This window comes from Streptomyces sp. NBC_01803, from assembly GCF_035917415.1.
Taxonomy (GTDB): Bacteria; Actinomycetota; Actinomycetes; order Streptomycetales; family Streptomycetaceae; genus Streptomyces.
This window is the reverse complement of sequence record NZ_CP109073.1, coordinates 5,759,020-5,815,464: the sequence shown is the minus strand read 5'-3', so window position 1 is coordinate 5,815,464 and position 56,445 is coordinate 5,759,020. Positions and strand designations below refer to the sequence as shown.

The following is a 56,445-nucleotide window of genomic DNA, read 5'->3' as shown; positions in this document are numbered from 1 at the left end:
CGTCGGCGCCGCGCGGCACCAGCTCGTGCAGGCGCCGGGTCAGCGCGCCGGTGGTCTCCCAGTCCTCGCCCAGTTCGCTCAGCGCGACCGTGTCGGCGGGCAGCGAGCCGGCCAGCGCCCGCACGTCGGCCAGCCGGTCGGCCGAGCGGCCGACCAGCACCAGCCGCGCGGCGCCGAAGAACCGGGCCAGCTTGACGGTGGACACGCCCATGGTGCCGGTGGCGGCGGTGACGACCAGGGTGCCGCCGAGCGGGAGCGCGGCGCACTTCAGGGCGCGGACCGCGTTGGCCAGGTCGTGCACCTTGGCGCCGACCTCGAAGCTCACGGTGTCGGGCAGCGGATCGACCAGCCACCGCGGCACCCGCACATAGTCGGCGAGCCCGCCGTCGTGGTACTCGGCGTACAGCCGCAGCGGCCCGGTCCCGAAGGCGGCGTGGCCGATCATCGCGGTCTCCGCGCACATCTGCTCGCGGTCGGTGCGGCAGTACACGCAGGAGCGGCACGACAGCATCGGGTGGACCCGGACCCGGCGGCCGGTCAGCGACGCGTCGTCCGCCGAGCCCACCGCCACGACGGTGCCCGCGATCTCGTGGCCGGGCGTGGTGGGCAGGTGCGTGAACGCGCCGCGGGCCAGCAGCTTCATCATGCTGGGCGCGAGCCCGGCGGCGGCGACCTTGACGAGCACGTCCCCCGGTCCCGGCTCGGGGACCGGGATCTGCTCCAGCCGCAGCTTCTCCTCGCCCCGGTGGGCGCGGACCGCAGTCATGAGGGTCATGACGCCGCCCGGAGGCGCTCGACACCTGCCGCCGTGATCGGCTCGCTCTTCTTGCTGCCGTCGGCGACCTGTGGCACGTCGCGGGCCGAGAGGAGCGCGATGTGGGCGCTCGGGCCGTGGTGGACGCTGGTGAACGCGACACCGACCGGGAGGCGGACGAAGTCGCCCGGTTCGAGGTCGAGGGCGCCGCGCTGGGTCACCAGGGTCCGCCGGCCGCTGATCTGGTACTGGATCTCGGTGGCGTTGCGGTGCCGGACGTACTCGCGGCCGTCGGAGGCGGGCGTCACCACGCGGCCGATGTGGACGTCGGCGGAGCGGTAGAGCCAGGTGGCGCCGGGCGCGTGCTCGTCCGGGCGCTGGACGCGGATGCGCTCCCGCACCGTCCGGGCGTGGCCGAGCAGCAGCCGTTCGTCGGTCGGGTACATCGCGATGTCGTGCCCGGGGCCGCCGAGGCACTCGGTGATCAGCTCGTTGACGGTGACCGGCTCCCAGCCGGGGAACGGCACGTCCAGCGCCTCGGCGGTGCGGGCGGCGGGCTGCGCCTCCTCGACCGGGGCCGGGATGTAGAAGAGCAGGTGGATGTCCTCCCGCCCGAAGTTGTCGTGGGCGACGGCGACGGGAATGCGCGAGAAGTCGCCGCGCGTGAGCTCGACCGTGCCCAGCTCCGTCATCAGCGTCCGCTCGCCCCACACCTGGTAGGACATCTCGTCCACGTCACAGTTGCGATGGTAGAAGGGCTGGCGGTTGTTCATCGTCTGCCACTCGACGCGCATGTGGTCGCTCTCGTACACGCCACGGGGGTGCCCGAACTCCATGGGCACGTACTCGGGCGTGAAGTGCACCGCTTCGACGGGCGGTTGGCCCCGGAGCTGCTTGCGGCCCGGCAGCGGTTCGGCGAGCAGCAACTCCTCCTCGCGCGCCAGGCGGATGGACCGCTTGTCGAACGGGAACGCGTCGATGGTCTCGTGCACGAGGCCCATGTCGATCCTCCTTGATCGGCGCCGGCTGCGTCAGGTGTGGCGGCCGGTGTCGACGGCCTCGACCCTCCGGCGGCTTGTCCTGCTATTTAGGATCACTGTCCTTCTAGGCGGGACCCTGCCACAGGCGGGGGGCGCGGTCAATACACCTGCGGACACGATGTGAAGACGCGGTGCGGCCACCGCCGGACGGTCCATGCGGGGCGTTCACCTGCGGCGCGGCAGCGGAACTGCGGCCGCGCGGAGGCGGCGGCGCAACGGAGGCGGCGGAACAGAGGCGGCGGAACGGGCGGGCGGGGCGGGCCGGTGTCAGGTGGCGATGTCGAGGTCGAGCTGGGCCAGTCGGCGGGAGACCTCGTCGGCGGCCTCGCGGATCGCGGCCGTGACCCCGGGGACCTCCTCGTCCGGCACCCGGTGGGCGAGCGCGGCGACGCTCAGCGCGGCGACCACGGCACCGCCGGACGCGCGCACGGGCGCGGCGATGCCCAGCACGTCGGGGTCGATCTCGCCACGGGTCAGCGCGTAGCCCTGCTCCCGGATCACCGCCAGCCGCTTCCGCAGCTCCGCCGGGTCGGTGATGGTGGACTCGGTGAAACGCTCCAGGGGCCGGCCGAGGATGCGGTCCAGCTCCTCGTCCGGCGCCCACGCCAGGAGCGAGAGGGCGGCGGCGCCCGCGTTGACCGGCAGCACCTGGCCGCGTTCGTAGGACAGCCGCAGCGACTGGCCCGCCTCGACGCGCTCCAGGCAGACGACGGACGCGCCCGTGCGGCGGGTGAGCAGCAGGGGCTGCCTGATCCGGGCGACCAGCTCCCGCATCACCGGGCGGGCGACGTCGGACAGACCGACACCCTTGCGGGCGAGCCGGGCCAGGTCCAGGACGCGCGGGCCGATGCGGAACCCGGAGCCGCCGTCGTTCTCCTCCAGGAAGCCGTTGGCGGTCAGGCTCTGGAGGTAGCGGTAGGCGGTGGAGCGGGCCACGCCCAGGTGGGTGGCCACTTCGGCGGCGGAGAGGACCAGCCGCTCGTCGGAGAACAGCAGCAGGATGTCCAGCGCTCGGTCCGCCGTGGAGTTGCGTCCACGGTAGCCCGAGGAGGGCGCTATCTCTCGCGGCTCGGTACCGGGCATGGAGGAAATCTAACAGGCCGTGGGAACGCCCGGGTCAGCCGCCGCCGTGCCGGTGGATCAGGCGGAGGGCCTCGTCGCGGTCGCGCCGGTCGAGGGCGTCGACCAGGTCGGCGTGCAGGCGGTGCCGCTCCCGGATGTGGGCCGTCAGCGGGCGCTCACCGCCCGGGTGGACGGCCAGGGTGTGTTCCTGGATCAGGTCGAGCAGGCTGGTGTAGAGCGAACGCAGCAACGTGTTCGGGCTGACCGCGGCTATCCGGGCGTGCAGCCGCCAGTTCGCCCGCACGAACGCGTCCGGGTCCCCGGCCACGACCGCCGCCTCCATCTCGCCGAGGTGCCGCCGCAGGTCCGCGATGTCCGCCGGGGACGCGTGCCACAGCGCGTCCTCCACCAGCAGCGGGTCGAGGGCGTCGCGGACGCGCATCGCGTCGGAGACATCGGCCGCGGCGGCGTCCAGGGCCAGCACCGAGTTCCCCAGGCGGACCATCGGCGACTGCTCGGCGGCGAACAGCCCGCCGCCGGGCCCCGGCCGGACCGTGACCAGGCCGCGGGCCTGGAGCAGCCGCAGGGCTTCGTTGAACGTGCCGACCGAGACGCCGCACCGCCGGCGCAGCTCCTCCTTGGTGCCGAGCCTGGCGCCCGGCGCGGTGCCGGCCACCAGCGCGGCGATCCGCTCGGCGGCCATCCCGGCGCGGGAGCCGGCCGCGCGGTCCCAGTCGCCGCGCCGCAGCGCCGGCTGCGCCCCCGCCGCCCGTTCGGCGGACGTGTCCGCCGCGCGCCCCGCCGCGTTCCGCTCCCCTGCCGCCACGCGTCTCCCTCGCCGTTCCGGACCGGTCCCGGAAGTGACCGGAATTGATAATGACGAATAGCTTCGCACCCCTTGACGACTCGCGTAAACGGGGGGCAATCTCACCGTAATCATCATGGTGAATAGCTGCCTGGAGGCCGCCGTGGCAGGTGCGCGTGATCGGTGAGCAGGAGTTCCGCGACCTCATGGCCGGTGTCTGCGCCCCGGTCACCGTCGTGACCGGGGCCCTGGACGGTGTGCCGTACGGGGCGACCGTCAGCGCTTTCGCCGCGCTCTCGCTGCGCCCGCCGATGGTCATGGTGGCGCTCGACGCGAGATCGTCCCTGCTCACCCGGATCGTGGCCACCGGCCGGTTCGGGGTGAACGTGCTGGGCCACGCCCAGGCCGGGGTGGCGACGGCGTTCGCCCGGCGGGGCGCGGACCGTTTCGCGGGCGCCGACTGGGATTACGACCACGGGCTGCCGCGCCTGGCGCGGTCGCCGGGCTGGCTGGTCTGCGAGGTGGCCCGGGCGGTCGAGGGCGGCGACCACCTGCTGCTGCTCGGGACGGTGATCCACGCCGGGACCGGCACGGCGGCGCCGCTGGTCTACGCCCACCGCACGTTCGGCACCCACTCGGCCCTCGCCCGCCACCCGCGCCACAGCATCGCCGACCACGTCCGGGCGTGCGCCCGGTGACCGGGGCCCCGGCCCGGGGCCCCGCGGAGAAACGGAAGAGGGAGACCATGACGACGACCAACGACGACCTCGTCGCCGGGGCCGTGGCGCTCCAGCCGCTGCTGCGCGAGCACGCGGCGCGGACCGAGACCGACCGGCGCGTCCCCGGCGAGGTGATCGACGCGCTGAGCGAGGCGGGGCTGTTCCAGCTCGCGACCCCCCGGCGGTACGGCGGCCACCAGAGCGACATGCGGACCGTGCTGAACGTGTCGGCGGCGCTCGCCGAGGGGGACGGCTCCACCTCCTGGGTGGTCACCCTCATCAACGTGTGCAACTGGCTGACCAGCCTCTTCCCCGCGCGGGCCCAGGACGATGTGTTCGGCGACCGGCCCGGCGCCCGGGTCGCCGGGGTGCTCAGCCCCACCTCCACCACCCGGCGGGTGGCGGGCGGCTGGCGCGTCACCGGCCGCTGGTACTACACCTCCGGCTCCTGGCACGCGCACTGGGCCGTGCTCGGGGTGCCGCTGACCGACGACTCCGGCGAGGTCGTGGACCAGGGCCTGGCGCTGGTGCCCCGGGAGGACCTGGAGCTGGAGGAGACCTGGTTCGTGGCCGGGATGCGCGGCACGGGCAGCAACTGCCTCGTCGCGCGGGACGTGTTCGTCCCCGGGTACCGCGTGCTGTCGGTGCCGGCCGCGATCGAGGGCGACTACCCGACGGAGCGGAAGGACGAGGTGTTCCCCCGCTCCGCCTTCGTGCCGGTCCTCGCGCTGGTCCTGGCCGGGCCGCAGCTCGGGCTGGGCCGCGCCGCGCTGAAGTACGTCACCGCGAAGGCCGCCACGAAACCGATCTCGTACACCTTCTACGAGACGCAGGCCGAGTCGGTGGCCGTGCAGATCCGGATCGCGGAGGCCGCGATGCGCGTGGACACCGCCTTGCTGCACGCCCACCGCGCCGCCGACGACATCGACGCGGCGGCCCGGCGCGGCGAGTATCCCGACTTCCTCACCCGCGCCCGCGTGCGGGCCGACACCGGCCACGCGATCCGCAACACCATCGAGGCCATCCAGAGCCTGGTCGATGTCCACGGCGCGGGCACGTTCGCCGAGGTCAACCCGCTCCAGCGGATCTGGCGCGACGCCAACACCGCCGCCCGGCACGCGGTCGCCGCGCCGATGGTCGGCATCGAGGTCTACGGGAAGGCGCTGCTCGGCGTCGAGGAGCGGATCACCCCGCTGGTGTGAGCCGTCTGACCGTGCGGGGCGATGAGCTGTTCGAGCTAGCGGACGCGGTGCTGTGTGCGCCGGGTGCGGTGCACTCGGCGGTGCGGCTGACGCTGCTGCCCGAGCACCGGCGTGGGCACGGAGCGATGTACGACGGCCTCCACCAGGGCCGGATCGACGCCGCCGGACTGCGGCAGGTGCTGGCCGGCCTGACTCTGCCGCGGTTCCCCGACGGGCGGCTGGTGCTGGCGGTCGATGTCCCGCCGTGGCTCCGGTCGGACGCGCCGTGTTCGCCGGAGCGGCTGTTCTGCCACGTCTACGGCCGGGCGAAGACGGCCTCGCAGTTCATCCCGGGCTGGCCGTACTCGTTGGTAGCGGTGCTGGAGATGGGCGCCACGTCCTGGACGCAGATCCTGGACGCCGTCCGGCTCGGCCCGGCCGACGACGCCACCGCGGTCCCTGCCGCCCAGCTCCGCGACGTCGTCGACCGGCTCATCACCGCGGGCCAGTGGCAGCCCGGCGAGCCGGACATCCTGATCGTGACCGACGCCGGCTATGACGTCACCCGCCTGGCCTGGGTCCTGCGGGACCTCCCGGTCGAGCTGGTCGGGCGCATCCGCGGTGACCGCGTGATGCGGTTACCGAAGCCGCCGCGGCTTCCGGGGACGAACGGTCGGCCCGCCCGAGCACCGGCCGGAGTTCCGCTTCGCCAGGCCGGAGACCTGGCCCGAGCCCGCGGTCACCACCCGCACCGCCACCGCGAACTACGGCAAGGCCGTCACGCAGGTGTGGGACCGGGTCCACCCGCGGCTCACTCACCGGGCCGCCCGGCTCGACCATGAAGGCGAATTCCCGCTGATCGAGGGCACGCTGATCCGGCTGGAGGCCGAGCACCTGTCGAAGGACCGGGAGGCGCCGGCGGTGTGGTTGTGGTCCTCCAAGACCGGCGCCACCGACACGGACGTTGACCGCGCCTGGCAGGCGTTCCTGCGAAGGTTCGACCCGGAACACACCTTCCGGCTGTTCAAGCAGACGCTGGGCTGGACGAAGCCCCGCCTGCGGGAGCCCGGAACGGCCCCCGACCGGTGGACGTGGCTGATCATCGCCGCCTCCACCCAGCTCCGGCTCGCCCGCCCCCTGGCCCGGGACCTGCGGCACCCGTGGGAGAAGCCGGCCGCACCAGGCCGACTCACACCCGCCCGGGTCCGCCGGACGTTCCAGAACCTCCGCCAGCACATGCCCTGCCCCACCAGAGCACCGAAACCCCACCGGCCAGGCCCAGGACGACCACCCGGCACCAGAAACAGACGCCGAGCACCCCGCTACGACGTGGGCAAAACCGTCCGCCGCGAGAAGACCCTTATCGCCCTACAACAGCTGAAAGGTTGAAGAACAAGCTGAAGAGAGAGGTCTCATGTGGCGTGATTGGTGGTCTGCGGTTCGTGACGATCGTGGAGCGCTGGTGCCGGATGAGCTGTGGGAGTTGTTCCAGCGGGTGGTGCCGCCTGCCCCCACACGTCCGCAAGGAGGCGGCCGGCGGCGGTACGGCGACCGTGAGGTCCTGGCTGCGATCGTGTTCGTGGCCACCTCTGGGTGCACCCGGCCTCAGCTTCTGGACGATCGAGCGCACCGTAGCGTGGCTCGGCAGCTGCCGCAGACTGCACCGCCGCTACGAACGCAAGGCCCCGCACTTCCTCGCCTTCGCCGCCATCGCCTGCACCCTCGTCCGCTACCGCAGACTCACCACATGAGACTTCTTCCAAGGAGAAACCGCGCTGCCGCCGGTCCGGATTGCGCTCCGGGCCCGGCAAGGACAATTTGCGATCATTCTCCCGCTGGCCTTGCATGTGGGTAGCGAGCACCGGATGGGAAAGGAGGTCGTCGGTATGAGGGCGAGGCTTCAGGACGCCGTCGCGGCGGCTGCGGTGCTGGCGGTCGGCCTCGCCGGGTGCGGGACGGCGGAGGACGACGCCGACCGGAATGCCGCCGACGACGGCGGCTTCACCATCGGTCTGCTGCTCCCGGAGAACCAGACGTCCCGCTACGAGGAGTTCGACCGGCCGCTGATCACGAAGCGGATCGAGGAACTCTGCGCCGACTGCACCGTCGAGTATGCCAACGCCCAGGGCGAGGCGCTGCTCCAGCGTCAGCAGGTGAACGCCATGATCAGCAAGGGGGCCGAGGTGCTGCTCCTCAACGCCGTCGAGCCCCACGCCCTGGGCTCCGCAGTCGACACGGCGGCGGACGCGGGGGTCCCGGTCATCGCCTACGACCGCGAGGTTGAGGGCGCCGTCTCGGCGTTCATCACCTTCACCCCGGACGAGATCCTGCGGCTCCAGAGCCATGCGCTCCGCGACGCGCTGGGCGAGCGGGCCGACGGCGCCCGGATCGTCCGGGTCGAAGGTCCGGTGGTCTCGCCGCCGAACCTGTGGCTTCCCGGCCTGCAGGACAGGGCAGAGGTGACCATGCGCCAGGCTGCGAGGTGGAACGCCGAGAGCTCCTACAGCATCATGACCGGGGCCATCGCCGCCCTCGGGCCGGAGAACATCGACGGCGTGTTCGCAGCGAACGACGCACTGGCGGCCGGCGTCATCCCGGCCCTGAAGGACGCCGGTATCGAACGGCTGCCGCCCGTCACCGGCCAGGATGCCGAACTCGGCGCCGTGCAACGCATCATCGAGGGCGAACAGTACATGACCGTCTACAAGGCCTTCCCGCAGCAGGCCGACGCCGCCGCCGAGGTGGCCGTGGCACTGGGCCGCGATGAGTCCATCGCCCACCTCGCCACGGAGCGGGTGACCACGGACTTCCTCGATGACGTTCCCTCCATCCTGCTCGACCCGATTGCCGTGACGGCCGAGAACGTCGAGGACACGATCATCAGGGACGGCTTCTACTCGATCGACGAGATCTGCATCCCCCGGTACCGGCCGGCCTGTGACCGGGCTGGCCTCACCGGCTAGGCGTATCGACCTGCAGCGCTGTTGACGTCGAGTGATCGGGCGTTGGCCCGAGGCCCTGGCGGCCACGGTGTCGCCGGGCGCCATCTCGTGCCCTCAGCTTGTTCTTTAACGACCTCGTGCACGGTTGGCGGTGAGGCGTCGAGGGCTTCGGCGGGGCTCGGTGTTCACTTCCGCCGTGCGGGGATCAGGTCTGCGGTCTGCTGGTGGGACAGCAGGGCGGCGACGGCTTGGACGGTGTCGCTCGTGTGCTCGCGGCGGCCGAGGTGGCGGGCGAGGGCCCGCCAGTTCTTGAGGTGGGCGATGCCGTGCTCGACCCGGATACGTCGAGAGGAGTGCGCCTTGCGCTGTCGCTCGTGCATCTCCTCGTACCAGGCGGGTGCGTTCTTCCTGAACTTGCGGTGCGGTGGTGTCACCACTCGCCCTGCGGTCTGTGCGCCCAGGCCCTGGCAGCCGGCATCCGCGAGGATTTCGATCGCGGGCCCGTCGGCCAGGAGCTTGACCAGCCCCGACTGGCGGGCATGGGTGATGTCCGCGCAGCTTCCGGGTCGGGTCGGGCTGCAGAACAGGACGCGGCCGTCCGCGTCGGTGACGACCATGGCCTTGACGGCGTTCTGCTTGCTCTTGCCGGAGATGAACGTGTCCCGGTCCTTGCGTCCCACGGCCGGGCGACGGACCCGGATCTCGGTGCCGTCGACGATTCCGGTCTTCCCGCCGGCACCGAGATGGTCGACGACCTCCGCCAGGGTCCGCAGCCGGACGCCGGGGCTGATGGTGCACCCGCGCTCGGCGAGCAGGGGCCGCACCTCACCGACAGCGCGGGTGATCGTGGAACGGTCCACGCCGAACCAGCAGGCCGGCACGTCATGCGTGGCCCCGTGGCGGAGATGAACGAGCGTGGCCAGGAGCCGGTCGACGAACACCAGCCGGTGCTTCGCGCCGGCACCCACGGCCCGCTTCCGCGGCTTGGACGCCAGCCTGGCGTGGTGCCGCTCGTGCCACAACGGACCTACCTCCGCGACCAGTTCAGCGATCACATCGGCCGACAGGCCCGTGATCCTCCGGTCGCTGATGATCACTGCACGAGTCGCGATCCCCACCACACAACCATGATCAACGATCAAGAACTCAACGCCTCACCGCCAACTGTGCACAAGGTCGTTACAGTAGTAGGTGTTTGTGAACCTGGGGTAGTCCGGGTGCGCGCTGCGGAGCACCAGTACGCTTTGGTTCACGCCTCTGTGAATTCACGAAGTTGTGTACTAGCGTCGGCTGTGTGCTGACTGTTGCTTCTGACATCGAGGTGCTGGTCCGGTTCGGGCGTGCGCTGGCGGACCCGATCCGCTGCCGCATCCTGCTCGCGCTGCGCGAGGCGCCGGCCTACCCCTCCGACCTCGCCGACGCGCTGGGGATCTCCCGTACGCGGTTGTCGAACCACCTGGCGTGCCTGCGGGACTGCGGCCTGGTCGTCACCGTCCCCGTGAGCCGCCGCACCCGCTACGAGCTGGCCGACGAACGGCTCGGGCACGCGCTGGACGACCTGCGCGCCGCCGTGGTCGCCGTGGAGAGCGACCGGACCTGCCCGGACGCCGGGGAGAAGGGCTGCTGCTGACCATGACCGCCGACATACCGATGTCCCTCGGCCCCGGCCTGGCCCGCCGCGACGTGCTCACCCGGCGGATACGGCTGCTGGTGGCCACGACCATCACCTACAACGCCATCGAGGCGGCCGTCGCCCTCACCGCCGGCGCCCTCGCCTCCTCCTCCGCGCTGATCGGCTTCGGCCTGGACTCCCTCATCGAGGTCTCCTCCGCCGCCGCGGTCGCCTGGCAGTTCTCCGCCGCCGACCACGCGGCGCGCCAGGCCCGCGAGAAGACCACCCTGCGGATCATCGCGGTCTCCTTCCTCGCGCTGGCCGCCTACGTCACCCTCGACGCCACCCGCACCCTGGCCGACGCCAGCGAGGCCGACCCCTCCCTCCCCGGCATCGTCCTGGCCGCGCTCTCCCTGCTCGTGATGCCCTTCCTCTCCGCCGCCCAGCGCCGCGCCGGGCGCGAACTCGGCTCCGCCAGCGCGGTCGCCGACTCCCGGCAGACCCTGCTGTGCACCTACCTGTCCGCCGTCCTCCTGGCCGGCCTGGTCGCCAACGCCACCCTCGGCTGGACCTGGGCCGACCCCATCGCCGCCCTCGTCATCGCCGCCATCGCCGCGAAGGAGGGCCGTGATGCCTGGCAGGGCAAGGGCTGCTGCGCTGTTCCGGCAGCGGCGGCGGCGCCCTCTCCCCGCACCGCGACAGACGCGTGCGGCTGCCGACCCGGATACGCGTGCTGCGGATGAGCCGGCGGATCAGCCGGCCACGGTGGTCTTCTTCGTCCAGGCGGTGGCGGCGCCTTTGCGGGTCAGGCGCCTGGTCATCAACGTGATGAGTGCCCAGGTCAGGTGTGCTTCGGCGTGCTGGGGCAGGCGTTCGTAGCCGCGGACGTTGCGGCGGGCGTTCATCAGCCAGCCGATGGTGCGCTCGACGCGCCAGCGCCGGGGCAGGACCACGAAGCCTTTCGCGCCGCGCGGGCGGGCGACGGTGCGCAGGGTGAGCCAGAGGCGGTCTTCGGCCCAGGTGGTGAGCTGGCCGGCGTATGCGGAATCGGCCCAGACCTGGGTGATCTGGGGGTGGGTGAGCCGTGGGCGCCACAGGAGTTCGCGGGCGGCTTCGCGGTCGGTCATGTCGGCGGGCGTCACCGTGATCATCACCGGGAGGCCCGAGGTGTCGACGGCGATATGTCGCTTGCGGCCGTTGATCTTCTTTCCGGCGTCGTAGCCGCGGGTGGACGCTCCCCGACGGCGCCCGGCTGCTCGACGCCACGGACACGGCCGACGAACCGCGCGCCCTACTGGGAGCTTGACGTTCCACCTTGACCCGCCGCCAGCCCCATATGCTCATCCGATGGAGACGGCACTGATACTCGCCGGCAGTGGGGTCACGCTGCTCATCCTGATCATCTTCACCGTGCTGCTGCTGGGCGGCCGTCGAGTGCGGCGCGGCCGGAAACTCGGCCGCTACCCATACCGCGCCAAGCCCAACGGCACCCACGACAGCTCGTCGACGAGTAGCCCCCACTTCTGAGCTTTTTCTTAGGGTCCGAGGTCGAAATGGGCCTCGAACTAAGCCGTTCACCTGGGCGTTCGCCAGACGTAGAGGCGGCCTTCGTCTGATCATGTGCTCCGGCCAAGGTGCACCGATCAGGACGAAGGCCGTGAAGGTGAGTCTGCTGCCTGACACCGTTCCCGGAGAGGCGTTCGCGAAAGCGTCATGGTCCCGGGAGAAACGGCGGCGGGTCGGTCTCGGTGCCGGTCCTCGGACTCGGCTATCGGGCCGTTCGTACTGGTCAAAGGACAGCCCCGGCATACCGGGTGTCTCACCGCAGACTGACGGGCAGGGAGCCGACCAATGACCGTCGGGCCGCGCCAAGAACGGGCCGCGTCTTCGGGGCCGGTGCTTGTTCAGAACGCGGTATAGCCGCCGTCGACGGAGAGCACCGCGCCTGTGGTGTAGCTGGACTCTCCCGACGCGAGGAAAAGGACAGCGTTCGCGACCTCGTCCGGCGTGGCCAGACGACGGAGCGGGATGGAGGATTCCCGCATGCGCCGGTATGCCCCGGGGTCCGGACGTCTCTGGAACGACGCCTCGATGACGTCGGTCGCGGTCAGGCCCGGTGCCACGACGTTGACGCGGATGTTGCGCTCGGCCAGCTCGACCGCCGCACCGCGGGCGAGCATGATGAGCCCGCCTTTGGCCGCCGAATAGAGCGTCTGCTCAGGCATACCGACGATGCCCAGTCGCGAGCTGATGCAGACGATCGACCCACCCCGCGCTTCCTGCGGCATGAGCGGGATGAAGTGCTTCATCACCAGGAACGCGCTGAGCAGGTTGCTGTCGAGGACCTCTCGCGCGTCGGCCGGGCTGGTGTCGATGAGAGGTGCGTCGAGCTGCTGCCCATGTCCGATCACCAGGACATCGACGGTGCCGAAGTCCTGTGCCGCCTTGGCCGCCAGGGCCCGGACGAAGGAGTCGTCGTTCAGGTCACCGCTGAGATAGACATCCTCGGGGTCTTGGCTGTCGAGGGTGGGCCTCCGCCCGGTGAGGAGCAGGCGCGCGCCCTCTCTCCTGAACGAGGCGGTCACGGCCTGACCGATTCCGCTGGTGGCCCCCGTAATCACGGCCTTCACATTGTCGAGGCGCACGGGATCTCTCCTTCGGTAGTCGGCTCGCACTGGATCTGTCGCGGGGCTGCCGCGCTAGCTCAAACCACCGCGGGCGGCAACAGGCCATCGAGCCACGGGGTCGCCGGCCGCGTTGGTGACGATCAATTCGTCGAAGTTGTTGACCACTGGGCAGACATGGTTCGGGACGACCGCGAGCACGGTTCCCAGGGCCGGGTGGTCGCCCTCGTCGGACAGCGTGAGAAACCCGTGGTACTCGTTGAGTTTGGTGAGGTGACCGCCCTCCACTCCCAGGGCTGTTCCGTACCCCTTGGCCGGCGAACCTTCCCGGCCCAGGGCCTTCGTGCCCGCATCGAGGATCACCTGCTTCGGCACACTGTCACTGACCACCGTCGCCGTCAGGAAGAGCGCGATCTGCTCGGGCTGGCAGGCGCCCAGTCGCAGGTTGTCCATGTCGCCGAAGACGTACTCGCCGGGTCGTATCTCGTTGATCGGCGTTCCCGTGGAGAATGCCGCCGTCGGCGTCGAGCCGGCGCTCACGACCCGGGCTTCGATCCCTGCTTGATCGAAGCTCGTCACCGCGTGCCGCAGAGCCTCGCTCTGGTCACGTGCGGCGGCAGCGCGCACGTCGACGCCGCCGCTGCCGCCGTGGCCGGGATAGGTGTAGACGCCCACTGGACGCAGGCCGCACGTGGCGGCGAACGCAGCGAGTTCGCCGGCCTTCTCCGGTGCGACGCCCGAGCGCTTGGCGCCGCAGTCGACCTCGACGACGACCTCCAGGCGGCCAGGGGAGCTCCGCATCGTTTCGCCGAGCCTGGCCACGGCTTCTCGGCTGTCGATTCCCAGTCGCAGGCGCACGGTCTCGGCGAGGTGTCTGATGCGGCCGGGCTTCGTTCCCGCCGGCCAGACGGGATACGCGATGAAGATGTCCCTGAATCCCGCCGAGGCGAAGACCTCCGCCTCACCGATGTTGCCTGCGGTGATCCCTACCGCGCCGGCCTCAAGCTGGAGGCGTCCGATCTCGACGCACTTGTGTGTCTTGACGTGCGGCCGCAGGGCCATGTCATGCGCAGCGGCGAACTGCTGCATGCCCGAGATGTTGGCGTGCAGCGCGTCCAGGACCACCACGGGTGACGGGGTGTCGATGCGCTCGGAGAGGCCGCACAGTGCTTGTTCCAGGTGCTTCACAGCTCGTCCTCGGGGCGTGCGGGAGTGCGGTTCGGGGAGCGATCTCATCGGCCGGCGCGCATGGAGCCGTGTCACGCGACGGTGCAGATCATCTGGATCTCGATCGGGCTGTTCCGGGGCAGCGCCGCCACACCTATGGCGGTCCGCGCGTGCTCCCCGTTCTCCCCCAGGACCTTGAGGAGGAAGGAGCTCGCCGCATCCGCTACCCGGGACTGGTCACCGAAGTCGGGGGTGCTGGCGACGAAGACCAGCATCTGCACAAGTCTGACGTGTTCCAGGCCGCCGGCCGCTGACGCCGCGACCCCCAGGACGTTGAGGGCCGCGAGCCTGGCCGACTCCTGCGCCTGAGGTATGTCAACGTCCCGGCCGAGATGCCCTTGAGCAGGGAGTGCGCCGTCCACGTAGGGAAGCTGCCCGGAGATATGGATGGTCGATCCGTCCCGCCGGTACGGCACGTACCTCTCCTTGCCTGAAGCCTGCTCGGGCAGCGCGTAGCCCAGACGGCTCAGGCGGGCGGATACGGTCTCACCTGGAGGTTGAGAGGACATGGTCGGTTCCCTCCTCGGGCTGGCGCGGGGAAGCCGGGCGCCGACGGTTCCCGCGATCTCGGCCTCGCCACGGTAACGAGCACTCCGAAAGATTGTCAACAATACGCAATCGACAATCCGTGTTTCCCGGTGACGGCCGAGGCGTCGGGGTCTTCTCCCACCGGCCCAGAGCCGCTGCCGCTGTCTGGACGCCGACGAGACGGGCCGCAAGCGTGTGAAGTGGCTCGAAGGGATCGGCATGGCGGGGAACGCACCGGCCCTGGCCCGGGTGAAGCACGTCGCCGCGGCGCGGGCCTACGACGCCGAGCACGGCGCTCCGCGCGCCCCAGGACCGCCGCGATCGAGGGCAAGGCCATCGGGCAGTGGCTCACCAACCTCCGCCGCCCCGGCGGGCTGGGCAAGGACCCGGAACGGGCCGCGCGCCGCGCGCGGCAGCTCGCCGACATCGCCCCGGACGGGAACCGGGGCCATGGCCCGGCACCGTCCGACGTCGAGGTCACCGGCCGGCAGGGCGGCCGTCAGCTCCCCCGGGGAGCGCTGGTTGACGTCCGTGGCCGGACCGGGGCGGGCGGCGGCGGCCTGCCGCGGCAGCGCGATGACCTCCTCACCGGTCACGGCCGGGGTATGGCCCAGGCGCCGCGGCTCCGTTCGCCGCGGCCGGTGCGGCGGACCCGGCGCACCGTGGAGCGGGCCAGCCCGTGCGGGACGCGGGCGTCCTCGACCAGGCCCGTCCGGCTGGCAGCGGTTCCCTACGGGGACCGGTACGTTCGAGCGGGCGGACAGGCACCTCGCGTTCGAGGGAACGGACGGAGGCGGACAGCGCCCGCTGGGAGAGGCGGAGGCGGGTGGCGGCGCGGGGGGCTGCCACCTCCGCGACGGCGATCAGGTGGCCCGGCTCGTGCGGGTCAGGGGCGGTGTCAGTAGTCGCCGGCGGCGCGGCGGTGGAGGGTGATCAGGTTGGCGGTCAGGGTGCCGGCGACGGCCAGGCCCATGCCCAGCACCGCGCCGCCCACCCCCAGGGCCGGGGTGGCAAGGGCCAGTGCCAGAACGACCAGAGCGCCGGCGGCCACCCACAGCCAGTGACCCACGGCGCCGGTGCCGGCCAGGCGGTGCAGGATGCTCACGGCGGCCAGGACGATCACCACCGGCACAGCCACGGCCAGCGCGGCGGCCCGGTCGGTCAGGTGGGCGTGGTGCTCGGTGGCGTCCACGGCCACCGCAAGCCCCGCCCCGATGGCGGCGACGGCGGCGAACACCAGGTAGTGGCCGTATCCCCACGTCAGAGCGGCGCGCAGACTGGTCAGCGCCGCGTCGGCGCCGGTGAAGTAGATCCACCACAGGGAGAAGACCAGCAGCAGTCCGCCGGCGGCGACCATCAGCAGTTCGCCGGAGAGACCCTGCTCGGTCATGGCGGACCGGACGGCCGCCAGCGCGGCGAGGATGACCTCGCCCAGCACGATGATGGTGAACAGCCCGTAGCGTTCGGCGATGTGGCCGGGGTGCCAGCCGGTGGGCCGGCCGCGGTACTCCGCCCACGCCGGCACCGCCAGCTCGGCCGCCACCAGCACCAGGAACGTGGTCCAGGCCCAGGCGCCAGGGGTCCACAGCCGTATGACCCAGCATGCCTGCACCACGGCGATGCCGACGGCGTACCGCAACGCCGCGGCCCGGCCCGCGGGATGTCCCGCGGCGGCCCGCAGCCACTGGGAGATCAGCGCCATCCGCGTGATCACGTAGCCGACGACCACGGCGGTGAAGTCGCCGTCCCCGAACGCGGCGTGCACGCCCGCGGCGAGGACCAGTACCCCGGCCATCTGGACCAGGGTCAGCAGCCGGTAGGGCACATCGTCGGTGTCGTAGGCCGAGGCGAACCAGGTGAAGTTCATCCAGGCCCACCAGATCGCGAAGAACACCGAGGCATACCCGGCCAGGGCCGTGCCGACGTGCCCCTCCGCCAGCGCGTGGTGCAGCTCGGCGGCGGCTTGCGCGACCGCGACCACGAACGTCAGGTCGAACAGCAGCTCCAACGGCGTCACGGCACGATGCGCCTCCCCCGGATCGCGCCCCCGCATCGCCCGCCGCACCGCACCACCGCGCCGGATACCGGCCCTCGCGCCGCCCACCGCTCCCTCTCTCTCCTGTACCGATCGATGTTCCACCCGCGCCGGGTTGTGTAGCCGCCGTTGGGAAACCGCGTCTGGCCAGTGAACCACCAGCCCTCGGTGGCCTGGAACCTGATCGCCGGAACGATGTCCTCGATCTCGGTGAGCTCGCCTCCCCTCACCTGCGACATGCGGAACTCCACCCGCTCCGGGGCGCCTGCGGGTAGGAACGCGCCGCCGTCCCGTTCGTCTCCGGGATCCGGCCGGCGCCCCGCACCCGCGGTGCGGTCAGAGTGCGGCCGGGCACAGTCGAAGTCCGCACCCGGACCGGTCCCGGGTGCGCACCGAGTGCGGGTGCGGTCCGGATCCGGATCGGGGCGGTCCGCGTCCGGGTGCGCGCACCGCGCCGGGCAGGACACCGCGCGCCGTACCGCACCGAGCGCGGTCCGGGCGAGTGCGATACGCGCGCCCGGCCCCGGGGACCGCGCCGCGCCGCACCGGGCCGGGGCCGCCCCGGCGTGGTCCCGGGGCCGGGGTGTCGCCGGGCCCGTCGGCCCAACTCTCCAGGCCATGCACACATCTGTAAGGTGGTGAGCATGACGGAGAGCAGCTATTCGATCGTGGAGGCCCGCGCCCGGCTCGGCGCCATCGCCCGCCAGGTCAGCGCCACCCGTGAGCCGGTTGCCATCACCGACCACGGGCACACCATCGCGATACTCATGAGCCCGGCCGACGCCCTGGAGCTTGAGGAGATGAGGGCGCTGGCCGCCCATCGTGAACGGCAGGCTCGCGGGGAGTCCGCCGGGATTCCGCACGATGAGGCGTTCCGCCGGGTCTTCGGCGGGGATGAGGCGTGAGGTATGAGGTCATCTGGGAGCCGGAGGCCCTCGCCCGGGCGGAGCGGCTGGCCAAGAACGACCCGGCCGGTGTGCGGCAGGTCTTCTTCGCCGTCGACCGCCTCGCTGATGACCCGCGCCCCGAGGGGGCGTTCGGCAGTGCCGACGTGCTGCGTATCCATATCGGGATCTACCGCGTGATGTACGAGGTCAGCGACAGGCAGGTGCGGGTCAGCGTGATCCACCTGGGCCGCGTGCGCTGACAGATCCGGATGAGGTCCGAACACCGTGGCCCCGGAGGGCCGGCGAGCGAAAGGTGCGTTGATCCGGTCGTGGCGCCCTGTTCGGGTGGGCCCAGTGGTGTCCGCGTGTCGGGAGCCGGGTTCTGTCGTTGGTGCGAGTGCGGTCGGTTCAACCGGCCGGGCGTGGTCGGTTCCACACACCTACGAGGACCTCCTCCTCGCCCGGGCCGCGCCCAACACGGCGATCGGGCCCCGCTGAGCCCTCACCCTCAAACCCGCACATCTCAGTAGCCGTTGTCTTTCCGGATGTGATCGGTGGGCTCGGGACGGTAAGGAATCTCTTTCCCGTCCCGACGTGGGTCGGTTGTCGGGTGTCAGTCCGCGCGGGCGCGGCTGCAGGCGGCAACGGCGTCGCCCGACTCCACGCCGATCGCCCCCATGAGGCCGACGCAGGGGCCTTGATAGAACGCCCCCTTGGCCCCCGTCTCGCATGCCTCGGTCACCTTTCACGCCTCCCCAGCCCCCTCCCGATTCTCACCGGGATACGCGGCCCGAAACACCCCGCAAACCGCCGGAATCCCGTCAGGAGCACGCCCCTGCGCGGGCCCCTGTCCGGAACCTTCGGGCACCTCACCGCGCGGTGCATGGGTGAGGTGGCCTGTCGGTCAGCCGGCCCGGAGGTGGTCGGTGATCAGCGACCGCAGCTCGTCCTGGGACATCTCGCCGTGGGGGGAGGTGAACACCAGGGCCGGGTGGGCGGGATCGGCGGGCTCGTCCAGTGTGATGAGGGCGAACGGCTCGGGGAAGTCGGTGCACGCGTTGGTGCACTCGGTGTAGGTCTGCGTGAACAGCAGCGCCTCGCCGAGCGCGGTGGTCACCCGGTCGGCGCCCGCGACCACCCGGTCCGGGATGTCGTCGGCGGTGCGGTAGGTCGGATGCCGCCCGTTGAGCGGGGACTCGTTCACCGACTCGTCGATCGCGCGGGAGACGGGGAAGGAGGACACGGTGAACCGCCGCTCGTCGTCCTGCGAGGAGCTCCACGTGGGGGCGGCGGCACACACGTCCTCCTCGTCGCGGGGTTCGCCGGTCAGCTCGCTGCCCTCGGGAAGCGACACCCGGAACGCGGGCACCTCGCCGCCGCCTGCCGTCCGCCAGAACCGGTCGCCCGTCGCGTCCTGCCCGTCGCTTCCCTCGCCCCCGTGGCCTTCCTCGGAACCGTCGGTCCCGTCCGGCGTGTCGTCCTGGCACCCGGCCAGGGCCAGGCCGCTCACCAGCATGACCACGACCAGCCGTGTCCGTACGCCCCGCGCCATGGTGATCCCCCCGCTTCCCCCGCACACGATTCCTCCGCAGGCGCGGAGACGCCCGGCGGTGGCGGGCGGTTCCCGCGGTGTGCGGGGTCACCCGGCTGGTCGGCGCCGGAACATGTCCTCGACGGCCTGCCCGGCGGTCGGCGCGAAGCCCGCCCGGACACCGGACCACCGTCACCCGGCGGGCCGGCCCCGACAGGACTCCCGGCCCACCGCTCATTCCCGATCCCGGCGACCGGCTCCTGGATGACCGGGTCGGTGACCGGGCTCCGGTCAGGTCCGCGACGGAGAGATCCGCGCCGGCCGGAGGGGTGGTGGTCAGGTCTGGCCCGGCACCGTCTCCCCGCGTCCGCGTCCGCGACCGCGACCGCGACCGGTCCCGGGCGAACGCGCGCCGCCCGCTCTCGCTTCGGAGAGCCGGTACGGGGAGTAGCCTTCCCCCGGGTCACACCGCACCGTTCTGGGAGGCTGCATGGACGCTGATGTCATCGTCGTCGGGGGCGGGCCCTCCGGGCTGACCGCGGCCGCCGAACTCGCGCTGGCCGGAGTGCGGGTGATCGTCCTGGAACGGCGCGCGGCGACCATGCATTCCTCCCGCGCCGGGACGGTGCTGCCGCGCGTCCTGGAGCTGCTCGACACCCGCGGCGTCGCCGACCGCTTCCGCGCCGCCCACCGCCGGCTGCACGACGACGGCCCGGACGCCCCGGTCCACACCTGGGCCGGACTGCGCCCCGTCCACTGGGCCCACCTCGGCTCGCGCTTCGGCGGGCTGTCCATCCCGCAGGGCATGACCGAGCAGCTCCTGCTGGACTGGGCGCGCGATTCCAGCGCCGACGTACGGCACGGCGTCACCGCCGACCTCGTCGCCCAGGACGGCGACCGCGTGCGCGTGACCTACCGCGACAGCGACGGCGCCACCGGGACCCTGAGCGCCCCCTGGCTGATCGGCGCCGACGGCGCCCGCTCCACCGTCCGGACCCAGGCCGGTATCGGGTGGGAAGGCCGCGACGAGACGTTCACCGGCATCGTCGCCGACTTCCCGCTGCCCTCCCCGTACGGGCCGGACCCGCACCTGGCCGACAACACCAAGGGCTGGGCGATGGTGCTGCCTCTCGGGCCGGACACCACCCGCGTCACCATCGTCCACGCCGAACGGCGCCGCGCCCCGCGCGCCGAGCCGGTCACACCGCGGGAGGTGCGCCGCTGCCTGCGCGACATCCTCGGCGAGGACCTGGACATCGCCAAGCTCTCGTGGTCCTCCCGGTACACCGACGCGCACCGGGAGGCCGCGCGCTGGCGCCGAGGCCGGATCCTGCTGCTGGGCGAGGCCACCCGCATCGCGTATCCGGCCAGCGGCACCGGCATGCAGTTCTGCGTCCAGGACGCCTTCAACCTCGGCTGGAAACTCGCCGCCACCGTCCACGGCCACGCCGCCACCGGCCTGCTCGACACCTACGAGAGCGAACGCCGTCCGATCGCACGGGAGCAGATGGCCAGCGTCCAACGACAGGTCGCGGTGCAGCTGAACTTCACGGACGAAGGGGTGGCGTTCAAGCGGTGGTTCGAGCGCGAGGTCATGCCGCTGCCGGACAACAATCGCCGCCTGGCGCTGGAGCTCAACGGGCTGACCGTGCCCTACCCGTCACCGCCCGGCGCGCATCCGCTGGCCGGCCACCGCACGCCCGAGCTCGAACTCCGCACCGGCGACGGGGTGGTCCGCGTCGCCGAGTTGCTGCGCGGCCAGCGTTTCGCGCTGGTCGACCTCACCGGCCGCGACAGCTACGCCGGGCTGGACCCGGGCGGGCTGCCGGTACGGACCGCCTCGGGCACGCCCGCCGCGGTGCCGCCCGGCCTGGAGGGCGTCACGGGTCTGCTGGTGCGGCCGGACGCCCACACCGCCTGGGCGGACACCGCACCGCCCGACCCGGGGCGCGCGGCGGCCGAACTCCGTCGGTGGGTCACCGCCCGCTGAACGGCCGGGCAACGGCGGTGTGTGCTGGACGCGGGCGGCCCCGCCGCCAAGGCCGTCGCCACGTCCGTGGCCGGACCGCGGAGGCCCGGGCCGACCGCCTGGTCGGACTCGTTCCGGGAATTTCCGGGTGACCCGCTACGGACCCATCGGCGGTCCGGCGACGCCGGAGCGGGGTGGCGGGAGAACTCGCCGGCGACGCCGTTCCGGGTCGCAGCGGTCCTGGTGGCCGTCGGCTCCCGTTTCAGCGGCCGGCTCGCCCATCCGCCGTCCCGGCGCCGCCCGGTCCTGGCGGCGAGTCGCCGGGTGTCGTGCCGGAGTCCGGCGCGGACGGTGTTCACCACCGCCGGCGGGCGGTGCCGCCGCCGGCCCGGGTGACCTGCTCGGGGAGGGCGGCGGGCGCACCGCGCCGGCCGCGTGATCGAGGTGTGGCTTCCCGGGTCTGCCGTCGTATGTCACACCCGTGTCGGGAGTGAGGTGCGGTGACGGCTGCCTGGCAGGACACCGCCGCGGCAGGCCGGTGGCGAGCGGCGCTCGTTTGACCGTGTCTGGGGTTACGGTGCTGACATGGTGATCAACAGGCCGGTGGCGGGAGGCAGTCCGGGGTACGGGCTGCTGATCGCCGCCACCCCGGCCCACAGCGCTCTCGTCGACGTGGGCGGGGTGCTGCCCGCGCTCGCGGCCGTGGCGCCGGGCGCGCTGCTCGGCCCGGCGGGCGGTTTTGTGGTGCAGCTCGTGGGCCCGGGGGATCCGCAGGCGGTCCTCGCGAGCCTGCGCACCGCCGCCGCGCACGACGGGCCGCTGACGCTCCTGGTCGTCGGGCAGCTCACCGCGGACCGGCACGGCCGGCCGCACCTCGCGCTCGCCCGCACCACGCCCCGCACCATCCGCTACACCGCTCTGCCGTGGGCCTGGCTCGCCACCGAACTGCGCGACCGGCCCGCCGGCGCCACGGTGGTGGTGGCGGACCTGACGGCCGATGCGGGCGCGTGGGAGCGGCGCGAGACCCTGGAAGCGGAGCTCACCGACGGCGGGCCGACCGTATGCGGCACGCTGGCCCCTCCCCCGCCCCGCCGGCGGACCGCGACCCCCCGCTACGCGCACGCCCTCGCGGCCGTCCTGCGCGGCGTCACGGTCCGGCCGCCACTTCAGGTGCTGCACCAGCTGGTCCTCCAGCACGCCGGACTCGACACCGACCCCGGCGATCGGCTCATCCTCCCCACCACCGCCACCGCCACCGCCACCCCGGACGCCGGGGCGACGGCCCCGGCCCGCACGGCCGACCGGGCCACCGTCGACGCCGGCGGCCTCGGCGGTGACGACGGCCTCGGCGGTGACAGCGGTGACGGCCAGGAGCCGGGCGCCGATCCGCACGCGGCGATCCGCGCCGCCGTCCGGGCCGGGCACCACGACCGGGCCGACGCGCTCGCCACCGCGCACGAGGAGGCCGCCGTCCGGGCCGGCGGCCCCCACGCGCCGGACGCCCTGCACTGGGCGGAGGTCCGCGCCGACCTCGCCTGGCTCGCCCGGCAGCCGCAGCGCGCGGCCGGGCTGTGGATACGGGCCGCCCGCGCCCGCCTCACCGCCGGACAGCAGCCCGCCGACCCGGCTGTCGTACGGGCGGTCGACCAGGCCCACCACTGCTGGCAGCGGATCACCGACACCGCCACCGCCCTCGACGTCGGCGCCGAACTCGCCCCACTGCGCCGCCAGGTTCCAGGACCGAGGCCCGGCGCCCTGGCCGCCCTCCACGAACACCTCGCCCAGCTCCGCCGCCGGGCACGCACCCGCCCCTGATCCACCACCGGCCCGCTCCCCCGCGCACGGCGTCGGTACCACGGCATCAGCGGGCCTGACCGCGCGGACACCGTTCCGTGGCCGCCGATTCCCGCGCGACGGCGGCGCAGCCGGGGAAGGGGGCAGCGGCGCGGAGCGGGTATCCGGTGTGTTTTCAACGCCGACGCGGGTACCGATCTCCTGTCCGTGCGTCGCGGAACGGTGCCGTCGCGACCGCCGTCGTACGGCGGTTTCTCGGAGGTGACCCCGTGGGCCGGCTCGCCGCGGGGCGCGCGCGGGTACCGGACATGGCCGGGCCGGCCGGGGGGTGGCATCGATCGGTCCGCCGCGTTCCCTTCGCCCTGGCCCGTCCCCGGACCCGGCGCGCACCACGGTGACCGGCGGCCCGGCACAGGGCCCCGGCCGTGGCGGACGCCGGAACCGGTCGGCCGCGACCCGCCGGCGCCGTGTCGGCCACCGGGCGGGAGCGCGCGCACCGCCCGACGGGTTCTCCGGTGCGGCGCCCCTTCGGCGGGCACGCCTCTACCGGGGGTGCGGGACGGCGCCGAGGACACGCACATCGGCGTCCGCCCGCGCCGGGTGGTGACCACCACCCCCCGGCCTCCGCCGGCTCCGGAGGGTCGTACGACATCCCCCACGGCGTGGGCGGTCGTCCCCGCGTGGAGGGTTCCGTCCACGACTCCTCGCGCACCGGGCCCACCGGGACGCCTCGCCCGTTCCCGGCCGGGCGAGGCGGCAGCGGAACCGGGAGGGCGGTCCGGTCAGCTGCCGACGTGGATGCCCGGGCGGCGGACGGGGTCGGGCTCGTGTTTGCGGATGATCTCGCGGGTGACCGGGGCCGTGTCGCCGCGGCCGAGCAGGAAGTAGCGGAACATGTGCCGCAGCGGGCTGCCCTCCGCCCAGGCGAAGTAGCAGTGCGGGCGGACCCCGGTGGCGTCGCGCAGGGCCAGCAGGATCGCGGCGATGGCGTTCGGCGCGGCCGGGCCTCGGCGCGCAGTATCCGGTGTCCGTCGACCTCGACGCCGTGCACGGCGAGGGTCTCGCTGAAGTCGGACGGGTCGACCACGTCGATCTCCAGGAACAGCACGTCGGCCGGGCCGGGTACCGGGTTGGTGCCGCGCTGTTCCCGTTCCTTCGCGGCGTACTCGGCGCCGTCGCCGGCCTGGCGGCGGTTGGCGATGATGTTGATGGCGTTGTCGTGGGCGAGGGTATCGGCGATGAACTGGCGCGCGGCCGGGTCGAACTCGATGCGATCGGCGCGCAGTTCGGTGGTGCGCGAGACCCGGGAGATCAGTGACACGGCGATGATGCCGGAGATGAACATGCCGGAGATGGCGATGCCGTCGGGCTTGTCGACGATGTTCGCCGTCAGGGCGTAGAGCAGCACCGCGGTGAGCAGCCCGAAGCCCGTGGCGGTCGCGCGCCCGCGGTGGCGGACGGCCGAGACGGTGACGGCGAAGGCGGCGGAGACCATCATGGCCAGGATGCCGGTGGCGTACGCGCCGGCCTGGGCGTTGACGTCGGCGTCGAACGCGATGGTCATGATCACGCACAGGACGGTGTAGACCATCACGACCGGGCGTACCGCCCGGCCCCATTCCGGGGCCATGCCGTAGTCGGGGAGGTAGCGCGGGACGATGTTGACCAGTCCCGCCATCGCCGACGCCCCGGCGAACCACAGGATCAGAATGGTGCTGATGTCGTACGCGGTACCGAACGCCTCCCCGACGTGTTCAGGCGTGCCGGGCGCGTGATCGTGTCCGGGCGGGCAGCGCCGGCCGGTTCGTCACCGGCGTCACTGAGGCCGTCCGGGCCGCCGCACGCCCTGCCGTGCCCCCTTCGGGCCGGCCGATGCGGCGGGGACCGGCGGCTGAAAAGAGGTGCGGCACGTTGCCGCACCGGACTATCCATGACGACACCCCCTTGTTAGACTTCAAGTCAACAAGGGGTCCCGATGGCCAGCGACCCCGTTGCCGGAGGTGTTGATCATGAGCGGCACGGCGCAGGAGACACGGAACGCCGAGGACGTCTCACGGAGGCTGTTGGACTCCGCCGCGAAGCTTTCGTACGACCCGGCTCTGGAGGTCGACTGGGACGCGCCGCTGGCGCCCGGCCTCCACGGACTCAATCCGGAGTGGTCCACCCTCTACGGGACGGCCCTGTGGGACGGCATGTCCGAGGCGCAGCGCGTGACGCTCACCCGGCACGAGGTGTGCTCGATCATGAGCACCGGCATCTGGTTCGAGATGATCCTCCAGCAGATGGTGCTGCGGGAGCAGTACGGGAAGAACCCGGTGACCGCCCAGTTCCAGTTCGCCCTGACCGAGGTCGCCGACGAGTGCCGCCACTCGATCATGTTCGCCCGTACCTGCGAGAAGATGGGCATCGGCGCTTATGCCCCGAAGCGGCCCATCCTCGAACTCGGCCGTCTGTTCAAGTCGCTGGCCGTCGCGGAGGTCGCCTACGCCTCCATCCTCGTGGCCGAGGAAGTCCTCGACCTGATGCAGCGCGACGCGATGCGCGGCGAGAACGTGCTGCCGCTGGTGCGGACGACGAGCCGCATCCACGTCGTCGAGGAGTCCCGGCACATGCGGTTCGCCCGCGCGGAGGTGCGGGAACGGCTGCGCGACGCCGGCGCGGCCCGCCGTCAGACCAGCGCTGTCAGCGTGGCACTCGTCGCCTATTTCATCGTCACCAGCATGGTCAACGAGGACGTCTACGCCGCGGCCGGACTCGATGTCGGCGAGGCGGTGAGGGCCGCCGGGGGGAACGAGCACCACAAGGCGATGCTGCGCAGCGGCGCCGCGAACCTGGTGAAGTTCCTGGGCGAGGTCGGCCTGCTGACCCGGCCCGCCATGTCCATCTACCGGCGGATCAACCTCATCTGACCGAACCGACCGAACCGTGCGGCCCACCACAGCCCGGAAGTGAGAACGGCGCGCCCACCATGTCCTACGCCATCACCCAGACGTGCTGCGGCGACGCGTCGTGCGTCTCGGTCTGCCCCGTCAACTGCATCCACCCGGCCCCCGGGGAGCCGGACTTCGGCACCACCGAGACGCTCTACATCGATCCGCGCACCTGCATCGACTGCGGCGCCTGCACGGACGCCTGCCCGGTGGACGCCATCGTCCCCGTCGACCTCCTGGGCCCGGCGGACGCCGTGCACGCCGAGTTCGCCGAGCGCTACTACGCCGCGCGGTCCCGGGAGCGGGGGGAGGAACAGGGCTGGAGCGAACCCGACTTCCCCCTGCCGCCGCCCGCCGGGAGCGGCGACCTGCGGATCGCGGTCGTCGGCACGGGCCCGGCCGCCCACTACACCGCGCAGGCCCTGCTGCGCCGGACGGGCGCCGAGGTCACGATGCTCGACCGGCTGCCCGTGCCGGGTGGCCTGGTGCGTTTCGGGGTAGCCCCCGACCACCCGTCCACCAAGGGCATCGGTGACAGCTTCGCCGAGCTCCACCGCCATCCGCGGCTGCGCATGCACCTCAACGTCGACATCGGCCGGGACGTCACGCACGCCGAGCTCGCGGCCCACCATGACGCGGTGGTGTACGCGGTCGGCGCCGACTCCCCCCGGCCGCTGGGCATCCCCGGCGAGGGCATGCCCGGCACCGCCTCGGCCATGACGTTCGTGGCCTGGTACAACGGCCATCCCGAGGTCTCCTCGGCGGGAGTGGACCTGGCCTCCGCCGAGCGCGCGGTCGTGATCGGGAACGGCAATGTCGCGGTCGATCTGGCCCGCGTCCTGGTCAGCGACCCGGCGCTCCTCGCGCGCACCGACATCGCCGACCGCGCGCTGCCCGCGCTGCGCGACAGCACGGTGCGCGAGGTCGTCCTGCTCGGGCGCCGCGGCCCGGCGGACGCGGCCTACACCCGGCCGGAGCTGCACGCCCTCAAGCACCTGCCGGGCGTCCGGCTCGTGATCGACGACCGGCCGGGAGTGCGCGAGGCGATCGCCGCCGACGCCGAGACCGCGGCGCTCCTCGGCGATGTGCCGGTCGAGCGCGTGGACTGGGCGGCGCCGCCACCACCGGGCCGCCGGATCGTGCTGCGCTTCCGGACCTCTCCCGTCGAACTGACCGGGAATGGGAGGGTGGAGGCGCTGCGGGTCAGCGGCCCCGCCGGCGGCCCGTCACCGGAGACGATCCGCACCGAGCTGGTGCTGAGCGCCATCGGCCACCGGGGAACGCCCGTGGCGGGACTGCCGTTCGACGATGTCACCGGCACCGTCCCGCACGAGCGGGGCCGGGTCGTCGATCCCGCCACCGGGGAGCCGGTCGCCGGTGTCTACGTCGTCGGATGGACCAAGCGCGGCCCGTCCGGAGGCATCGGCGCCAACCGCCGCTGCGCGCAGGAGACGGTGGACGCGCTGCTGGCCGACGCGGTCGATCGGCGACTGCCCCAACCGACGGGCAGCAGACGGGAGTTCGCCCGCCTCGTCCGCCGGCGCCGGCCCGATTCCGTTGGCCGGCGCGGGGCGGAGGCCATCGACCGGGCGGAACGGGAGAACGGCCGCCGGACGGGCCGCCCCCGGGTCAAGCTCGCCACCACCGCCGAACTCCTCGCGACGGCCCGCCGGTTCGCCGGCTCCTGACGGCGGCCCGCCGGCCCGCCGGTTCGCCGGCCCGCCGGCCCGCCGGTTCGCCGGTGTGGCCGCGGCGCCGCGGCGGCTCCTCCGCCGTCTCCACCGGGCGCGGGCGGGCGCGGGCGGGCCCCGTTCGGTGTGCCGCCTGGTGACCGCTCGCGCGCCCGCCGGTGGCCCGCCGGTTCGCCGGAGCGCGCCCGGTCGGCGGTGGTGTCCGCGTCCGGCGCCCGCGGGCGCGGGGCCGCGCCCTCGGGCAGTTGGTGTGGAGCCGGTCGCGGGAGGTTCGTCGGGGGCGGGGTGGCCGGTCAGCTCAGGTAGCCGTGGAGGAAGGCGCGGACGCCCGCCTCGACCGCCTCGGTGATCTCGTCGTCGCCGGGGGTGGTGGCGCCGGGGTAGGACGGGTTCGTCACCGAGACCAGGCGCATGAGGTGGAGGGCGGCCCGCTCCGGGTCGCCGTCGCGCAGCAGGCCCCGGCCGATGAGGACGCGGAGGCGGTCGGCGAGGACGCGGCGGACGCGGAGCGGCCCGATCTCCTGCCAGGCGTCGATCGCGGACCGCGGGATGTGGCCGCGCTCGGCATTGATCTGCCGGGTGAGGGAGAAGTGTTCGGCGTGCCCCGCGGTGGACTGGGCCGCCCAGTCGAGGCCGAACGCCACGAGGTCGGCCTCCAGTTCCATGACCTTGCGCAGGTGGCGGTCGATGATCTCGATCTGGGCGTCGGCGGCGCGGGTGGCGCTCTCCTGGATGACGGAGCGGAACAGCTCGGCCTTGTCGGTGAAGTGGTTGTAGATGGTGCGGGTGGAGACGCCGGCCTCGGCGGCGATGGCGTCGACACCGGCGCGGGTGTAACCGTCCCGCGCGAAGACGGTGAGGGCGCCGGCGAGGATGGCGCGGCGCTTGTCCGCGAGTCCGCCGCGGGGCCGTGGTCCCGCCGCGCCGCCGGTGGTGGGGTCGCGCCTGTCGCGCCTGGTCATCGCGGGAGTCCCGAACTGTCGCCGTCGTCGCGCGCGGGCGGTGGGCGCCCGCGGGCCGTACCTTACGCCGCGCCCGGCTCGGCGTCGGCGGGCGCGGGCGCGGGCGCGTGGACGGTGCGCCGGGGGTGAAGTCGTCGCCGCCGCCGAAGGGCCGGCCGTCGAGGTTCCAGCTCCAGGAGATGGTGGGGGTGATCCTGAGGTAGGGAGCGGCGCCGAACTGGCCCAGGCGCTGGGCGACTTCGGCGGTGCGGTAGACGCGGAGGAAGCGGGGGGTCCACGGCTCGGTGCAGACGAGGTCGTCGATGACGAGGGCGACCTGGACGTGGCCGGCCTGGACGTTGCGGTGCTTGCGGGTGCGGGCGGGGTCGACGCCCCCGACGTAGAAGAACGTGCCGTCGAACTCGAAACCGACCGGCGCGACGTCCGGCCGGCCGTCCGGGCCACCCTCCGCTCGTCCTGCGCGTTCATGCGCTTGCGATCGATGCCCATCCGGCCACTCTCCCACCCGTCACAGACAACCGGGGTCGGATCATAGAAGGGCTGCTGGGACTCGTCTGGCTTTGGTCACGAGATGTGGCAGCACTGGGGCACGACTCTGGGAGGCACCTTGCGGGTGGAGCGACGCTCGGATGTTCACGAGTTGTGACGGCAAGGGCGTGGGGCGTCGGTCTGGCTCACGTACTGTCGTCGTCGGCGGCGAGGATGATCTGGCTGGCCCGGGAGAGACGTGCGCAGCGCCGGGTCATGGCGTCGGGTGACTGGTCCGGGTGGTTGATCCACCAGAGGACCAGGGCGGTGCACAGGCCGCGCCACGCGTGTTTGAGGGCGTCGGCGTCGAGGGAGTCGCTGGTTCCGGCGGTGTGCAGGAGGTCGGCGGTCCCGGTCGCGGCGAGGTCGTCGATGGCGTCGCGGTAGTAGGCCGCGCGGTGGGCGGCTTCGCTGTCGGGCGGCAGCGTGGGGTCGTAGAGGACGAACCATGCCACGCGCTGGCCGTCGAGGGCGGTGAACAGAGCGTGCAGCACACGCAGGGGCGTGGGCGGCGCGACGGCGTCGTGTTCGGCCATCGCGGCGCGGATGGCGGCCAGCAGCCGGTCGCCGACCGGGTTGACACAGGCGAGGTAGAGGTCCTGCTTGCTGCCGAAGTACTGGTGCACGAGTGGTTTGGTGACACCGACGCGGGTGGCGATGGCGGCCACGGTGGTGGCCTCGTAGCCGTGGCGGCCGAACTCCTCGGTGGCCGCGGCCAGAACCTGCCGTTCGCGCGCGGCCCTCGGCACGCCCTTGGTGCCGGCTTTGGAGGAGAGCATTGTCATGCCACCAGATCTTACCCTAGGGTAATTTACTGACGGGTAAATTCCCTGGATCCCCGCTGGAGCGCACCCATGCCTGCCACCGCGACCGACCCCCGCACCTCCCGCACCCGCTCCTGGTGGGGCTGGGGCTACGCCGACGCCCACCCCGACGACGCCGAATGCGCCGCGATGGGTGCCCTGCTGCCGGGCACCCTGGCCCGCCCGCTGCCGATACCCCGCATCGCCGACCTGCCTATCGGCCGCCCCGCCGCGACGCCCCCGCCCTCCCTGGCACACCTGGTCACCGCCGACCCGCAGGCGCGCGCCGCCCACGCCATGGGCAAGGCCTACCGCGACGTCATCCGGGCCCTGCGCGGCCGGCCCGGCCGGATCCCCGACCTCGTCGCCCACCCGGCCGGCGACCAGGACGTGGCCGACCTGCTGGACTGGGCCGGCGAGCACGGCGTGGCCATCATCCCCTTCGGCGGCGGCTCCTCGGTGGTCGGCGGCGTGGAGTACCGCGACGACACCCACCACGCAGTCCTGTCGCTCGACCTGACCGCGATGGACCGCGTCCTGGAGATCGACACCACCAGCCGCTCAGCCCGTATCCAAGCCGGAGCGCTCGGCCCCGTGCTGGAAGGCCAGTTGCGACCCCACGGCCTGACCCTGCGCCACTTCCCGCAGAGCTTCGAGTTCTCCACCCTCGGCGGCTGGCTCGCCACCCGGGCCGGCGGCCACTACGCCACCGTCCACACCCACATCGACGACTTCGTGCAGTCCCTGCGCGTGGTCACGCCCGCCGGCGCGAACACGTCCTGGCGGCTGCCCGCATCCGGCGCCGGACCGTCTCCCGACCGGCTCTTCCTCGGCTCCGAGGGCACGCTCGGTGTCATCACCGAGGCATGGATGCGCCTGCAGGAACGCCCCCGCCACAAAGCCTCCGCGTCCGTGGTTTTCGCCGACTTCCACCGCGCGCTGGACGCCGTGCGTGCCATCGCCCAGTCCGACCTCGCCCCGGCCAACTGCCGCCTGCTCGACCCCGGCGAGGCGCTGCTGTCCGGCGCCTCCCACGACGGCTCCGCCGTCCTGATCCTGGGCTTCGAGTCCGCCACCACCCCCGTCGACGACCGCCTCGCGAGCGCCGTGGACCTGGCCCGCGCCCACGGCGGCCGCGGCGAGACACATGCGGCAGACCGCGACGCCCCGGCCGACGCGGCCGTCAGCGCCTGGCGCTCGGCGTTCCTGCGCATGCCCTACCTGCGCGACGGTCTGGCCCGCATGGGTGCCGTCGTCGAAACCTTCGAGACCGCCGCCACCTGGGAGAAGATTCCCGCCCTGATCGACGCTGTCCGCACCGAGGTCGGCGCCGCAGCCTCGAAGGCCACCGGACACCCGGCCACCATCACCTGCCGCCTCACCCACGTCTACCCCGACGGCGCCGCACCCTACTTCACCGTGGCCCTCGCCGGCCGGCCCGGCGACGAGGCCGAGATCTGGGACGACATCAAAGCCGCCGCGATGGACGTCCTGCACCGCCACCGCGCCACCATCACCCACCACCACGCCGTCGGCCGCGACCACCGCCCCGGCTACGACCTCCAGCGCCCGGAACCCTTCGCGCTGGCACTGCGCGCCGCCAAGCACGCCCTGGACCCCCACCACATCCTCAACCCCGGCGTCCTGCTCGACTGACAAGACAGCAATCAGGCGAAGGCGGCGGGAACTGCCGCAACGGCTCTCCCGCGCCGGCCTCGGACAGGACAGCCGGACACGGGTGGCGGCGTCCTCAAGCCAAGAATGTCCCGCCGGACACCGCCACCCCACACGGACACCCGCACCTCACAGTCGCGTCTCCGGCCTCGCCCCGCCCGGACCAAAAGGTCAAGCCCCGGGGGCTGTCATTTCTCGTGAACACTGACCGAGGCAGAAATCACATGCCTCGGGTGTGTCAAGCTTGCTGTGCTTTGCCCTGGCGGACAGTGAGGATCGGCAGGAGGGTGGCGTTCGTTGGGACGTCGATCTGTCGGGGTGTTGGCCCGGCCGGGGTGGGGGTGTCGGCGAGTCTGTCGAGGAGGCGGTCGAGCGCGCTCTGGCCGTCGGTGACGGCTGCTTGCTCATCCTCGGTGAGTGGAATCGAGACGGCCATCTTCTGCAAGTTGCCCTTGGCTTCAAGTAGTTGGGCTTTCGTGGAGTCCTTGGGGGTGTAGAAGTCGCAGCGTGCGCAGGCCATGCGGTGCTGGCACTGCTCGAAGAAGGTGTAGGTGCAGTAGCCGTGGCCGAGGTCGTAGTGCTGCCAGGGTTCGCCGGTCGCAGCGGCGCCGGAGGCGACCGCGTCGCGGTCGACGAGGACCTCGATGGTGCGGACGTTCCGCTCGAAGTAGCCCGCCTCGGAGTATGCCCTGGACAGAGTGTTCGGCGTGATCTTCGCGTAGTACTGCGTGGACTGCGGAGACCGGTGTCCGAGCCAGGCTTGCAGCTCGAACAGCGTCATTGGCTCCTTGGCGTTGTAGAGCTGGCTGGCGATGGTGGACCGGGCTCGGTGGCTGGTGATGTTCCCGCGGACATCGGCGTCCGGGACTCCGGCCTTGCGGCAGAGCATCGGGATGATCGTGTTGTTGATGTAGCTGGTGGAGAGACGGCGGGCACGGACGGCGAACAGCAGCTCGACGTGCTCGCCGGTGCGGCGGTCGGTGAACTTCGGCTGGTCCGGTCGGACGGTCTGCCAGGCGTCGATGGCCTGGCCGAGGATCGGATCGACCGGCTTGGTGAAAGCGGTGCCGGTCTTGTGGGTCGGGACGTCGAGCAGGCAGACCGCGTCGCGGGCCAGCACCTGCTGCGAGTCGCCCGCGATCGAGTTCCCGTCGTGCTGCCAGCGGATGCAACCCAGTCTCAGCCGGGCGATCTCGTTGCTGCGTTGACCGGAGAACAGCCAGGTCAAAGTGACCGCGCGGACCAGCTCGAAGGGATAGAAGTGCCCGGACCGGGTCTGCGGAAGATCCGCGGGATCAAGGTTGAGGCCGGCCCACAACAGCTTCGCCCAGACCTCGTCGGCGATCACCCGCGGGTCGGGGCCGAGGAGGGCGGTGATGCTGCGCGGGATCGCCAAGGCGCGTAGTGGGTCGAAGCGACGGGGCAACCACTCCCATTCCTGGCAGTCCCGAAAGAACGTCCGCAGCGCGGTGATCTGTCCGGCCTTGGTGGGCGCCTCCAGCGGCTTGCCGAGCCGGTCCTTGAGGCCGACCGTGCGCTGGACGTAGTCACCGACCTTCATCCGGTCCAGTGCCGCGATCCAGGTCGCGCAGGTCTGCCGGGTCCAGTCGGTGGGATCGGCGGCGTTGGGCTGTTCGGCGGCGATCCACCGGCCGACCCGCAGGAGGGTGGAGCGGATGCTACCGCGGACGCGCGGGGTGAGGGTGGAGGTGCCGTGCCAGCGGTTGGCCCACCGCTCCCAGATCTGGGCGCCGCCGGTGGCCCGCGCCGAGTGACGGCCGGCGCTCTGTAGTGGTGGATCGCAGAAGCCAAGCTCGGCGACCGCCCGCTGCAGAGCATGCAGGGTGTTCAGCCGGGCGCCCTCCAGCAGCCGGTCGCGGCGGACCCGGACGAACAGCGCGGTGTCCATGTCTTCCAGGTGCGGGCTGCGGTTGAGCAGAAACAGCTGGCAGGTGACCGACGGCAGCAGTGTGTCGTCGGCCTCGCCCAGTTGATAGCCCCAGGTGCGAAGCACCGTGCGGATGCGGGCGATCTCGCTGGTGACGCGGTCGCGTCCGAAGATCCGCCAGGACAGTGTGAGGCGTTGGAAGCTGCCGAGCTGGTGGAACTCGTTGAAGGACCCGAGGAGGTAGGCATGCGCCGCAAGGTAGAGGCGGACTTCGTCCCCGGTCCAGGCGCGTGCGTGCTGGCGGAACTCGGCCTGGGTGCGGCCGAGTAGAGGGGTCCATTCCTGCGTAGTCCAGCCCCAGTAGGTCCGTCCGGTCTGCGCGCTGTGCGTCAGCAGAAGGGCGATCACGTCGAGCATGGCCCGTCGGCGGTGCGGGGTGGGCGGCGAGTTGAGTGTGGCGTTGACCGCCTCCAGCGGTCCCAGCAGCCGTGCGATCACGCGCCATCCCGGTGCGGCCGGGTCGTGGTGCTGAAGCCGGCGCAGATTGCGCACGCCGAGATCGAGGACGGCCTGTGCCTCGGCAGGGCGGACCGCGACGGTCGTGTCGTAGCGGTCCGGGATGATCGGCCAGGACCAGCGCCCGTCGGTGTCCTCGGCGGTGATGGCCAGGAACGGTGCGGTCACTGCGCCACCTCCGTCGTCGCACCGGCCGGGGCGGTGAGCATCTGTATTCGCCAGGCGTGAATGTGGTCCATGCCGCGGGCCAGTTTGTCGGCCAGGTCCCGGCCGGAGAGGTGGATGTACTGAAGGGTGGAGTCGGTGTGCCGGTGTCCGGCGAAGGAGGCAATCGCGTGCAACTCCCAGCCCATGCGGGCCAGATCGGTCAGACACAGGTGCCGGGTGGTATGCGTGGAGAACCGCTCGACGCCGGAGGCCAGCGCGAGCTTGCGGACCACCTTTGACCAGGTCCACAGGCTCAGCGGCTGGGCGTGATTGCGCCGTGACTCCGACAGGAACAGCGGCCCGCGGGCCCGGCTGATCCGGGCGCGGTGTGCGAGATAGTCCGACAGCAGCACCCCGGTCGATGCCGAGTAGGGCACACCCGCTCCAGCCGGTTCTTCGTCGATTCCGCCCGTATCCGCAACGTGCGGTGGGCCGGGTCGACGTCGTCGGTCCGCAGCGAGCACAGTTCCTCGCGACGCAGAGCAGCGTCGTAGGCCAGGGCGAGCATCACGCGGTTGCGTACCGGCTCGCGCTTGGCGACCTCCAGGACGCGTAGCCACTGCTGTTCTCCGGGAATCCACGGCAGCTTCGTCAGCCGGGGCACCAGGCCGCGCTGCTGACCGCCGTTCCGCCGGCCGGGGGTGTAGCGCCCCCGGCCGACGGGGTTGGATTCCCGCAGTCCCTCTTCCATGAGGAAGTCGTAGAACAGGCGGACCGGCACCAGCCGCTGCTGGATCGTCGCGTTCGCCAGCCCCGCACCTGAGTCGATCGAGATCACATTCGCACCCCGGCGGTGCAGCCGCGAGCTCAACTCCCGTACATAGACGGCGATATGGGAACGGTTCGCGGCGACCGGGTCGACATCCTCCCGCTCGCACATCAGCAGGTACTCGGCCAGGCCCCGGCCGTAGGCGTCGATCGTGCGCGGTGCACGTCCGAGATCCGTCCAGACCGTCAGCCAGGTCGCCGCCTGCTCGTGCCGGCCGAGCACCGGCCACTTCTCCATGAGCACCGTCGTGCCGCTCAACGCATCTCCCAAGTCCGTGGTTGCACCGGGGAGACATGATCACCCCGGCAGATTCCACGTAACTTTTAAGATGCTGAAACGGCAGATGTTCGGCCGAGCTGACTTCCATCTCCTTCGAAAGCGCGTTCTCCTCACATGACAGAGAGTCACCGCGTCACGGAAAGCGAGCCAGAACCCGAGTTTGACAGCGGTTGTTCAGGAGTTTGGGCTCTGGCGCAAGTCCCGTGCGGCGGCTACAGATTGTAGTCGTTGACCGTGTTCCGGGCGGTGCGGAAGTCGCCTTGATTTCGCTCCTCGATCGGCTGGTCTGGCTGACATTCGGTCGCCGTGAGTCAGGTGTTGTCCCAGTTGCAGGAGATGCTGTTTCCGTCGGTCGCCGGTGTGGCGGTCGTGTCCGTCGAGACGGCCGGCGCGTCGATACGTGTCGAAGCCCGTTGCACGGCGACGGGTGCGGCGTGTCCTGACCGCGACGGCTGGTCGGAGCGGGTCCACAGTGTCTACCTGCGCTTTCCGGCGGATCTGCCCAGTGCTGGGCGACGCGCGGTGCTGGCTTTGCGTGTCCGCCGGTTCCTGTGCGCCGCCGCGTCGTGCCCGCGGCGACATCTATCCGCCCAGGAAGATCGACGACGCCCTGCGCCACTACTTCACCGTCGGCAACCTCTCCGCCCTGCGGGAGATCGCCCGGCTGTGGGCGGCCGACCGCGTCGAGGAGGCCGTGCTGCGCTACCGCAGCGAGCACGGCATCGATGAACCCTGGGCCACCCGCGAACGCGTGCTGGTCGCCCTGTCCGGCGGCCCCGAGGGAGACACCCTCATCCGCCGCGGCGAACGCATCGCCGCCCGCGCGGCCGGCGGCGACCTCCTCGCGCTCCATGTCGCACGGGGCGACGGACTCGCCGCCGCCCCGCCCGAACGGCTGGCATGCCAGGGCGCACTGGTGGAAAGCCTCCGCGGCAGCTACCACACCGTGACCGGCGACGACCCCGCCCAGGCCGTCCTGGAATTCGCCCAACGGGTCAACGCCACCCAGATCGTCATCGGCGCCAGCCGGCACAACCGGCTCAACAGATTCTTCGCACGCGGCGTCGGCGAGAGCATCATCGAGAACTCGGGCGAGGACATCGACGTCTACGTCGTCACCCAGGAGGAAGCCGCACACGGCCGTTTCCGGCGCCCCCCGCTGACCGGACGCCCCCCGGAACAGTGGACCATGACCGGCCTTACAGGCCGATGTCGCGGTGCTCGATGTCAGTCAGGGACTCGCGCCGCACCAGCGGCCGTGCGCGGCCGTCGGTCCCGGCGACGACGGGCGGGCGGCCGATCAGGTTGTAACCGGCCGCCATGGACAGGTGGTAGGCGCCCGCCACGGGGATGGCCGGCAGATCGCCCATGCGGACGTCGCCGGGAAGCGGGGCGTCCGGGGCCAGCACGTCACCGGCCTCGCAGCGCCGTCCGACCACGGTCACCGGGTGCCGCGCGGCCGTCCCATGCGGGAGCCCTGTCAACCGGCGGCGTATGAGGTTCGTCAAAGCCGCGCCGTCCGGTGTCAGGAAGGCGTCAGGAAACGCGGCGGCGGCTTCGGGCGGATGTTCCCTGAGCGGGTCAGTTCGACCGGCTCTTCCCTTCAGGAGTTCCCGATGGCCGATGTGGTCTTCCTCGTGGTCACCGTCGCGGAGTTCGCGCTGGTGGCGTATGTCGCCCAGGGGGTGGCGAAGCTGTGACCGCGGAAAACATCGCCGGGCTGTGCGTCGCCGCGGCGCTGCTCGGCTACCTGGTTGTCGCCCTGCTGTTTCCCGAGAAGTTCTGAGCGCGCCCGTGAACGAGACAGCAGCGGACGTGCTCCAGATATCCGCCCTGGTCGTGGCGCTGGTGCTGGTGCACCGCCCCTTCGGCGACTACATGGCGGCCGTGTACTCCTCCGACAGACATCTACGCGTGGAGAGATGGATCTACCGCTCCATCGGTGCCGACCCGGACGCGGAGATGCGCTGGCCGGCCTACCTGCGCGGGGTGCTCGCGCTCTCCGCGGTCGGCGTGGTCTTCCTCTACGCCTTCCAGCGCGTGCAGGACCGCCTCCCGCTCTCGCGCGGCTTCGACCCGATCCCTCCCGACCAGGCGTTCAACACGGCCGTCTCCTTCGTGTCGAACACCAACTGGCAGTCGTACTCCGGCGAAGCCGCGATGGGCCATCTGATCCAGGCCGGTGGTCTGGCGGTGCAGAACTTCCTGTCCGCCGCCGTCGGCATGGCGGTCGCGATCGCGCTGGTGCGCGGCTTCGCCCGCTTCCGCACCGGCGAACTCGGCAACTTCTGGGCCGACCTGGTGCGCGGTGTCGTCCGCGTCCTGCTGCCCGTCGCGGCGGCGGCCGCCGTCGTGCTGGTCGCGCTCGGCGCCATCCAGAACTTCTCGGGCGGCACCGACGTCCACACCCTCACCGGCGCCACCCAGCACATCACGGGCGGCCCGATCGCGTCGCAGGAGGCGATCAAGGACCTGGGCACCAACGGCGGCGGCCCCTACAACGCCAACTCCGCCCACCCCTTCGAGAACCCCGACGGCATCAGCAACATCCTGGAGATCTTCCTGCTGCTGGTGATCCCGTTCTCGCTGCCGCGCACCTTCGGCAGGATGGTCGGCAGCGTGCGGCAGGGCTACGCCATCGTCGCCGCCATGGCCGTGATCTGGCTGGCCGCCGTCGTGGCCGTCACCGTCATCGAGCACCAGGCGCCCGGCTCCGCGTCGCAGCTCGCGGGCGGCGGCACGGAGGGCAAGGAGCAGCGGTTCGGCATCGGCGGCTCCTCGCTCTTCGCCGTCTCCACCACCATGACCTCCACCGGCTCGGTCAACTCCTTCCACGACTCCTACCAGGGCCTGTCCGGCGGCGTGCTGATCGCCGGCATGGTGCTCGGCGAGATCGCGCCCGGCGGGGTCGGTTCCGGCCTCTACGGCATGCTGATCATGGCTGTGATCGCGGTGTTCATCGCCGGTCTGATGGTCGGCCGCACCCCCGAGTACCTGGGCAAGAAGATCGACACGCGCGAGATCAAGCTCGCCGCCTGCGCCATCCTGGTCACGCCCGCGCTGGTGCTGATCGGCACGGCCCTGGCCATGGCGTTGCCGGACGGCGAGGAGGCGATGACCAACGTCGGCCCGCACGGCTTCTCCGAGGTCCTCTACGCCTACGCGTCCGCCGCCAACAACAACGGCAGCGCGTTCGCCGGCCTCGGCGCCAACACCGAGTTCTTCAACACCACCCTCGGCATCACGATGCTGCTGGGCCGGTTCCTGCCGATGGTCTTCGTGCTGGCCCTGGCCGGTTCGCTCGCCGAACGGCAGCGGGTGCCGGTCACCGCCGGCACCCTCAGCACCCACAAACCCCTCTTCAGCGGGCTGCTCGTCGCCACCACCGTGATCGTGGCCGGGCTGACGTTCTTCCCCGCTCTCTCCCTCGGCCCCCTCGCGGAAGGACTCGCCGTATGACCACCACCCCTGCCCCGGCGCTTCCCCGAGAGGAATCCGCCCCCCAGGACCCCGCCGAAGCGGAGAGACCGCCCCGGACGAACCACGGCGCGTTCGCCCCCCGGCAGCTCTGGGAGTCGCTGCCGGAAGCCCTGCGCAAGCTCCACCCCCGGGTGATGATCACCTCACCCGTGATGTTCGTGGTCGAGGTCAGCTCCGTCCTCACCACCGTCCTCGCCGTGACGGACCCCGGGGACTGGTTCGGCTGGACCATCGCCGCATGGCTGTGGCTGACCGTCCTCTTCGCCAATCTCGCGGAAGCCGTCGCCGAGGGCCGCGGCCGGGCGCAGGCCGCCTCGCTGCGCCGGGCCAGGACCGACGTCGTCGCCCGCCGGCTGACCGAGCGGGGCGACGAGGAGCAGGTGCCGGGCACCGCGCTGCGCGTCGGCGACCGGGTCGTCTGCGAGGCAGGGGACGTGATCCCGGGCGACGGCGATGTGGTCGAGGGGGTCGCCTCCGTCGACGAGTCCGCCATCACCGGCGAGTCCGCACCCGTCATCCGCGAGTCCGGCGGCGACCGCTCGGCGGTCACCGGCGGCACCCGGGTGTTGTCGGACCGGATCGTCATCCGGATCACCACCAAGCCGGGCGAAACGTTCCTGGACCGCATGATCTTCCTGGTCGAGGGCGCGGCCCGGCAGCGGACGCCCAACGAGATCGCGCTCAACATCCTGCTCGCGAGTCTGACCATCGTGTTCCTGCTCGCCGTGGTCAGCCTCCAGCCGTTCGCCGTCTACGCGGGCGCCGAACAGTCCCTGATCGTCCTCACCGCGCTGTTGGTCTGCCTCATCCCGACCACCATCGGCGCCCTGCTGTCCGCCATCGGCATCGCCGGGATGGACCGCCTCGTCCAGCGCAACGTGCTCGCCACCTCCGGCCGCGCCGTCGAGGCCGCGGGCGACGTGTCCACGCTGCTGCTCGACAAGACCGGCACCATCACCTACGGAAACCGGCAGGCGGCCGGGTTCCTGCCCGCCCCGGGGGTGACGGAGGCGGAGCTCGCGGAGGCGGCGCAGCTCTCCTCCCTGGCCGACGAGACGCCCGAGGGCCGTTCCATCGTCACTCTGGCGACCGGGCGCTACGGGCAGGCGGTCCGGGACCGCGACGAGGTGCCCGACGCGGCGTGGGTCCCGTTCACCGCCCAGACCCGGATGTCCGGGGTGGACACGGCGGAACGGCACGTCCGCAAAGGCTCGGTCGCCGCCGTCACCGGCTGGGTCACCGACCTCGGCGGCACCGTTCCCGGCGTCACCCTGGGTGCCGTGGGGTCCATCAGTGCCCAGGGCGGCACGCCCCTGCTCGTCGCGGTGCGCGTGGCGGGGAACGCCCGGGTGCTGGGAGCGGTCCACCTCAAGGACGTCGTGAAGGACGGCATCCGGGAACGGTTCGAGCAGCTCCGCCGGATGGGCATCAAGACCGTCATGATCACCGGCGACAACGCCAGGACGGCGAAGGCGATCGCTGAGGAGGCCGGTGTTGACGACTACCTCGCCGAGGCCACGCCCGAGGACAAGATGGCCCTCATCAAGCGGGAACAGGCGGGCGGCCGGCTGGTCGCCATGACGGGCGACGGGACGAACGACGCCCCCGCCCTGGCCCAGGCGGACGTGGGCGTCGCCATGAACACCGGGACCTCGGCCGCGAAGGAGGCCGGGAACATGGTGGACCTGGACTCCGATCCCACCAAGCTGATCGACATCGTCCGGATCGGAAAACAACTGCTCATCACGCGCGGCGCGCTGACCACCTTCTCCATCGCCAACGACATCGCGAAATACTTCGCGATCATCCCGGCCATGTTCGCGGTGGCCTACCCGAGCCTGGACGACCTCAACATCATGGGACTGTCCAGCCCCGAGTCCGCGATCCTGTCGGCGGTCGTCTTCAACGCGCTGATCATCATCGCGCTGGTGCCGCTCGCTTTGCGCGGCGTCGCCTACCGGCCGATGGGCGCCGACCGGATGCTCCGCCGCAACCTCGCCGTGTTCGGCGTCGGCGGCCTGATCGCCCCCTTCGCCGGCATCAAGCTCATCGACCTGTTCATCTCCCTCATACCGGGCATCGGGTGATCCGCCGTGTTCTTCAGTCTCCGTGCGATGGGCCGCCCCCTGTGGGCCGCGGTCCGAGCGCTCCTCGTCCTCACCGTGGTGACCGGGGTGATCTACCCGCTCGCCGTCACCGGCATCGCCCAGGCCGCCTTCGAGGACGAGGCCGACGGCTCCCTGGTGGAGGCGGACGGCCGGGCGGCCGGTAGCGACCTCATCGGTCAGACGTGGAACGGCCCCGGTGGCCGGCCCGACCCTCACTGGTTCCAGCCCCGGCCCTCCCACAGCGGCTACGACCCCACGGCCACCGGCTCCGGCCAGCTCGGCGCGAGCGACCCGGCGCTGCTGGAGACGGTCCGCGAGGCGAGGGAACAGGTCGCCGCGTTCAACGGCGTGCCCGTGACCGAGGTGCCGCCGGACGCCGTGACCGGCTCGGCCTCCGCGATCGACCCGCACATCTCCCCGGAGTACGCCGGGATCCAGGCGGCCCGTGTCGCCGAAGCCAACGGCCTGCCGCGCGCCGATGTCCAGCGGCTGGTCGAGGAGCACACCGAGGGCCGGGACCTCGGATTCCTCGGCGACGAACGGGCCAACGTTCTGCGGCTCAACATCGCGCTGCGCCGGCTTGTCCAGGGCTGAGCGGGACCGGCGCCCATCCGCCCCCCGCCGACGGGAGGCGGGGGCGGATGGGCCGGGAGACTTCGGGAGCGTGACAATGGGAACCATGGCTCGCCGCGGCAGACTCCGCATCTACCTGGGCGCGGCCCCCGGTGTCGGCAAGACCTACGCCATGCTCTCCGAGGCGCACCGCAGGGCCGAGCGCGGCGCGGACCTGGTCGTCGCGCTCGTCGAGCACCACGACCGGCCGCGCACCCAGGTGCTGCTGCACGGCCTGGAGCAGGTGCCGCGCCGCGAGATCCGTTACCGGGACGGCGTCTTCACCGAGATGGACACCGACGCCGTGCTGCGACGCCGGCCGAGCGTCGCGCTGGTGGACGAACTGGCCCACACCAACGTGCCGGGCTCGCGGAACGAGAAGCGCTGGCAGGACATCGACGAGCTGCTCGACGCGGGGATCGACGTCGTATCGACAGTCAACATCCAGCACCTGGAGTCCCTGGGCGACGTGGTGGAGGCGATCACCGGCGTCCGGCAGCGGGAGACCGTGCCCGACGAGGTGGTCCGCCGGGCCGACCAGATCGAGCTGGTGGACATGGCCCCGGAGGCGCTGCGCCGCCGCATGGCGCACGGCAACATCTACGCGCCGGACAAGGTGGACGCGGCGCTGTCGCACTACTTCCGCCCGGGGAATCTGACCGCGCTGCGGGAGCTGGCGCTGCTGTGGACGGCGGATCGCGTGGACGCCTATCTGCGGCGGTATCGCAGCGAGCACGGCATCCGCTCCACCTGGTACGCCCGCGAGCGCATCGTCGTCGGCCTCACCGGCGGCCCCGAGGGCAGCACCCTCATCCGCCGGGCCGCGCGCATGGCCGCCAAGAGCTCCGGCAGCGAGATCCTCGCCGTCTACATCTCCCGTGCCGACGGCCTCACCTCCGCGTCGCCGCGCGAGCTGGCGGCGCAGCGGACCCTGGTGGAACAGCTCGGCGGAACGTTCCACCACGTGCTCGGCGACGACATCCCCCACGCGCTGCTGGACTTCGCGCGCGGGGTCAACGCCAACCAGATCGTCCTGGGCTCCAGCCGCCGCAAGTCCTGGCAGTACGTCTTCGGCCCCGGCGTCGGCGCCACCGTGGCGCGGGAGTCCGGCTCCGACATCGACGTGCACATCGTCACCCACGACGAGGTGGCCAGGGGCCGGGGCCTGCCCGCCGCGCGGGGTGCCCGGCTGGGCCGCTCCCGCACCGTCAGCGGCTGGGTCATCGGCGTGGCCGGGCCGCCGCTGCTCGCCGCCGTGCTGACTGCTCCGGCGGCGGGCGCCGGGTTCGCCAGCGACATCCTCCTCTTCCTTTCCGTGACGGTGCTGGCCGCCCTGGTCGGCGGCCTCTACCCCGGGCTGACCTCGGCGGCGGTCGGCTCGCTGCTGCTGAACTACTACTTCGCGCGCCCGCTGCACCGTTGGACCATCGCCGACGCGGACAACGTGGTGGCGATCGTGGTGTTCTTCGCGATCGCCGTCGCCGTCGCCACCGTCGTGGACCACTCCGCGCGCCGCACCCAGCAGGCCGCCCGGCTGCGCGCGGAGTCCGAGACCCTGACGTTGCTCGCCGACAGTGTGCTGCGCGGCGACGACACCCTCGACGCGCTGCTCGCCCGCGCCAGGGAGACGTTCGGCATGGAGACCGCCGCGCTGCTGGAGCGCGACACCGAGCGCCGCACGTGGAGCTGCGTGCGCAGCGTGTCGAGGGTGCCCGGCGCCAGACCGGTCAACGTCCCCGAGGACGCCGACGCGGACGTGCCCGTCGGCGACCACGCGATGCTGGCCCTGTCGGGACGCGTCCTGCCCGCCGAGGACCACCGCGTGCTCACCGCCTTCGCCGCTCACGCCGCCGCCATCCTCGACAGGGAGCGGCTGAAGAACGAGGCGGGCCGCGCGCACAAACTGGCCGAGGGCAACCGCATCCGCACCGCGCTGCTCGCCGCCGTCTCCCACGACCTGCGCACCCCCCTGGCCGCCATCAAGGCGAGCGTCTCGTCGCTGCGCTCGGACGACGTCGCCTGGTCCGAGGAGGACCGCGCCGACCTGCTGGAGAGCATCGAGCAGGGCGCCGACCGGCTCGACCAGCTCGTCGGGAACCTGCTGGACGCCTCCCGCCTCCAGACCGGCACGGTCGAACCCCTGATCAGGGACATCGACCTGGACGAGGTGGTGCCCAGGGCTCTCGGCGGCGTCCCGGAGGCCGGCGTCGAGCTGGACATCCCCGAGTCGCTGCCGTTCGTCGCCGCCGACCCTGGGCTGCTGGAGCGCGCCGTCGCGAACGTCGTGGAGAACGCCGCCAAGTACAGCCCGCGCGAACTGCCCGTGCTGGTGCGGGCCAGCGCGCTGGGGGAACGGGTCGAGCTGCGGGTCGTGGACCGCGGCCCCGGCGTTCCGGACAGCGACAAGAACCGGATCTTCGAGCCGTTCCAGCGATACGGCGACACCCCGCGCGGGAACGGCGTCGGGCTCGGGCTCGCCGTCGCGCGCGGCTTCGCCGAGGCGATGGGCGGCACACTCGACGCCGAGGACACCCCGGGCGGCGGGCTCACCATGGTCCTCACGCTCCCCGCGGCGGGCGGCGCACAGCAAGGGCCGGACGTACCGCCGGACGCGACGGAGGAAAGGACGGCCCATGCACCGGGTGCTCGTGGTCGATGACGAACCGCAGATCCTGCGGGCCCTCGTCATCAACCTCAAGGCGCGCGCGTACGAGGTGGACACCGCGGCCGACGGCGCCTCCGCGCTGCGGCTGGCCGCCGACCGGCACCCCGACGTGGTCATCCTCGACCTCGGGCTGCCGGACATGGACGGCGTCCAGGTCATCCGCGGCATCCGCGGCTGGACCCGGGTGCCGATCATCGTCCTGTCGGCCCGGCACACCTCCGACGAGAAGGTCGAAGCCCTGGACGCGGGCGCCGACGACTACGTCACCAAACCGTTCGGCATGGACGAACTGCTGGCGAGACTGCGGGCGGCGGTACGCCGGGCCGAGCCCGGCTCGGGCAGCGAGGAGGCGGTCGTGGAGACGGAGGGCTTCACCGTCGACCTGGCCGCCAAGAAGGTCAACCGCGCGGGCCGCGACGTCCGGCTGACCCCGACCGAGTGGCACCTGCTGGAGGTACTGATCCGCAACACCGGGCGGCTGGTCACCCAGCGCCAGCTCCTCCAGGAGGTGTGGGGACCCTCGTACCGGACCGAGACCAACTACCTGCGGGTCTACATGGCCCAGCTCCGCCGCAAACTGGAGACCGAGCCGTCCGCGCCCCGCCACCTGATCACCGAACCCGGAATGGGCTACCGCTTCGAGCGCTGACCGGCCACGGCACACCGAACAGAGCTCACGCGGGACCTCCGAGCCCCCCGACGTGAGGGAAAGCCCAAGTCGGCCCTGGTCTGACTCCGTCGCCCGGGTTCGACGTAATCCGGTGACCTGGAGGGTCGGATCGGGGGTCTGACCTGCGTGGACATGGGTGTGGCCGCCCGGAGGGCGTTTCTCTAGGCGGTGGGGTTCTGGCTGGTCAGCGGGGTGCGGGCTGGAGGTCAAGGACCTGCTTGGGGCGAGCAGGTCTCGCTGGGGCTTGGTGAGGCTGGTGACCTGCTCGAACGTGCCGGTGGGGCCGGTGAAGGTACCGGCGTGGAGGTGTCGCCGACCGCACCGCCGACCTGCTCGGCGCGGTCCTGGCCTACCGCCAGGAGTACTGGCTGCTGATCGCCGCGCTGCGGGACGGGCGGACCGAGACGGCTGAGGACCGCGCCATCCGCCACGCCAGCCGTTCCGCCATCACCCGGGCCATGGACCGGCTGGCCCTGACCACCAACGACCCCGTCCTGCTGGCCGCCGCCTCCACCGCCGCCTGGTCCGCGATCGACCTGGCCGACATCCCAGTCGGCCAGGCAACCCAACGCCGTTTCAGTCCCGAGACTGAAGCCGCGCTGACCGTTCAGCCGACGTGTATGCGTGGTCGGCGCGCGGGGTTGTGTTCGGCTCGGCGCAGGACTTCCCGGGCGACGGGGGCGACTTCGCCGTCGCCGAAGATGAGGAAGCGCAGGAGGTGGCCGAGGGGGTGTCCCTCGGTCCAGTTGAAGTAGGCGTACGGCACCCGTCCGGTGCGGTCGCGCAGGTGCAGCAGGACCGCGGCGATGGTGTTGGCCACCACGGCGCCGTCCACGCGCAGGATGTGGTAGCCGTGGCGTTCCTCGCCCCGCACGGTGATGTCGGCGGTGAAGTCGGAGGAGTCGTCGACGGTCACTTCCAGGAACAGGATGACGCCGCCTTCGGGGATGTGGGTTTCCTCGCGCTGGCTGTACTCCTTCTCCCGGTACTCGGCCTCGTCGCGTTCGTCCGGTTCTTTGGCGATGATCCGCAGCGGGCCGTGGGTGGCGGCCGCGTCGATCATGCGGGCGGCCTGAGCGTCCAGGTTCACCTGGCCGGCACGCAGTTCGAAGGCGCGGTGGACGCGGGAGAAGAACGAGGTGAGCAGGATGCCGAGGATGAACAGGGAGGCGATCCGCAGGCCGTCGGGGCGTTCGATGATGTTGACGATCAGGGTGTAGACGAAGACCGCGGTGACGACGCCGAAGCCGAGCGTCGCGCGGCCGTGACCGCGGTGGTGGGTGGCGATCGTGGCGGCGAAGGAGGCGGAGACCATGAGCACCAGGACGCCGGTGGCATAGGCGCCGCCCTGGGCGTCGACATCGGCCCTGAAGAGGATGGTGACGGTGAAGGCGATGGCCGTGAACAGCAAAACCAGCGGGCGGACCGCCCGGGTCCATTCGGGTGCCATCCCGTAGCGGGGCAGGTAGCGGGGCACGAGGTTGAGCAGCCCGGCGAGCGCCGAGGCTCCGGCGAACCAGAGGATGGCGATGGTCGAGACGTCGTAGACCGTGCCGAACGCCTCGCCCAGGTAGTCGTGGGCGAGGAACGCCAGCGCCCGCCCATTGGCCTCGCCGCCCCTTTCGAAGTCCTCCTCCGGGATGAGGAGAGTGGTGGCGAGGCTGGAGACGAGCAGGAAACCGCTCATGATCAGCGCGGCGACGGTGAGCAGCTTGCGGGTGTCGCGGATCCTCCCTGCCGGGCGGGCCTCGGTGTCGGTGGCGTCGCCGCGCACCTGCGGCATCACCGCGACCCCCGTCTCGAAGCCCGACATGCCCAGGGCCAGGCGCGGGAAGACCAGCAGGGCGACGCCGACCATGACCCAGGGTGAGGAGTGTTCGGCCGACGCCGCGTCCCACCAGTCGTTCACGACCACCGGCTCGCTGAACACGTGCCAGGCGGCCGTGGCCAGGACGATCAGGTTGAGGGCGAGATAGACGGTGACCAGGACGACGGCGACCCCGATGGCCTCGCGGAAGCCTTTGAGGAACACCGCGCCCAGGGCGGTGATCAGCACCAGGGTGATCCAGACGTTGCCGTCGTGCATCCAGCCCGGGGCCAGCGGATTCTCCACCGCGTGCGCGGAGGCGTCGGCGGCCGAGAGCGTGATGGTGATCATGAAGTCGGTGGCGGCGAAGCCCAGCAGCACCAGCACGAACAGCTTTCCCGCCCACCACGGCAGCAGCCGTTCCAGCATCGCGATCGAGCCCTCGCCGTGCGGGCTCTCCCCGGCGACCCGGCGGTAGACGGGCAGCGCTCCCAGCAGCGTGAGGGCGATCAGCACCAGGGTGGCCATGGGCGAGAGGAGCCCCGCGGCCAGGGCTGCGATGCCGGGCTGGTAGCCGAGGGTGGAGAAGTAGTCGACGCCGGTCAGGCACATCACCCGCCACCACCGGTGGCCCTTGTGCTCGGCGGGCGGCGTGCCGTGCGGCCCGGGATGCCGGGCCGACTGCTCGCTCAGCCCCTCCAGCAGCCAGGCCCGCCAACGGCGGGAGGACGGCTGTGCCTGCGGATCCTCCTCCGAGCGGGGGGCTTCAACCTCGGCGCCGGTCATGTGCGCGACTCTCCCACAGGTGCTCGATCCGTGAACAACGAGGAGTGAGTATTCCCGATCCCGACATCTCCAGCTCACGGCGGGGCGGCCAGGAGTGAGGGGGCCCATACTGGTGAGCTCGCCGAAAAACCAACGGAGTAGCCCCTGACCTGCGGATACTCCCCGCTCCCCTTCAGGTACTGCCGCCAAGGGCGTTGACGCGGTTTGCGTACTCGCGACGTGCCTTGCGCTGTGCCGGAATCGCCGGGGCGTTCGGGGTGCCGTCGAAGGGCTGGCAGCGGGCCAGGAGTGCGCGGTGGACCGGGGGCACGGCGCTCACGCGCAGCGTGTAGCCCTGGCCGCGCCGTACGGTCACGCCCTGGTCGAGCGCGGCCCGCTCGGCGTCGTCCAGCTCGGCGGTGCGGAGGAAGTCGGCGACCTCGCCAGGCATGTCGAGGGTGACCGGCAGTTCCAGAGCCGGGGCGTCCTCGCGGGCAGCAGTGGTGTGGTCGGGTAGAAGGTCGGCGACGGCTGTACGGATGGCGCCCCGGCTGACGTTGTGCTCGCGGGCCAGGCTGGCGATGGACCGGCCGCCCAGGTACGCGGCGCGCACGGCGTCGGTCTTCTCGGCCGTGATGGCCGGGCGGCGGCCGCCCTTGTTGCCCTTCGCCTCGGCTGCCCGCAGCCGTCGTACGTCAGCTCCCGTTGGAGGTCGCGCCGGAGTTCGCCGGCGGCCGCGAGGGTCTGCACCATGAACTTCACCGTGGACAGCAGCTTTCCGGTGCGCGGGTGGCGGGCGGTGAGGTCCATGCGCAGGGCGACCTGGTCGCGGTGGAGGACGTCGAGCACGACGAGGATGTGCTGGGTGCCGCGCACGAGGCGGAGCATCTCGGAGATGTGCACGGTGTCGCCCGGCCGCGCGTACGCCAGCAGCTCGCCGAACTTCGGGCGCTCAAGCGGGTGGAGGCGGCTGGAGGTGCCGGCGTCCTCCTCGAAGACGACCGGGTCCTCGATCCCGGCCTCGGCGAGGACGAGGTTTGACGGGCGGTCGACTGCTGGTCGGTCGACACCCGCTTGTAGACCAGATTGGCCATGCCGCTCCCCCTGGTGGTCGCATTCGACCCTAGCTGTCAGCAAACCCTGTCATCAGCCGCCATCGGATCTGATTGGATCCGCGCCGCCAATGGGCCCCGAGAAGTCCGGGTTCATTGGACGCCCGCTGCACCTGTCGTCATTCGATCGTTTGCCGACATGCACGAGCTGGCCGACAAGCCACCTGGGAGGTCGAGGGTCGGGGCGCTGCGGTGTACATGGCCATGGATATGACCGAGGGCATCATCGCCCGCTTCCGTACGATGTCGATCCACCGCGGCTCGGTGCTCATCGGGCACGTCGCCGGCAGCGTGCTGCAGTCGGTCATGAGCGTGGTGCTCGTCGGGGCCGTCGGCGTGGCCATCGGCTTCCGCTCCACCGACGCGAACGTCCTGGAGTGGCTGGCGGCGTTCGGGCTGGTCGCGCTGTTCTCCCTGGCACTGACGTGGATCGCGATCGGGATGGGCCTGTCCAGTCCCAACGCCGAGGCGGCCAGCAACAGCGCCATGCCGCTGATTCTCCTGCCGCTGATCTCGAGCGCCTTCATCCCCGCCGAGACAATGCCGGGCTGGATCCAGCCAATCGCCGAATACCAGCCCTTCACCCCGGCCATCGAGACCCTGCGCGGCCTGCTGCTCGGCAGCGAGATCGGCCACAACGGCTGGCTGGCCGTCGCCTGGTGCGTGGGCCTCACGGTCCTCGGCTACCTCTGGTCCAGGGCCCTGTTCAACCTCGACCCGAAGTAGCCGGCAGCCCCGCCCCTCGTTCCGTGCCGTCGTCCGGCCCGCGTGGGCCTCCGGCACCTGGGCCGCGCACCGCTGCGACCTCGACACCTCGCTGCGGCTGGCTGAGGAGGCCGCTCCGCGCGTAGTCGTGAACGGCCACAGCGTCGCCGACGTGCTCGCTGCCCAGAAGGCGGATGCCGACGAGTAGCCGAGCAGCGAGCTGAGACAGGCGGTCCGGAGTCATTGCAGCTGACTCCGGACCGCCTTCGACTGTACGACCCCGGCCTCTGCGGGGCCGATTGCTGCTACAGCCCGGCTCCGGGCTCGTCGATGGCCACGGTTCGCAGGGGCCGGTGGCCCTGCTCGTCGAGCTGGGCGAGTTCATGTTCGTAGTCGACGGTGATGGAGCCGTAGTAGTTGACCCCCGAGCTGCGGGCCGGGGAGATGTGCGCCAGGACCTCGGCGTCCACCTCGCGGCCGGCGGTGCGCAGTTCGCCGACGGCCAGGCCCATGTACTCCGTGTGCCAGCAGACCACCGCGTTCGTCACCACCGTCAGGCACCACGCCTGCTCGGGCTGGCGCCGGGTCACCTTGCCCTCGCGAGTAGTGGAGCTGGCGGCACAGGGAGTGAAGCGACTCGCCCTTGTTCAGCTGCCGGGCGATCTTCCTCCTGTAGCCCTCGTCCGACAGGTACTTGGCCGCGTAGATCGTGCGCCGGATCGCCCCGTACTCCTTCAGCGCGGCGGCCAGCGCGTTCTGCCGGGAGGACGCCGACAGCTTGCCCACGATCAAGGAGGCGGTGGCGTGCCCGTACTTCAAGGATCCTGCGAGGCGGAGCAGGTCGTCCCAGTGGGCCGCCACCAGGTGGAGGTTGGCCTCCTTCGTCAGCAGCGGCCCAGCCGTGGGGAACCGCTCCTCGTAGTCGGCCTTCGCACCCACCCGGTACAGGGTGATCTTGCCCCGCTGCCCGCCGACGTCCGCCCGGGCGACCTGCTGGCCGTCCCGGTGGCCGGCGCGTACCACCTGTCCATGGCATCGAGCTACAACCTGATCGGCCGCCCACCCGTCGTCGCCGTCACCGGCGGCCGTGCCCGGCTGCTGGTGCGGCGCGAATACCTCACTGACATGGAGCACCGTGACATCGGCCTGTAGCGCCCGAACCGAAAGGTCACCGGGGGCAGCACCCTCTGCATGGACGCCCGGGGCCTGGCGTCCGGCATTGCGGTTGAAGGCAACCCGCCCCCAGAGATGGCCGACCAGGGTAAGGCCGGCGCACCCAGGCGAGCGCGGCGATCGCACTGTCGCCGATCGCGGTGCCCATCAGCAGGTCCCGCCTGCCGGCGGCGGCCGTGGGTTCGTGCCGGAGGCTGTCGACGTACGGCGTGAGATCCATGGCGCCGTAGTGGCGCATTGATGGTGCGCATGCAGGCCCCACGAGGTGGGTGAGGTGGCTGGGGCGTTCTCCGGCTCATCGGCGCCCGTCCGATCCCCTGCCGGGGAAGCGGATCTCCGTCAGGCCCCGTCCCGCCGGGCGGTGTCCGGTCCGCGGGAGGAACGTCGGCGCCGGAACCGTCCGTGCGCGGCTGCCTCGTGCGTGACGACGTAGACATCGATGTCCTCGGCCGAGCCCTCGATGATGCGCTCGCCCACCCCGCGGTTGAACAGCAGGCCGAGACGGCCGCGGCGGCTGGCGCCGATGACGATCTGGGTGGCGTTGACCCGCTGGGCGAAGTCGAGCACGGCGGCGGCGGGGTCGTCGCTGGTGACGGTGTGGCAAGTCCCGCCGAGGCTTTCGGTCAGGGCGCGCTGGCGGTCGAGCCGTTCGGGCGGGGCGGTGGCCAGTCCGTCGGCCCGTGCGACGTGCACGGCGAGGAGATCGCCGCCGGCCGCGCGGGCGGCGAGGCGCTCGCCACGGCGGATGAGGGTGTCTCCCTCGGGGCCGCCGGACAGGGCGACCAGGACCCGCTCGCGGGTGGGCCAGGGCTGCTCGATGCCGTGCTCGCTGCGGTAGCGCAGCACGGCCTCCTCGACGCGGTCGGCCGCCCACAGCAGCGCGATCTCCCGCAGGGCGGAGAGGTTGCCGGTGGTGAAGAAGTGGCGCAGCGCGTCGTCGATCTTCTCCGGGGGGTAGATGTTCCCGTGCCGCATGCGCTGGCGCAGGGCCTCGGCGGACATGTCGACCAGCTCGATCTGGTCGGCGTGACGGACCACCTCGTCGGGGACGGTCTCGCGCTGGCGGACGCCGGTGATGTGCGCGACGACGTCGTTGAGCGATTCCAGGTGCTGGATGTTGAGGGTGGAGATGACGTCGATGCCCGCCTGGAGCAGTTCCTCGATGTCCTGCCAGCGCTTGGGGTTGCGCGAGCCGGGGACGTTGGTGTGGGCCAGCTCGTCGATCAGCGCGACCTGTGGACGGCGGGCGAGGACGGCGTCGAGGTCCATCTCGGCGAAGGCCGCGCCCCGGTGGGTGATCCTTCTGCGGGGCACGGTGTCCAGTCCCTCTGCCATCCGGCGGGTCAGAGGGCGGCCGTAGTCCTCCACGAAGCCGATGACGACGTCGGCGCCCCGGTCGGCGCGGCGGCGGCCTTCGCCGAGCATGTCGTAGGTCTTCCCGACGCCGGGGGCGGCGCCGAGGTAGACGCGCAGGCTACCGCGCGCCATGGGTCACTCCGGCCCGGCGAGCCGGTCCAGGGCCGCGTTCAGCTCCAGGACGTTGACGCGCGGCTCGCCGAGGAAACCGAGGACCCGTCCCTCGACGTGATCGTCGACGAGTGCGCGCACGCGCCGCTCGTCCAGGTGCCGGGCCCGGGCCACGCGGGAGACCTGGCCGCGGGCGTAGGCGGGTGAGATATGAGGGTCCAGGCCGCTGCCGGAGGCGGTGAGCGCGTCGGGCGGCACGTCCTGGGGGGCGATGCCGTTGTCCCCGGCGGCGGCCGCGCGCCGGTGGCGCACCTGCCGGAGCAGCTCGGCGCTTTGGGGGCCGAGGTTGGAGGCGCCGGAGGCCAGGGCGTCGTATCCGTGCTCGCCGGCGGCGGAGGGCCGCGGGTGGAACCAGCGGACGCCGGAGAAGGGTTGCCCGATGAGGGAGGAGCCGACGGTCCGACCGCCGGACTGGACCCTGGAGCCGTCGGCCTGATCGGGGAACGCCGTCCGGGCCACCGCCCAGACGGTGAGGGGATAGAGCACGCCGGTCACCGCGGTGAGGGCGAGCAGCACCCGCAGCCCGGCGGTGGCTTGTCGCAGGAAGGTCCTGGTCATGGGTCGGTCACCCCAGTCCGGGCAGCGGTGAGACGAGGAGGTCGATGAGTTTGATGCCGAGGAAGGGCGCGATCAGGCCGCCCAGGCCGTAGACGCCGAGGTTGCGGCGGAGCATGGTCGAGGCGCTGGTCGGCGCGTAGCGGACGCCGCGCAGGGCGAGGGGGATCAGCGCGACGATGATGAGGGCGTTGAAGATGACGGCCGAGAGGATGGCCGACTCGGGGCTGGCCAGGCGCATCACGTTGATGTCGTCGAGCTGGGGATAGACGCCGGCGAACATGGCGGGGATGATCGCGAAGTACTTGGCGATGTCGTTGGCGATGGAGAAGGTGGTCAGCGCCCCGCGGGTGATCAGCAGTTGCTTGCCGATCTCGACGATCTCGATGAGTTTGGTGGGGTTGGAGTCGAGGTCCACCATGTTGCCGGCTTCTTTGGCCGCCGTGGTGCCGGCGTTCATCGCGACGCCGACGTCGGCCTTGGCCAGGGCCGGGGCGTCGTTGGTGCCGTCGCCGGTCATGGCGACCAGTCGGCCCCCGGACTGCTCCCTGCCGATGAGGGCCATCTTGTCCTCGGGCGTGGCCTCGGCGAGGAAGTCGTCCACGCCGGCCTCGTGCGCGATGGCCTTCGCGGTGGCGGGGTTGTCGCCGGTGATCATGACCGTGCGGATGCCCATCCGCCGCAGTTCGGCGAACCGCTCGCGCATGCCCGTCTTGATGATGTCCTTCAGGTGGATCACGCCCAGCACCCGGGGAGGCTCTCCCGGGCGGCGTTCGGCGACGACCAGCGGGGTGCCGCCGCTGGCGCTGATCGCGTCGACCGCCGGGCCGATCTCGGCGCCCGGGTGGCCGCCGTGGTCACGCACCCACTTCATCACCGCCGCGGCGGCTCCCTTGCGCACCGCCCGGCCGTCCTCCAGATCCACGCCGGACATCCGGGTCTGGGCGGAGAACGGAACGAAGGTGCTGCCGGTGACGAAACCCTCCTCCCGGGCCCGCAATCCATACCGCTCCTTGGCCAGGACGACGATCGAGCGCCCTTCCGGCGTCTCGTCGGCGAGGCTGGCGATCTGGGCGGTGTCGGCCAGGGCGGTGTCCTCCACGCCCCGGGCGGGCACGAAGGCGGTCGCCTGCCGGTTGCCCAGCGTGATGGTACCGGTCTTGTCCAGCAGCAGCGTGTTGACGTCCCCGGCCGCCTCGACCGCCCGCCCGGACATCGCGATCACGTTGTGCTGGATGAGCCGGTCCATGCCCGCGATGCCGATCGCGGAGAGCAGCGCGCCGATGGTGGTCGGGATCAGGCAGACCAGCAGGGCGACCAGCACGACCAGCCGCTGGTCCTGGCCGGAGTAGGCGGCCAGCGGCTGGAGGGCGGCCACGGCCAGCAGGAAGATGATCGTCAGCCCGGCGAGCAGGATGTTCAGGGCGATCTCGTTGGGTGTCCTCTGCCGGGTGGCCCCCTCCACCAGGGCGATCATCCGGTCCAGGAAGCTCTCTCCCGGCCGGGCGACGACGCGTACGACGATCCGGTCGGACAGCACGCGCGTGCCGCCCGTGACGGCCGAGCGGTCGCCACCCGATTCGCGGATCACCGGCGCCGACTCGCCCGTGATGGCCGACTCGTCCACGGATGCGATGCCCTCGATCACCTCGCCGTCGCCGGGAATGACCTGCCCGGCCTCCACCACGACCACATCGCCCACCCGCAGCAGCGGCCCCGGCACCTCCTCCTCGCTCCCGTCGGGACGCAGCCGTCGCGCCACCGTCTCCTGCGCGGCCTGCCGCAAGGTGGCGGCCTGGGCCCGGCCGCGGCCTTCGGCGACGGCTTCGGCGAGATTGGCGAACAGCACGGTGGCCCACAGCCAGGCGGCGACGGCGAACGCGAAGAAGCCGGGGTCGGCACAGGCGGAGGCGCTGGTGAGAACCGAGCCGACCCACACCACGAACATCACCGGGGTGCGGACCAGATGACGGGGGTCCAGCTTCCGGGCCGCCACCGGCAACGACATGACGAGCTGCCGCGGGCTGAAGGCACCCGCCGTCACACGCTGGTGCCCAGGCGGCGGCGTGGTGGGGGTCATGCCAGCCCCTCCGCCACGGGTCCCAGGGCCAGGGCCGGGAAGTACGACAGGCCCGCGACAACGATCACGACGCTGGTCAGCAGGCCCACGAACAGGGGCCGGTGGGTCGGCAGCGTGCCCTGGCCCACCGGGACCGGCTGCTGCCGGGCGAGCGAACCGGCCAGCGCGAGGACGAAGACGATGGGCAGATACCGGCCGATCAGCATCGCCAGTCCCAGCGTGGTGTTGTAGAAGACGGTGTCCGTGCCCAGCCCCGCGAAGGCGCTGCCGTTGTTGTTGGCGGCGGAGGCATAGGCGTAGAGCACCTCGGTCAGACCGTGGGGCGCCGCGTTGAGGATGGACTCCCTCGGGCCGGGAAAGCCCAGGGCCAGCCCGGTGCCCAGCAGCACCGCGAACGGCATCGCGAGCACGTACAGCGCGGCGAAGGTGATCTCACGCCGTCGGATCTTCCTGCCCAGATACTCCGGAGTCCGGCCCACCATCAGCCCCGCCAGGAACACCGCGAGCACGGCCATCACCAGGATCCCGTACAGGCCGGCGCCCGCACCGCCCGGCGCCACCTCGCCCAGCAGCATGTTCAGCACCAGCACCCCGCCACCCAGCGCGGTGAAGCTGTCGTGGGACGCGTCCACCGCCCCGGTGGACGTCATGGTCGTGGCGTTGGCGAACAGCGCGGAGTTCCAGACCCCGAACCGCTGCTCCTTGCCCTCCATGGCCGCGCCCACCGTCTGCGGCACGCTCCCGTCATGCGCCACCTCAAAGGCTGTCACCGCGGCCAGGCCCGCGGCCCAGATGACCGCCATCACCGCGAGAATCGCCCACCCCTGACGCTTCGCACCGACCATCGAACCGAACGTCCGCGGCAGCGCGCTGGGAATGAGCAGCAGCAGAAAGATCTCGACGAGGTTGGTGAACGCGTTCGGATTCTCAAAAGGATGAGCGGAGTTGGCGTTGAAGAACCCACCGCCGTTCGTACCCAGCACCTTGATCGCCTCCTGCGAGGCGACCGGCCCGCCCGGCAGCGACTGCGTCCCGCCGGCCAGCGTGCGCACCTCCTCCGCGCCGGCGAAGTTCTGCACCGCGCCCGCGGCGACGAGCACCACCGCGGCCACGAACGACAGCGGCAGCAGGACGCGGACCGTGCCGCGCACCAGATCGACCCAGAAATTGCCCACCCGGTCAGTGCGCGACCGCGCGAAACCACGGACCAGGGCGACCGCCACGGCCATGCCGACCGCCGCCGACAGGAAGTTCTGCACCGCCAGCCCGGCCATCTGCGCCAGATGACCCAGCGTGGCCTCGCCCGCGTACCACTGCCAGTTGGTGTTGGTCACGAACGACACGGCGGTGTTGAACGCCCCATCCGCCGGAACACCCGCCATCCCGAGCGACAGCGGAAGCACGCCCTGCGCCCGCAGGAGGCCGTACAGGAACAGCACCGACACAGCCGAGAAGCCCAGCAGCGACAGCACATACGTGGGCCACCGCTGATCGGTGTCCGGGGACACCCCCGCCACCCGGTAGACCGCCCTCTCGACAGCCAGATGCCGGCCGCCACCGTAGACCCGCGCCATGTACTCGCCGAACGGCACATGCACCACAGCCAGAGCCAGGAGCAGCACCCCGACCGTCAGCAGGCCCGCCGCCGAGTCACTCATCAGAACCGGTCCGGGAACAGCAGAGCCAGCAGCAGGTAGACCACCAGCCCTGCCGCACAGACCAGCCCCACCACGTTCTCGACACTCACCGCCGCTCCACCCCCTTGGTCACGGCCACCATCACGACGAAGAACACGGCCACGACGGATACGAACGCGACGTCAGCCATCAGTGGCCTCCTCCGGAAAGCAACGGCACACCCCGATCCCGGACCGAAGCATGCACAGACCCGCCGCCCCCACCGGCTCACGACATGAACCGGCACTCGCCCCCCGACCGCCCCCGCCACGAGACCGCCCCGGAGCGCCCACGCCCCAACCCCCGGGTGATTCCCGCCCTCGCGCCCGCCAACGACCAGACCCCTGGCGGCGCCCCGGTCCCCCTCCCCACCGCACGGACCACCCGGACAGCCGCACCCGATCACAGGACAACACCTCCCGCCCCCGGATGGCACCAGGCCGCCGTCGAGAACGGCCGGCGGTGGACACCGGCTGCGTCTCCTACCTCGGCTGCGTGCGGATCGCCCGCCGCAGCATCCGCGCCCAGCTCGCCGCCACCGCCCGGACGCGCG

The 56,445-nt window shown here is 71.9% G+C and carries 50 protein-coding genes and 10 pseudogenes (2 of these 60 cut by a window edge); 29 read left to right on the top strand and 31 right to left on the bottom strand.

Translation table 11 applies throughout. From position 1 onward, the window contains the following. The 4 genes from OIE51_RS26600 to OIE51_RS26585 all read right to left on the bottom strand — a co-directional run. Positions 1-775, bottom strand: partial view of an alcohol dehydrogenase catalytic domain-containing protein gene (locus OIE51_RS26600; protein WP_326600422.1) — the 5' portion only. 326 nt of this gene lie to the left of the window's left edge; only the first 775 of its 1,101 coding nucleotides appear in the window; it begins with the start codon at positions 773-775; its stop codon lies off the left edge, out of view. Next, positions 772-1,755 carry a hypothetical protein gene (locus tag OIE51_RS26595; RefSeq protein ID WP_326600421.1) on the bottom strand — a complete coding sequence of 328 codons (984 nt, stop codon included), beginning with the start codon at positions 1,753-1,755 and terminating at the stop codon, positions 772-774. The genes OIE51_RS26600 and OIE51_RS26595 overlap by 4 nt, the downstream gene beginning before the upstream one ends. A gap of 306 nt (positions 1,756-2,061) precedes the next feature. Beyond that, a complete protein-coding gene (locus OIE51_RS26590) occupies positions 2,062-2,877 on the bottom strand; it encodes an IclR family transcriptional regulator (protein WP_326600420.1) in 816 nt (271 codons plus the stop codon). Positions 2,878-2,911: 34 nt separating this feature from the next. Further along, complete coding sequence (locus tag OIE51_RS26585) at positions 2,912-3,682, bottom strand: FadR/GntR family transcriptional regulator (protein ID WP_326600419.1); 771 nt, start codon at positions 3,680-3,682, stop codon at positions 2,912-2,914. A 155-nt stretch (positions 3,683-3,837) separates the two neighbouring features. Between OIE51_RS26585 and OIE51_RS26580 the strand changes: the two genes are divergently transcribed. From OIE51_RS26580 to OIE51_RS26555, 6 genes and pseudogenes are all read left to right on the top strand, one after another. Beyond that, on the top strand, positions 3,838-4,359 hold the full coding sequence (locus OIE51_RS26580) for a flavin reductase family protein (RefSeq protein ID WP_326600418.1): 522 nt from the start codon (positions 3,838-3,840) through the stop codon (positions 4,357-4,359). A 47-nt stretch (positions 4,360-4,406) separates the two neighbouring features. Next, entirely contained in the window at positions 4,407-5,582 is a 1,176-nt protein-coding gene (locus OIE51_RS26575; RefSeq protein WP_326600417.1) for an acyl-CoA dehydrogenase family protein, read from the top strand. Next, positions 5,579-6,403 carry a transposase gene (locus tag OIE51_RS26570; RefSeq protein WP_326600416.1) on the top strand — a complete coding sequence of 275 codons (825 nt, stop codon included), beginning with the start codon at positions 5,579-5,581 and terminating at the stop codon, positions 6,401-6,403. Before OIE51_RS26575 ends, OIE51_RS26570 begins: the two co-directional genes overlap by 4 nt. Further along, positions 6,348-6,950, top strand: a complete 603-nt coding sequence (locus tag OIE51_RS26565; RefSeq protein WP_326600415.1) for a hypothetical protein — start codon at positions 6,348-6,350, stop codon at positions 6,948-6,950. Before OIE51_RS26570 ends, OIE51_RS26565 begins: the two co-directional genes overlap by 56 nt. Positions 6,951-6,975: 25 nt before the next feature. Beyond that, a pseudogene (locus tag OIE51_RS27095) lies at positions 6,976-7,173 on the top strand (transposase); the annotation flags it as partial. Positions 7,174-7,447: 274 nt separating this feature from the next. Beyond that, positions 7,448-8,524 carry a substrate-binding domain-containing protein gene (locus tag OIE51_RS26555; protein WP_326600414.1) on the top strand — a complete coding sequence of 359 codons (1,077 nt, stop codon included), beginning with the start codon at positions 7,448-7,450 and terminating at the stop codon, positions 8,522-8,524. A gap of 164 nt (positions 8,525-8,688) precedes the next feature. Here OIE51_RS26555 and OIE51_RS26550 read toward each other — a convergent pair whose 3' ends face one another. Next, entirely contained in the window at positions 8,689-9,621 is a 933-nt protein-coding gene (locus OIE51_RS26550) for a transposase family protein (protein WP_326600413.1), read from the bottom strand. Between the two features lie 176 nt (positions 9,622-9,797). On the opposite strand from OIE51_RS26550, the gene OIE51_RS26545 reads away from it, so the two are divergent. Continuing rightward, positions 9,798-10,133, top strand: a complete 336-nt coding sequence (locus OIE51_RS26545; RefSeq protein ID WP_326600412.1) for an ArsR/SmtB family transcription factor — start codon at positions 9,798-9,800, stop codon at positions 10,131-10,133. A 2-nt stretch (positions 10,134-10,135) separates the two neighbouring features. Then, the gene (locus tag OIE51_RS26540; protein ID WP_326600411.1) at positions 10,136-10,858 is read left to right on the top strand and encodes a cation transporter; all 723 of its coding nucleotides are present in this window, start codon (positions 10,136-10,138) and stop codon (positions 10,856-10,858) included. A 7-nt stretch (positions 10,859-10,865) separates the two neighbouring features. Here OIE51_RS26540 and OIE51_RS26535 read toward each other — a convergent pair. Beyond that, a pseudogene (locus tag OIE51_RS26535) lies at positions 10,866-11,353 on the bottom strand (transposase); the annotation flags it as partial. 109 nt (positions 11,354-11,462) lie between these two features. On the opposite strand from OIE51_RS26535, the gene OIE51_RS26530 reads away from it, so the two are divergent. Next, complete coding sequence (locus OIE51_RS26530) at positions 11,463-11,642, top strand: hypothetical protein (protein WP_326600410.1); 180 nt, start codon at positions 11,463-11,465, stop codon at positions 11,640-11,642. Positions 11,643-12,019: 377 nt separating this feature from the next. Here the strand turns inward: OIE51_RS26530 and OIE51_RS26525 are convergent, their stop codons facing one another. The 7 genes from OIE51_RS26525 to OIE51_RS27085 form a co-directional block, all read right to left on the bottom strand. Continuing rightward, positions 12,020-12,760, bottom strand: a complete 741-nt coding sequence (locus OIE51_RS26525) for an SDR family NAD(P)-dependent oxidoreductase (protein WP_326600409.1) — start codon at positions 12,758-12,760, stop codon at positions 12,020-12,022. A gap of 54 nt (positions 12,761-12,814) precedes the next feature. Then, on the bottom strand, positions 12,815-13,927 hold the full coding sequence (locus tag OIE51_RS26520; RefSeq protein WP_326600408.1) for an alanine racemase: 1,113 nt from the start codon (positions 13,925-13,927) through the stop codon (positions 12,815-12,817). Between the two features lie 71 nt (positions 13,928-13,998). Further along, positions 13,999-14,475, bottom strand: coding sequence for a RidA family protein (locus OIE51_RS26515; protein ID WP_326600407.1), 477 nt, complete (start codon positions 14,473-14,475; stop codon positions 13,999-14,001). A gap of 294 nt (positions 14,476-14,769) precedes the next feature. Next, complete coding sequence (locus tag OIE51_RS26510) at positions 14,770-15,090, bottom strand: hypothetical protein (RefSeq protein ID WP_326600406.1); 321 nt, start codon at positions 15,088-15,090, stop codon at positions 14,770-14,772. Next, positions 15,080-15,343, bottom strand: coding sequence for a helix-turn-helix domain-containing protein (locus OIE51_RS27090; RefSeq protein WP_442812024.1), 264 nt, complete (start codon positions 15,341-15,343; stop codon positions 15,080-15,082). The genes OIE51_RS26510 and OIE51_RS27090 overlap by 11 nt, the downstream gene beginning before the upstream one ends. Positions 15,344-15,392: 49 nt before the next feature. Then, entirely contained in the window at positions 15,393-16,547 is a 1,155-nt protein-coding gene (locus OIE51_RS26505; protein WP_442812080.1) for a low temperature requirement protein A, read from the bottom strand. Further along, positions 16,508-16,768: a hypothetical protein gene (locus OIE51_RS27085; RefSeq protein WP_442812084.1), complete on the bottom strand. Its 261-nt coding sequence runs from the start codon at positions 16,766-16,768 to the stop codon at positions 16,508-16,510. Before OIE51_RS27085 ends, OIE51_RS26505 begins: the two co-directional genes overlap by 40 nt. A 405-nt stretch (positions 16,769-17,173) precedes the next feature. Here OIE51_RS27085 and OIE51_RS26495 point away from each other — a divergent pair, with 405 nt between their 5' ends. Together OIE51_RS26495 and OIE51_RS26490 are read left to right on the top strand one after the other, a co-directional pair. Then, entirely contained in the window at positions 17,174-17,434 is a 261-nt protein-coding gene (locus tag OIE51_RS26495; protein ID WP_326600404.1) for a type II toxin-antitoxin system Phd/YefM family antitoxin, read from the top strand. Beyond that, positions 17,431-17,676, top strand: coding sequence for a type II toxin-antitoxin system RelE family toxin (locus tag OIE51_RS26490; RefSeq protein WP_326600403.1), 246 nt, complete (start codon positions 17,431-17,433; stop codon positions 17,674-17,676). The genes OIE51_RS26495 and OIE51_RS26490 overlap by 4 nt, the downstream gene beginning before the upstream one ends. Before the next feature lie 644 nt (positions 17,677-18,320). Here the strand turns inward: OIE51_RS26490 and OIE51_RS26485 are convergent. Beyond that, positions 18,321-18,968, bottom strand: coding sequence for a hypothetical protein (locus tag OIE51_RS26485; protein ID WP_326600402.1), 648 nt, complete (start codon positions 18,966-18,968; stop codon positions 18,321-18,323). 469 nt (positions 18,969-19,437) lie between these two features. Between OIE51_RS26485 and OIE51_RS26480 the strand changes: the two genes are divergently transcribed. From OIE51_RS26480 to OIE51_RS26455, 6 genes are all read left to right on the top strand, one after another. Then, the gene (locus tag OIE51_RS26480; protein ID WP_326600401.1) at positions 19,438-20,937 is read left to right on the top strand and encodes an FAD-dependent oxidoreductase; all 1,500 of its coding nucleotides are present in this window, start codon (positions 19,438-19,440) and stop codon (positions 20,935-20,937) included. Between the two features lie 564 nt (positions 20,938-21,501). Further along, complete coding sequence (locus tag OIE51_RS26475; protein ID WP_326600400.1) at positions 21,502-22,731, top strand: hypothetical protein; 1,230 nt, start codon at positions 21,502-21,504, stop codon at positions 22,729-22,731. A 1,003-nt stretch (positions 22,732-23,734) separates the two neighbouring features. Continuing rightward, complete coding sequence (locus tag OIE51_RS26470) at positions 23,735-24,028, top strand: hypothetical protein (RefSeq protein ID WP_326600399.1); 294 nt, start codon at positions 23,735-23,737, stop codon at positions 24,026-24,028. Between the two features lie 94 nt (positions 24,029-24,122). Beyond that, complete coding sequence (locus tag OIE51_RS26465; protein WP_326600398.1) at positions 24,123-24,296, top strand: hypothetical protein; 174 nt, start codon at positions 24,123-24,125, stop codon at positions 24,294-24,296. Positions 24,297-24,719: 423 nt separating this feature from the next. Beyond that, entirely contained in the window at positions 24,720-25,619 is a 900-nt protein-coding gene (locus tag OIE51_RS26460; RefSeq protein WP_326600397.1) for an AurF N-oxygenase family protein, read from the top strand. A gap of 59 nt (positions 25,620-25,678) precedes the next feature. Next, the gene (locus OIE51_RS26455; protein WP_326600396.1) at positions 25,679-27,328 is read left to right on the top strand and encodes an FAD-dependent oxidoreductase; all 1,650 of its coding nucleotides are present in this window, start codon (positions 25,679-25,681) and stop codon (positions 27,326-27,328) included. Positions 27,329-27,624: 296 nt separating this feature from the next. Here the strand turns inward: OIE51_RS26455 and OIE51_RS26450 are convergent, their stop codons facing one another. From OIE51_RS26450 to OIE51_RS26445, 3 genes and pseudogenes are all read right to left on the bottom strand, one after another. Further along, positions 27,625-28,293 carry a TetR/AcrR family transcriptional regulator gene (locus OIE51_RS26450; RefSeq protein WP_326600395.1) on the bottom strand — a complete coding sequence of 223 codons (669 nt, stop codon included), beginning with the start codon at positions 28,291-28,293 and terminating at the stop codon, positions 27,625-27,627. 172 nt (positions 28,294-28,465) lie between these two features. Continuing rightward, positions 28,466-28,798, bottom strand: a pseudogene (locus OIE51_RS27080) (PPOX class F420-dependent oxidoreductase); the annotation flags it as partial. A gap of 169 nt (positions 28,799-28,967) precedes the next feature. Beyond that, on the bottom strand, positions 28,968-29,606 hold the full coding sequence (locus OIE51_RS26445) for a TetR/AcrR family transcriptional regulator (protein ID WP_326600394.1): 639 nt from the start codon (positions 29,604-29,606) through the stop codon (positions 28,968-28,970). 69 nt (positions 29,607-29,675) lie between these two features. Between OIE51_RS26445 and OIE51_RS26440 the strand changes: the two genes are divergently transcribed. Further along, entirely contained in the window at positions 29,676-31,280 is a 1,605-nt protein-coding gene (locus OIE51_RS26440; protein WP_326600393.1) for an FAD-binding oxidoreductase, read from the top strand. A 256-nt stretch (positions 31,281-31,536) separates the two neighbouring features. Here OIE51_RS26440 and OIE51_RS26435 read toward each other — a convergent pair whose 3' ends face one another. Both OIE51_RS26435 and OIE51_RS26430 read right to left on the bottom strand, forming a co-directional pair. Further along, positions 31,537-33,870, bottom strand: coding sequence for a tyrosine-type recombinase/integrase (locus tag OIE51_RS26435; RefSeq protein WP_326600392.1), 2,334 nt, complete (start codon positions 33,868-33,870; stop codon positions 31,537-31,539). Continuing rightward, a pseudogene (locus OIE51_RS26430) lies at positions 33,867-34,417 on the bottom strand (site-specific integrase). The gene OIE51_RS26435 and the pseudogene OIE51_RS26430 overlap by 4 nt, the downstream one beginning before the upstream one ends. 898 nt (positions 34,418-35,315) lie before the next feature. On the opposite strand from OIE51_RS26430, the pseudogene OIE51_RS26425 reads away from it, so the two are divergent. Next, positions 35,316-36,035, top strand: a pseudogene (locus tag OIE51_RS26425) (universal stress protein); the annotation flags it as partial. 121 nt (positions 36,036-36,156) lie between these two features. Here the strand turns inward: OIE51_RS26425 and OIE51_RS26420 are convergent. Next, a pseudogene (locus OIE51_RS26420) lies at positions 36,157-36,417 on the bottom strand (diaminopimelate decarboxylase); the annotation flags it as partial. 105 nt (positions 36,418-36,522) lie between these two features. Here OIE51_RS26420 and OIE51_RS26415 point away from each other — a divergent pair. The 7 genes from OIE51_RS26415 to OIE51_RS26385 all read left to right on the top strand — a co-directional run bounded on the left by OIE51_RS26415 (position 36,523) and on the right by OIE51_RS26385 (position 44,471). Beyond that, positions 36,523-36,657, top strand: a complete 135-nt coding sequence (locus tag OIE51_RS26415; protein WP_326600391.1) for a hypothetical protein — start codon at positions 36,523-36,525, stop codon at positions 36,655-36,657. Beyond that, positions 36,654-36,743, top strand: coding sequence for a K(+)-transporting ATPase subunit F (kdpF, locus tag OIE51_RS26410; protein ID WP_326600390.1), 90 nt, complete (start codon positions 36,654-36,656; stop codon positions 36,741-36,743). The genes OIE51_RS26415 and kdpF (OIE51_RS26410) overlap by 4 nt, the downstream gene beginning before the upstream one ends. An 8-nt stretch (positions 36,744-36,751) precedes the next feature. Beyond that, the gene (gene kdpA, locus OIE51_RS26405; RefSeq protein ID WP_326600389.1) at positions 36,752-38,416 is read left to right on the top strand and encodes a potassium-transporting ATPase subunit KdpA; all 1,665 of its coding nucleotides are present in this window, start codon (positions 36,752-36,754) and stop codon (positions 38,414-38,416) included. Then, complete coding sequence (gene kdpB / locus OIE51_RS26400; protein ID WP_326600388.1) at positions 38,413-40,524, top strand: potassium-transporting ATPase subunit KdpB; 2,112 nt, start codon at positions 38,413-38,415, stop codon at positions 40,522-40,524. The genes kdpA (OIE51_RS26405) and kdpB (OIE51_RS26400) overlap by 4 nt, the downstream gene beginning before the upstream one ends. 27 nt (positions 40,525-40,551) lie before the next feature. Then, positions 40,552-41,139 carry a potassium-transporting ATPase subunit KdpC gene (gene kdpC / locus OIE51_RS26395; RefSeq protein ID WP_326600387.1) on the top strand — a complete coding sequence of 196 codons (588 nt, stop codon included), beginning with the start codon at positions 40,552-40,554 and terminating at the stop codon, positions 41,137-41,139. 85 nt (positions 41,140-41,224) lie between these two features. Then, positions 41,225-43,816, top strand: coding sequence for an ATP-binding protein (locus OIE51_RS26390; RefSeq protein ID WP_326600386.1), 2,592 nt, complete (start codon positions 41,225-41,227; stop codon positions 43,814-43,816). Beyond that, complete coding sequence (locus tag OIE51_RS26385; protein ID WP_326600384.1) at positions 43,791-44,471, top strand: response regulator; 681 nt, start codon at positions 43,791-43,793, stop codon at positions 44,469-44,471. Before OIE51_RS26390 ends, OIE51_RS26385 begins: the two co-directional genes overlap by 26 nt. A gap of 370 nt (positions 44,472-44,841) precedes the next feature. On the opposite strand, the gene OIE51_RS26380 is transcribed toward OIE51_RS26385, so the two are convergent. The 4 genes and pseudogenes from OIE51_RS26380 to OIE51_RS26365 form a co-directional block, all read right to left on the bottom strand. Then, positions 44,842-45,039 (bottom strand): hypothetical protein, encoded by a 198-nt coding sequence (locus OIE51_RS26380; RefSeq protein ID WP_326600383.1) that lies wholly within the window; start codon positions 45,037-45,039, stop codon positions 44,842-44,844. A gap of 60 nt (positions 45,040-45,099) precedes the next feature. Next, entirely contained in the window at positions 45,100-47,085 is a 1,986-nt protein-coding gene (locus tag OIE51_RS26375) for an amino acid transporter (RefSeq protein WP_326600382.1), read from the bottom strand. Between the two features lie 172 nt (positions 47,086-47,257). Next, on the bottom strand, positions 47,258-47,677 hold the full coding sequence (locus OIE51_RS26370) for a resolvase (RefSeq protein ID WP_326600381.1): 420 nt from the start codon (positions 47,675-47,677) through the stop codon (positions 47,258-47,260). Positions 47,678-47,805: 128 nt separating this feature from the next. After that, a pseudogene (locus OIE51_RS26365) lies at positions 47,806-48,201 on the bottom strand (recombinase family protein); the annotation flags it as partial. A gap of 158 nt (positions 48,202-48,359) precedes the next feature. On the opposite strand from OIE51_RS26365, the pseudogene OIE51_RS26360 reads away from it, so the two are divergent. Beyond that, positions 48,360-48,902: pseudogene (locus tag OIE51_RS26360) on the top strand (ABC transporter permease); the annotation flags it as partial. Between the two features lie 284 nt (positions 48,903-49,186). On the opposite strand, the gene OIE51_RS26355 reads toward OIE51_RS26360, so the two are convergent. Together OIE51_RS26355 and OIE51_RS27075 are read right to left on the bottom strand one after the other, a co-directional pair. Further along, on the bottom strand, positions 49,187-49,471 hold the full coding sequence (locus OIE51_RS26355; RefSeq protein WP_326600380.1) for a Tn3 family transposase: 285 nt from the start codon (positions 49,469-49,471) through the stop codon (positions 49,187-49,189). A gap of 64 nt (positions 49,472-49,535) precedes the next feature. Further along, positions 49,536-49,820, bottom strand: a pseudogene (locus OIE51_RS27075) (Tn3 family transposase); the annotation flags it as partial. Between OIE51_RS27075 and OIE51_RS26350 the strand changes: the two are divergent. After that, positions 49,773-50,033 (top strand): annotated as a pseudogene (locus OIE51_RS26350) (diaminopimelate decarboxylase); the annotation flags it as partial. The pseudogenes OIE51_RS27075 and OIE51_RS26350 overlap by 48 nt on opposite strands. Positions 50,034-50,393: 360 nt before the next feature. Here the strand turns inward: OIE51_RS26350 and OIE51_RS26345 are convergent. The 5 genes from OIE51_RS26345 to kdpF (OIE51_RS26325) are packed head-to-tail and all read right to left on the bottom strand — an operon-like array spanning position 50,394 to position 55,963. Next, on the bottom strand, positions 50,394-51,542 hold the full coding sequence (locus tag OIE51_RS26345; RefSeq protein ID WP_326600379.1) for a universal stress protein: 1,149 nt from the start codon (positions 51,540-51,542) through the stop codon (positions 50,394-50,396). Positions 51,543-51,545: 3 nt separating this feature from the next. Beyond that, positions 51,546-52,139, bottom strand: a complete 594-nt coding sequence (kdpC, locus tag OIE51_RS26340) for a potassium-transporting ATPase subunit KdpC (RefSeq protein WP_326600377.1) — start codon at positions 52,137-52,139, stop codon at positions 51,546-51,548. A 7-nt stretch (positions 52,140-52,146) separates the two neighbouring features. After that, positions 52,147-54,216, bottom strand: a complete 2,070-nt coding sequence (gene kdpB / locus OIE51_RS26335; protein WP_326600375.1) for a potassium-transporting ATPase subunit KdpB — start codon at positions 54,214-54,216, stop codon at positions 52,147-52,149. Then, entirely contained in the window at positions 54,213-55,874 is a 1,662-nt protein-coding gene (gene kdpA / locus OIE51_RS26330; RefSeq protein ID WP_326600374.1) for a potassium-transporting ATPase subunit KdpA, read from the bottom strand. The genes kdpB (OIE51_RS26335) and kdpA (OIE51_RS26330) overlap by 4 nt, the downstream gene beginning before the upstream one ends. Continuing rightward, on the bottom strand, positions 55,874-55,963 hold the full coding sequence (gene kdpF / locus OIE51_RS26325; protein WP_326600373.1) for a K(+)-transporting ATPase subunit F: 90 nt from the start codon (positions 55,961-55,963) through the stop codon (positions 55,874-55,876). Before kdpF (OIE51_RS26325) ends, kdpA (OIE51_RS26330) begins: the two co-directional genes overlap by 1 nt. 358 nt (positions 55,964-56,321) lie before the next feature. On the opposite strand from kdpF (OIE51_RS26325), the gene OIE51_RS26320 reads away from it, so the two are divergent. Further along, positions 56,322-56,445 carry the beginning of a hypothetical protein gene (locus OIE51_RS26320; protein ID WP_326600372.1) on the top strand. 152 nt of this gene lie beyond the right edge of the window, so 124 of the gene's 276 nt are visible here — the first part of the coding sequence; its start codon is at positions 56,322-56,324; its stop codon lies beyond the right edge, outside the window.

What these genes read in the sequence shown, in the direction of transcription:
- OIE51_RS26595 (WP_326600421.1), bottom strand. Translation starts at nt 1,755, where the DNA reads ATGGGCCTCGTGCACGAGACCATCGACGCGTTCCCGTTCGACAAGCGG.
- OIE51_RS26590 (WP_326600420.1), bottom strand. Translation starts at nt 2,877, where the DNA reads ATGCCCGGTACCGAGCCGCGAGAGATAGCGCCCTCCTCGGGCTACCGT.
- OIE51_RS26575 (WP_326600417.1), top strand. Translation starts at nt 4,407, where the DNA reads ATGACGACGACCAACGACGACCTCGTCGCCGGGGCCGTGGCGCTCCAG.
- OIE51_RS26555 (WP_326600414.1), top strand. Translation starts at nt 7,448, where the DNA reads ATGAGGGCGAGGCTTCAGGACGCCGTCGCGGCGGCTGCGGTGCTGGCG.
- OIE51_RS26540 (WP_326600411.1), top strand. Translation starts at nt 10,136, where the DNA reads ATGACCGCCGACATACCGATGTCCCTCGGCCCCGGCCTGGCCCGCCGC.
- OIE51_RS26530 (WP_326600410.1), top strand. Translation starts at nt 11,463, where the DNA reads ATGGAGACGGCACTGATACTCGCCGGCAGTGGGGTCACGCTGCTCATC.
- OIE51_RS26515 (WP_326600407.1), bottom strand. Translation starts at nt 14,475, where the DNA reads ATGTCCTCTCAACCTCCAGGTGAGACCGTATCCGCCCGCCTGAGCCGT.
- OIE51_RS26505 (WP_442812080.1), bottom strand. Translation starts at nt 16,547, where the DNA reads ATGCGGGGGCGCGATCCGGGGGAGGCGCATCGTGCCGTGACGCCGTTG.
- OIE51_RS27085 (WP_442812084.1), bottom strand. Translation starts at nt 16,768, where the DNA reads ATGTCGCAGGTGAGGGGAGGCGAGCTCACCGAGATCGAGGACATCGTT.
- OIE51_RS26495 (WP_326600404.1), top strand. Translation starts at nt 17,174, where the DNA reads ATGACGGAGAGCAGCTATTCGATCGTGGAGGCCCGCGCCCGGCTCGGC.
- OIE51_RS26485 (WP_326600402.1), bottom strand. Translation starts at nt 18,968, where the DNA reads ATGGCGCGGGGCGTACGGACACGGCTGGTCGTGGTCATGCTGGTGAGC.
- OIE51_RS26480 (WP_326600401.1), top strand. Translation starts at nt 19,438, where the DNA reads ATGGACGCTGATGTCATCGTCGTCGGGGGCGGGCCCTCCGGGCTGACC.
- OIE51_RS26475 (WP_326600400.1), top strand. Translation starts at nt 21,502, where the DNA reads ATGGTGATCAACAGGCCGGTGGCGGGAGGCAGTCCGGGGTACGGGCTG.
- OIE51_RS26460 (WP_326600397.1), top strand. Translation starts at nt 24,720, where the DNA reads ATGAGCGGCACGGCGCAGGAGACACGGAACGCCGAGGACGTCTCACGG.
- OIE51_RS26455 (WP_326600396.1), top strand. Translation starts at nt 25,679, where the DNA reads ATGTCCTACGCCATCACCCAGACGTGCTGCGGCGACGCGTCGTGCGTC.
- OIE51_RS26450 (WP_326600395.1), bottom strand. Translation starts at nt 28,293, where the DNA reads ATGACCAGGCGCGACAGGCGCGACCCCACCACCGGCGGCGCGGCGGGA.
- OIE51_RS26445 (WP_326600394.1), bottom strand. Translation starts at nt 29,606, where the DNA reads ATGACAATGCTCTCCTCCAAAGCCGGCACCAAGGGCGTGCCGAGGGCC.
- OIE51_RS26440 (WP_326600393.1), top strand. Translation starts at nt 29,676, where the DNA reads ATGCCTGCCACCGCGACCGACCCCCGCACCTCCCGCACCCGCTCCTGG.
- OIE51_RS26415 (WP_326600391.1), top strand. Translation starts at nt 36,523, where the DNA reads ATGTTCCCTGAGCGGGTCAGTTCGACCGGCTCTTCCCTTCAGGAGTTC.
- kdpB (WP_326600388.1), top strand. Translation starts at nt 38,413, where the DNA reads ATGACCACCACCCCTGCCCCGGCGCTTCCCCGAGAGGAATCCGCCCCC.
- kdpC (WP_326600387.1), top strand. Translation starts at nt 40,552, where the DNA reads ATGGGCCGCCCCCTGTGGGCCGCGGTCCGAGCGCTCCTCGTCCTCACC.
- OIE51_RS26390 (WP_326600386.1), top strand. Translation starts at nt 41,225, where the DNA reads ATGGCTCGCCGCGGCAGACTCCGCATCTACCTGGGCGCGGCCCCCGGT.
- OIE51_RS26385 (WP_326600384.1), top strand. Translation starts at nt 43,791, where the DNA reads ATGCACCGGGTGCTCGTGGTCGATGACGAACCGCAGATCCTGCGGGCC.
- OIE51_RS26380 (WP_326600383.1), bottom strand. Translation starts at nt 45,039, where the DNA reads ATGTCGGCCAGGTCGATCGCGGACCAGGCGGCGGTGGAGGCGGCGGCC.
- OIE51_RS26375 (WP_326600382.1), bottom strand. Translation starts at nt 47,085, where the DNA reads ATGACCGGCGCCGAGGTTGAAGCCCCCCGCTCGGAGGAGGATCCGCAG.
- OIE51_RS26345 (WP_326600379.1), bottom strand. Translation starts at nt 51,542, where the DNA reads ATGGCGCGCGGTAGCCTGCGCGTCTACCTCGGCGCCGCCCCCGGCGTC.
- kdpC (WP_326600377.1), bottom strand. Translation starts at nt 52,139, where the DNA reads ATGACCAGGACCTTCCTGCGACAAGCCACCGCCGGGCTGCGGGTGCTG.
- kdpB (WP_326600375.1), bottom strand. Translation starts at nt 54,216, where the DNA reads ATGACCCCCACCACGCCGCCGCCTGGGCACCAGCGTGTGACGGCGGGT.
- kdpA (WP_326600374.1), bottom strand. Translation starts at nt 55,874, where the DNA reads ATGAGTGACTCGGCGGCGGGCCTGCTGACGGTCGGGGTGCTGCTCCTG.